General features: G+C 41.3%; 44 protein-coding genes (1 of these 44 running past the window's edge). 11 read left to right on the top strand and 33 right to left on the bottom strand.

The window, feature by feature from the left end:
- The 9 genes from DXB58_RS19945 to DXB58_RS19905 form a co-directional block, all read right to left on the bottom strand.
- Positions 1 to 376 carry the start of a hypothetical protein gene (locus DXB58_RS19945; RefSeq protein WP_122138015.1) on the bottom strand. It extends 497 nt beyond the left edge of the window, so only the first 376 of its 873 coding nucleotides appear in the window; its start codon is at positions 374 to 376; its stop codon lies beyond the left edge, outside the window.
- 183 nt (positions 377 to 559) lie between these two features.
- On the bottom strand, positions 560 to 2,245 hold the full coding sequence (locus DXB58_RS19940; RefSeq protein ID WP_122138014.1) for a hypothetical protein: 1,686 nt from the start codon (positions 2,243 to 2,245) through the stop codon (positions 560 to 562).
- 33 nt (positions 2,246 to 2,278) lie between these two features.
- Complete coding sequence (locus DXB58_RS19935; protein ID WP_122138013.1) at positions 2,279 to 4,147, bottom strand: hypothetical protein; 1,869 nt, start codon at positions 4,145 to 4,147, stop codon at positions 2,279 to 2,281.
- Positions 4,134 to 6,347, bottom strand: a complete 2,214-nt coding sequence (locus tag DXB58_RS19930; RefSeq protein ID WP_233527327.1) for an alpha-N-acetylglucosaminidase — start codon at positions 6,345 to 6,347, stop codon at positions 4,134 to 4,136. Before DXB58_RS19930 ends, DXB58_RS19935 begins: the two co-directional genes overlap by 14 nt.
- A gap of 103 nt (positions 6,348 to 6,450) precedes the next feature.
- Positions 6,451 to 7,911: a DUF3823 domain-containing protein gene (locus DXB58_RS19925; protein WP_122138061.1), complete on the bottom strand. Its 1,461-nt coding sequence runs from the start codon at positions 7,909 to 7,911 to the stop codon at positions 6,451 to 6,453.
- A gap of 20 nt (positions 7,912 to 7,931) precedes the next feature.
- Positions 7,932 to 9,782: a RagB/SusD family nutrient uptake outer membrane protein gene (locus DXB58_RS19920; RefSeq protein WP_122138012.1), complete on the bottom strand. Its 1,851-nt coding sequence runs from the start codon at positions 9,780 to 9,782 to the stop codon at positions 7,932 to 7,934.
- A gap of 6 nt (positions 9,783 to 9,788) precedes the next feature.
- On the bottom strand, positions 9,789 to 13,058 hold the full coding sequence (locus DXB58_RS19915; RefSeq protein ID WP_233527326.1) for a TonB-dependent receptor: 3,270 nt from the start codon (positions 13,056 to 13,058) through the stop codon (positions 9,789 to 9,791).
- Positions 13,059 to 13,346: 288 nt separating this feature from the next.
- On the bottom strand, positions 13,347 to 14,489 hold the full coding sequence (locus tag DXB58_RS19910; protein WP_122138010.1) for a FecR family protein: 1,143 nt from the start codon (positions 14,487 to 14,489) through the stop codon (positions 13,347 to 13,349).
- Positions 14,490 to 14,633: 144 nt separating this feature from the next.
- A complete protein-coding gene (locus DXB58_RS19905; protein WP_122138009.1) occupies positions 14,634 to 15,224 on the bottom strand; it encodes an RNA polymerase sigma factor in 591 nt (196 codons plus the stop codon).
- Between the two features lie 635 nt (positions 15,225 to 15,859).
- On the opposite strand from DXB58_RS19905, the gene mdh reads away from it, so the two are divergent.
- From mdh to DXB58_RS19880, 5 genes are all read left to right on the top strand, one after another.
- On the top strand, positions 15,860 to 16,801 hold the full coding sequence (mdh, locus tag DXB58_RS19900; RefSeq protein ID WP_122138008.1) for a malate dehydrogenase: 942 nt from the start codon (positions 15,860 to 15,862) through the stop codon (positions 16,799 to 16,801).
- A gap of 273 nt (positions 16,802 to 17,074) precedes the next feature.
- Positions 17,075 to 18,538 carry a TolC family protein gene (locus DXB58_RS19895; RefSeq protein ID WP_122138060.1) on the top strand — a complete coding sequence of 488 codons (1,464 nt, stop codon included), beginning with the start codon at positions 17,075 to 17,077 and terminating at the stop codon, positions 18,536 to 18,538.
- Positions 18,539 to 18,617: 79 nt separating this feature from the next.
- Entirely contained in the window at positions 18,618 to 19,610 is a 993-nt protein-coding gene (locus DXB58_RS19890) for an HlyD family secretion protein (protein WP_122138007.1), read from the top strand.
- A 2-nt stretch (positions 19,611 to 19,612) separates the two neighbouring features.
- Positions 19,613 to 20,794 (top strand): ABC transporter permease, encoded by a 1,182-nt coding sequence (locus DXB58_RS19885; protein ID WP_004297230.1) that lies wholly within the window; start codon positions 19,613 to 19,615, stop codon positions 20,792 to 20,794.
- On the top strand, positions 20,795 to 22,054 hold the full coding sequence (locus tag DXB58_RS19880) for an ABC transporter permease (protein WP_004297229.1): 1,260 nt from the start codon (positions 20,795 to 20,797) through the stop codon (positions 22,052 to 22,054).
- 154 nt (positions 22,055 to 22,208) lie between these two features.
- Here DXB58_RS19880 and DXB58_RS19875 read toward each other — a convergent pair whose 3' ends face one another.
- On the bottom strand, positions 22,209 to 22,778 hold the full coding sequence (locus tag DXB58_RS19875; RefSeq protein WP_122138059.1) for a porin family protein: 570 nt from the start codon (positions 22,776 to 22,778) through the stop codon (positions 22,209 to 22,211).
- 398 nt (positions 22,779 to 23,176) lie between these two features.
- Between DXB58_RS19875 and DXB58_RS19870 the strand changes: the two genes are divergently transcribed.
- From DXB58_RS19870 to DXB58_RS19860, 3 genes are all read left to right on the top strand, one after another.
- Complete coding sequence (locus DXB58_RS19870; protein WP_004305524.1) at positions 23,177 to 23,542, top strand: BlaI/MecI/CopY family transcriptional regulator; 366 nt, start codon at positions 23,177 to 23,179, stop codon at positions 23,540 to 23,542.
- Between the two features lie 18 nt (positions 23,543 to 23,560).
- Positions 23,561 to 25,378: a M56 family metallopeptidase gene (locus DXB58_RS19865; RefSeq protein WP_122138006.1), complete on the top strand. Its 1,818-nt coding sequence runs from the start codon at positions 23,561 to 23,563 to the stop codon at positions 25,376 to 25,378.
- Positions 25,379 to 25,567: 189 nt separating this feature from the next.
- Entirely contained in the window at positions 25,568 to 27,481 is a 1,914-nt protein-coding gene (locus tag DXB58_RS19860) for a TlpA disulfide reductase family protein (protein WP_122138005.1), read from the top strand.
- A 209-nt stretch (positions 27,482 to 27,690) separates the two neighbouring features.
- Here DXB58_RS19860 and DXB58_RS19855 read toward each other — a convergent pair whose 3' ends face one another.
- The 8 genes from DXB58_RS19855 to mnmA form a co-directional block, all read right to left on the bottom strand.
- Positions 27,691 to 28,791, bottom strand: coding sequence for an Mrp/NBP35 family ATP-binding protein (locus DXB58_RS19855; RefSeq protein WP_122138004.1), 1,101 nt, complete (start codon positions 28,789 to 28,791; stop codon positions 27,691 to 27,693).
- 90 nt (positions 28,792 to 28,881) lie between these two features.
- On the bottom strand, positions 28,882 to 29,640 hold the full coding sequence (gene trmB / locus DXB58_RS19850; RefSeq protein WP_008650470.1) for a tRNA (guanosine(46)-N7)-methyltransferase TrmB: 759 nt from the start codon (positions 29,638 to 29,640) through the stop codon (positions 28,882 to 28,884).
- A 112-nt stretch (positions 29,641 to 29,752) separates the two neighbouring features.
- Positions 29,753 to 30,376 (bottom strand): DUF975 family protein, encoded by a 624-nt coding sequence (locus tag DXB58_RS19845; RefSeq protein ID WP_122138003.1) that lies wholly within the window; start codon positions 30,374 to 30,376, stop codon positions 29,753 to 29,755.
- A 45-nt stretch (positions 30,377 to 30,421) separates the two neighbouring features.
- A complete protein-coding gene (locus tag DXB58_RS19840) occupies positions 30,422 to 31,453 on the bottom strand; it encodes a branched-chain amino acid aminotransferase (RefSeq protein ID WP_255299315.1) in 1,032 nt (343 codons plus the stop codon).
- A 38-nt stretch (positions 31,454 to 31,491) separates the two neighbouring features.
- Complete coding sequence (gene xseB, locus DXB58_RS19835; RefSeq protein WP_004297216.1) at positions 31,492 to 31,701, bottom strand: exodeoxyribonuclease VII small subunit; 210 nt, start codon at positions 31,699 to 31,701, stop codon at positions 31,492 to 31,494.
- A gap of 60 nt (positions 31,702 to 31,761) precedes the next feature.
- Complete coding sequence (xseA, locus tag DXB58_RS19830; protein ID WP_369907175.1) at positions 31,762 to 33,051, bottom strand: exodeoxyribonuclease VII large subunit; 1,290 nt, start codon at positions 33,049 to 33,051, stop codon at positions 31,762 to 31,764.
- A 12-nt stretch (positions 33,052 to 33,063) separates the two neighbouring features.
- A complete protein-coding gene (locus DXB58_RS19825) occupies positions 33,064 to 34,428 on the bottom strand; it encodes a S8 family serine peptidase (protein WP_122138002.1) in 1,365 nt (454 codons plus the stop codon).
- Positions 34,429 to 34,452: 24 nt separating this feature from the next.
- A complete protein-coding gene (gene mnmA / locus DXB58_RS19820; protein WP_122138001.1) occupies positions 34,453 to 35,538 on the bottom strand; it encodes a tRNA 2-thiouridine(34) synthase MnmA in 1,086 nt (361 codons plus the stop codon).
- 110 nt (positions 35,539 to 35,648) lie between these two features.
- On the opposite strand from mnmA, the gene DXB58_RS19815 reads away from it, so the two are divergent.
- Positions 35,649 to 36,512 carry a hypothetical protein gene (locus tag DXB58_RS19815; RefSeq protein ID WP_122138000.1) on the top strand — a complete coding sequence of 288 codons (864 nt, stop codon included), beginning with the start codon at positions 35,649 to 35,651 and terminating at the stop codon, positions 36,510 to 36,512.
- Here the strand turns inward: DXB58_RS19815 and DXB58_RS19810 are convergent.
- The 4 genes from DXB58_RS19810 to DXB58_RS19795 are packed head-to-tail and all read right to left on the bottom strand — an operon-like array spanning position 36,502 to position 39,314.
- Positions 36,502 to 37,509, bottom strand: a complete 1,008-nt coding sequence (locus tag DXB58_RS19810; RefSeq protein ID WP_122137999.1) for a metallophosphoesterase family protein — start codon at positions 37,507 to 37,509, stop codon at positions 36,502 to 36,504. The genes DXB58_RS19815 and DXB58_RS19810 overlap by 11 nt on opposite strands.
- A 19-nt stretch (positions 37,510 to 37,528) precedes the next feature.
- Positions 37,529 to 38,011, bottom strand: a complete 483-nt coding sequence (ispF, locus tag DXB58_RS19805) for a 2-C-methyl-D-erythritol 2,4-cyclodiphosphate synthase (protein ID WP_004305549.1) — start codon at positions 38,009 to 38,011, stop codon at positions 37,529 to 37,531.
- 38 nt (positions 38,012 to 38,049) lie between these two features.
- A complete protein-coding gene (locus DXB58_RS19800) occupies positions 38,050 to 38,664 on the bottom strand; it encodes a fumarylacetoacetate hydrolase family protein (protein ID WP_004297209.1) in 615 nt (204 codons plus the stop codon).
- On the bottom strand, positions 38,664 to 39,314 hold the full coding sequence (locus tag DXB58_RS19795; RefSeq protein WP_008650453.1) for a redox-sensing transcriptional repressor Rex: 651 nt from the start codon (positions 39,312 to 39,314) through the stop codon (positions 38,664 to 38,666). Before DXB58_RS19795 ends, DXB58_RS19800 begins: the two co-directional genes overlap by 1 nt.
- A gap of 165 nt (positions 39,315 to 39,479) precedes the next feature.
- Here DXB58_RS19795 and DXB58_RS19790 point away from each other — a divergent pair, with 165 nt between their 5' ends.
- Both DXB58_RS19790 and DXB58_RS19785 read left to right on the top strand, forming a co-directional pair.
- Positions 39,480 to 39,830: a translation initiation factor gene (locus tag DXB58_RS19790; RefSeq protein WP_004305562.1), complete on the top strand. Its 351-nt coding sequence runs from the start codon at positions 39,480 to 39,482 to the stop codon at positions 39,828 to 39,830.
- Positions 39,831 to 39,847: 17 nt separating this feature from the next.
- The gene (locus DXB58_RS19785; RefSeq protein ID WP_122137998.1) at positions 39,848 to 40,357 is read left to right on the top strand and encodes a redoxin family protein; all 510 of its coding nucleotides are present in this window, start codon (positions 39,848 to 39,850) and stop codon (positions 40,355 to 40,357) included.
- Between the two features lie 121 nt (positions 40,358 to 40,478).
- Here the strand turns inward: DXB58_RS19785 and tsf are convergent, their stop codons facing one another.
- The 11 genes from tsf to DXB58_RS19730 form a co-directional block, all read right to left on the bottom strand.
- The gene (gene tsf / locus DXB58_RS19780; protein ID WP_004305564.1) at positions 40,479 to 41,471 is read right to left on the bottom strand and encodes a translation elongation factor Ts; all 993 of its coding nucleotides are present in this window, start codon (positions 41,469 to 41,471) and stop codon (positions 40,479 to 40,481) included.
- A gap of 122 nt (positions 41,472 to 41,593) precedes the next feature.
- A complete protein-coding gene (rpsB, locus tag DXB58_RS19775; protein ID WP_004305566.1) occupies positions 41,594 to 42,430 on the bottom strand; it encodes a 30S ribosomal protein S2 in 837 nt (278 codons plus the stop codon).
- A 121-nt stretch (positions 42,431 to 42,551) separates the two neighbouring features.
- Positions 42,552 to 42,938: a 30S ribosomal protein S9 gene (gene rpsI, locus DXB58_RS19770; RefSeq protein ID WP_004297203.1), complete on the bottom strand. Its 387-nt coding sequence runs from the start codon at positions 42,936 to 42,938 to the stop codon at positions 42,552 to 42,554.
- 6 nt (positions 42,939 to 42,944) lie between these two features.
- A complete protein-coding gene (gene rplM / locus DXB58_RS19765; RefSeq protein ID WP_004297202.1) occupies positions 42,945 to 43,406 on the bottom strand; it encodes a 50S ribosomal protein L13 in 462 nt (153 codons plus the stop codon).
- A gap of 202 nt (positions 43,407 to 43,608) precedes the next feature.
- Positions 43,609 to 45,303, bottom strand: a complete 1,695-nt coding sequence (locus DXB58_RS19760) for a RagB/SusD family nutrient uptake outer membrane protein (protein WP_122137997.1) — start codon at positions 45,301 to 45,303, stop codon at positions 43,609 to 43,611.
- Positions 45,304 to 45,324: 21 nt separating this feature from the next.
- A complete protein-coding gene (locus DXB58_RS19755) occupies positions 45,325 to 48,540 on the bottom strand; it encodes a TonB-dependent receptor (RefSeq protein WP_122137996.1) in 3,216 nt (1,071 codons plus the stop codon).
- 40 nt (positions 48,541 to 48,580) lie between these two features.
- Complete coding sequence (locus DXB58_RS19750; RefSeq protein ID WP_122137995.1) at positions 48,581 to 51,127, bottom strand: DUF4962 domain-containing protein; 2,547 nt, start codon at positions 51,125 to 51,127, stop codon at positions 48,581 to 48,583.
- 130 nt (positions 51,128 to 51,257) lie between these two features.
- Entirely contained in the window at positions 51,258 to 52,811 is a 1,554-nt protein-coding gene (locus DXB58_RS19745; RefSeq protein ID WP_122137994.1) for a hypothetical protein, read from the bottom strand.
- A gap of 48 nt (positions 52,812 to 52,859) precedes the next feature.
- A complete protein-coding gene (locus tag DXB58_RS19740) occupies positions 52,860 to 53,870 on the bottom strand; it encodes a DUF6562 domain-containing protein (protein WP_122137993.1) in 1,011 nt (336 codons plus the stop codon).
- Positions 53,871 to 53,905: 35 nt separating this feature from the next.
- Entirely contained in the window at positions 53,906 to 54,643 is a 738-nt protein-coding gene (locus DXB58_RS19735; RefSeq protein ID WP_122137992.1) for a DUF3575 domain-containing protein, read from the bottom strand.
- Positions 54,644 to 54,668: 25 nt separating this feature from the next.
- On the bottom strand, positions 54,669 to 57,272 hold the full coding sequence (locus DXB58_RS19730) for a DUF4962 domain-containing protein (RefSeq protein WP_122137991.1): 2,604 nt from the start codon (positions 57,270 to 57,272) through the stop codon (positions 54,669 to 54,671).
- Positions 57,273 to 57,671 lie beyond the last annotated feature (399 nt).

The raw sequence follows: 57,671 nt of genomic DNA, 5'->3' as shown, positions 1-57,671 counted from the left end.
TCACTCTATTCAATGAGTCGATCTGATTGACATAGCTTACCAATACTTTACGCAAAGTAGCCAATTCTTTCTTTAGACGACGAATCTCTGTAGCATTCGTGCTCTTCACTGTACGAAGTTCTTCCAAGAGACGTTGAGTCTTTAACTGTTCCTGTTCTAGCAATACCCCCAACGAGTCATTAGTAACTTTAAATTTTAGTTCATCATATTCTTGCACAAAACGGGTATATTCGTTTTCCAGATCTTCCTTGTCTAATTGAAATTCCTGCACTAACTCCCGGTTAGCTTGTTTTTCGGTAAACAATAAATAAGTAATACCAATAATAGCTATCACCAAGATAGCCACGGCCGCAATAAGAAGGCTTTTTTTACTCATAGTTTCAGTTGTGAATTGATAACGTGCGCAAAAGTAATCATTTCGCAACAGAAGTCAAGCAGAAAAGCAGAGAGTTTTTTTATAACTCTCTGCTAATCCATATAATTTTAACTAATTAGTTTATCAACCCAGTCAGGTTAAGAGACATAATAAAGTCTATAGGGATTGCCTCCCGCCCTTTTATCAAAGAGACTGAAAGATTAATCCCGGCACATCTTCTACCAATTGCTTGAGATCATCCAAATCCAAGTATAAAGCATTTTTGCACAATTCCTTATATCTCCGAACTCCAATCTGTTCTACTATATTATGTACGACTTCTTCACAAGGGGAATTTATCCCATCGGATAAGTTCCACAATTCTTCCACATTATCTTTGCGCTTAGTAACAAACCGAAATCCCCTTTTCTTCAGTTCCTGCGCCAACTCTTCTTTCCCGACGCGTGCATTCACATGTACGGTTTTATTTTCCAAAAGAACACCTTTCTCATAAGTATCCACCACTTTCTGTAAATCACGTTTTATCCTGTCGATCGTTGATACAGGAGGGACAAACTGCCAAAACAATAATGGAATATACCCTTGAGTCAACTCATACAAAGGTTGTGATATTAAATACTCATTTAAATAAGTCCCCTGTACGGAAACCTTTGTTTGATCCCGATTCTTATACATAAAGTACATACCCATGCTTGCACCGAGATTATACATATCCATCATATCATGGGTAGCGATCAAAGAATAGACTTGTGCCGAAGTATGTTCACGAATACCTTTTGATATATTATCAATTTGTCTGTTAACAACACCGCTCTCCCAATCGGCCAAGTCCTTACCTTTTTCAAGAGATAACATATTATAGTCCACGATATTTCTCGATATTGTATGGATGTCATGCTCTGAACCTGATTGGGTATATAAAACATAAAGAGAACCGTTTGCATACTCCTGACCATCCACTCCTGTTTTACTTATTTTCCGACAATAAGATTCACTTTTCACGTCCTCCCCTATGCCTGCGATAATTACGTTTTCTACTTCATGCTCTATTATAAACTTCCGGTATTCATCAGGCAAAGCCAATAATTTTATCCAGGCAACTCCGACATCATCCATAGAAGCATCATATCCCAATGTAGCATAACAGGGAACTCCAGCTTGCGAAGAATATTCTAATATGGAAGAAACTTCTTTGGTAGAATTGACAGAAACCAAAAAATGCAACGGTAACACAGGGGCCTCCATAGCTGCAGAGAGATAAGGTACCGTCGGTACTCCCGTAGATATTATCACAGTTTTAAGTTTCTTCGACTTACCCAAATGTTCATTATATAAATTCACTGTATGTCGAACGGATTGCTGAAGGAAATCAGGCGTCCCCCATACCGGTTTAGGACCTCCTCCCGGACCTATCAACCAGGTATGGCTCACACCTGCCGTCAGATTAGCTAAAGACTTCTGGACAGCATATTCCGCACTCATCCCACCATCAAGCATAAATACATTCAACCCTTTATATTCCTCTTTAGCGATCTGATAGGTAGTCAACATTCCCGGAGTTACCACCCTAAAATAAGAAGAATATATCAACTGTCCCTCCTCCTTTTGATAAACACCTACGGCTGCAGACGTAAATTCTAAAGGAACTTCCCAAACAAATGGCTCTCCGTTAATCTCCGCAAGAACCGGTTCTCCTTCCTTAGACAAATACTTCAGTATAATCGTTTTATTTTCTGACTTCCCAGCAAAAGAAAATACGACCTTCTCCCCTTGCGAATAAACAAATTTATCCGTTAGCACACGAGCTCCAATCTCTCCTCCTGCCAAAAGTGCAATGAAGAAAGTTACCATTAATTGTTTTATATTCATTTCGTTAATCTAAATCTTAAACTTGATATTATATCAATGTTCTACTAATCTCATATTCCCAACCTGTACACAAATAGTACGAAGTTCCTCCAATGTCAAGTACTCCATCGACTTAACCATATTCCGATACTTCTGAACCCCAATACGTTCAACTATATCATAAGCAAATTCTTCAGCCGAGCCTATTTTATGATTAACGTGTCCCAAATACTCTTCCGTTTCTCCATCATCTTCCGGATTCCATTTATCTACACTCTGTCTAATTCTAATATTTTCCGGAGAAACGCCTCTTGCTATCAACTCATCATAAAATTCATAACGTCTCATATTAGAATTCAGATAGAAATATCCCTCATGCAGATGATCGGCAACATCTGGGAAATATCCGGCAATAGCAGGCTTCAGATAACCATCAATACGTTCCACAGTAGAAGCCGCCGAATTAAATTGCCAGTATAATAAAGGTATATATCCAACAAACGCTTCATATTGAGGGTGATTAGTAAGATACTCATTAAAAATAACTCCATTTACAAAAGGTGCCTGCAACTTGCTCTGGTTCTTTTTTATATATTGGAGTGTTAAGAAAGAAGATATATTGTACAAAGCCATCATATCATCAGTCTCAATTGTATAGGCTTTCACACTTGTCATCGCTTGCGCAGAGCCGGATATATTAGTTATCTGATCATCAACAATGCCACTTTCCCAATCAGAAATATACTGTCCTTCACCCAACTTCAACTGATTATAATCGTACAACCGATGTTTCAACGCGTCAATATCGGCATCCGAACCAAAGTTGGTGTACAATATATATAAAGAACCTGGTGCATATTCATTGGAAATTGTACTCTGCGTCAAGACCCTTCGGGAATAAGATTCACCATGCCCTTCCTGACCTACTCCATAAATATAGACTTCTTCCACTTGATGGTCTTTTATAAATTGCTTATATTCTTCCGGCAAATCCAATAATTTTATCCAAGCCACTCCCACTCCGGGCATAGAACCATCATACCCCAATGTAGCATAAGATGCATATCCATTTTGATTAGAATAATCGAGTATAGCTTGTACTTCAGATGCTGAATTAGCCGATACCAGATAATGAATAGGCAAGTAGGCGGCCCCCATCATTGTCGCAAAGTAAGATACGGATGCAATCCCTGTTCCGATCACCACTCTCTTTATCTTTGTGGCAGCTCCGATCTCCGAATTGTAAAGTTCAACAGTTTTGCGAACGGAACGTTGCAAAAACTCCGGAGTAGGCGCAACCGGATAAGTACCACCCTGCGGAGCCTCCTCCATGGTGGCAGCTATTCCCTGATCGAAAGCAACCATTGTCTTTAGTACACCGAACCCGGCACTCATATCTCCTATCTGACGATACACAGGAAGTCCCTGATAATCTATCTTTTGAATATCGTAAGTCAACAGCGACTGCTCATTAACAGCCCTAAAATATGTTCCGTCAATTGTGGTGGTTATCCCATCTTCAAAATCTAAAAGGAACTTGACAGCACAGAAGGAAGAAGGTTTTAATGCAGCCGGAAGAGTATACAGTGTTCCGGCATCCACAGGAACAGATTGCCCCGATTCTAGTTGAATATGGGAAGCAACGGACTTTTCAGTCAATATACACCCGCCATCATCCAGATTTTGAATTACCACTTTTACTTCACGAATATCCATTGGATAGTTCGTTTCATTTTTCAAAGTAAAAGAGCAATTTACAGGATCTCCAGGCCAATAGGCAACCTTATTTAACTTTACATCAGAGGCTTTGGCCATTGTTGTACGAAACCCGTCATCAACAACTTCCGAATCTTTGCATCCGCTCATGATAGCCAATGCAGAAAGAGTGATGATTATACTTGCAATATAACTAATTATTCTCATTGTGTTTTTCTTTTAAAATTGAATCCTTGTATTTATTCATCAATAAAGTAGCAATCTCAACAGCATTACCAACCGACTCGGAAGGATAACGTTCGTGCGACTTTACCCAGTCGATTTCAAACTGTGTCACTCTTTGATGAAAGGCATCAGCATTAAACGGTTGCTTGTTAGAAACAGAGCGGGCAACTTCATCTATAAACATCTCCCAACGAGGTGCATAATATCCCGAGACCAAACCTCCCCAAGTACGATTTGCGTAATCGTTTAAACTCTGATCCTTATCTCCCCAGGTTGAAACGATATTACGGGCATTCTCTTCGTAATAGTTTTTAGAAGCTTCGTCCGTACCTAATGAGCGAGCGTCTCCAATCCATTTTCCCAATAAAAAAGAAGATTGTGTACTTAGCAAAACATCCACATCATGCAGCAATTGTTTCATTTCAGCTCCTTTTTGCTCCAGCAACGGTAATTGCTTTCGGGAATAAGCTTCCGCAAATTCATCGCGAAGCTTCCTGAAATAATTTCCCAGCACTTGCCTTCCGATATTAACAACATCATACTCATAAGCAGAATTTTGATGTTCGCCGGCTTTTAGCAACATCTCCCATACCTCAAACAACGTTTCATTGGAATACTCTATCGTAGGTGTGGTCGTCCAATTGCCATTTCCTTTTAAACAAGGACGTGCATTTATCAATGTCCCCTGTCCCAAAGCAGCCGGTACAGAATAAACACTGTCATAAAGTAATTTCCATGCCCGACGCATTTGTTGTTTTTTCAGGCCAATCCGTCTGTCTGCCAGTTGGTCTATCCATACAGAGTCCGGAAGATTACAATCCCATGCTTTACTGAAAACATATTCATACATGAAAGGATTTACATCAAACCCCTCCAAAGTAGAACCTAGTCCTGAAAAGTTTTCTCCACCATTGGTATATACATTTTCAATTCGTTTTCCCACTTCTTTTGTGTTTCCAGCAAGCATTGTATTTCCCCCGAAATTTCCTAAATAGCACCATAAATACGGCTGTCCGAAATAGCGGTCTGTTTGTTTCCAAACTTCAGTATTCTCACAATAATAGTCCAGCAACAATAGTTTATCTTGAGGAACTGCTTTCAAGAAAGCTTCTACCCGTTCGTTTGTCCATAAATGTCGGTCAATATAGAATAACCATGTCATTTGTAGCCAAGTAGCATCCGGATCAACATGTGTCATCGATTGATAAATATGCTTTGAACAATTGGCTAAAAACTCCGGCTCCCAACTTGGAGGAGCTACTTCATTAAAAGGGTCTGCCCCATAAATATGATCTGTTCCGAACAACTTAGTTTGCTCTTCCAGAAACTCTTTCTGTATAGTTGCAAACAACGGATCAAGCGGATCCAGGAAATGACTTCTGTATTTATCCTCAAAACCTCCCCAAGAACTCATCCGGCTAATCTTAGCTTCCGGATAGATTCTTTTAAGTTCCGACGGTACATGCCCGGCAAATGCCGGAAGTATGGGACGCATATTAAATTGACGTTCACGGGCAACGATTTGTTTCTGCAATGCCTCTTGTGTATCCAACCATTCCTTAGGCAAAGGTCCCTGCCAATAATCCAGGTTAGACATACGATGCCAAGGCAAATGAGCCGGCCCCGTGAAATAGTTTCGTATCTCCTCATCTGTCAATCCCAATTTTGTCCATACACGATACCAAACGGATTCTTGCCCGGTGATTGCCAAAGGCATATTGACTCCATTTAAAGCCATCCAGTCAATCAACCGTTCCCAGTCTTTCCATGTCCACCATGGCATTGTATAACCGAACGTGCAGTAATTAAGAAAGAAACGGTTCTCACAACGGGCAGTTGAAGTTATTTTTGTTGGCAGCATCGGTAATACTTCCGGCATCTCCACCGTATCATTCACATACCAGGAAACAGAAGTAAGGCAGTAATGATTCAGATAATAGTTCAACCCTACAGCCATAGAATTTGCGTTATTCCCCCGTATTTGTACCGTTCCTCCTTTCGTTTCTATTTCATACCAATCCTTAGCAATCTTCTCTGATTGTTCAAAACTAAATTGGGAAGCATACTCCGGGAATAGACGTTCTACCATCTGTTGCATCGCCTTTTCGTCTTCAGTACTTTCTTTGCAGGAAGAACACAATACGACCAACATCAGTAGAAATAAACATTTAATCTTACGCATACTATTTATATTTTCATTATATATTGCTTTTAAAAAACGAATGTATCCGATGTTGCCCATTAGACACATTCGTTTGTCAAAGGGAGTAGTGTGATTACCTAAATTATTTGGTAATCGTCAGATGTGTAAGCCCAGCATCATCAAAATTCTTTTTAGTAAGTGGCACATCCGGTCCTATAATAACTGTGTTAAGTTTCTTCAGTTTCTTCAAGACTGTCAGATCAACTTTCGGATTAATAGTTTTATCCACCGAGAAGCCTTTCCCCTTTATGATAGAAAGTGTTTCCAGATTAACAAAAGGTAAAATATCAACCAACGTTTGTATTTCTCCCTGAATAGTCAATGATTTAAAGTTTTCTATGTCTTGACAAGTAGGCATGCGGTCAGCAAATCCTATCAACCATGTATCCCACCAATCAAAATATTCAAAGCGTAAATCGGTAGTGGACCAGTCTTCACCGATTGTAGGACCGTATATCAGCGCCCATTCACCGGATAATGATTTTTTAAATTCCGAATCATTATAGAAGGGAACATTTTCCGGACGGGTATTTGAGGCAGGTACATATTTATCCGCCAATGGCTTAGTCTGTACTTCAAGTGTCTGTTCAGGACCGGAAACTCCTTTTGCCAGAAGTTGCACTCTGATTGTGCTCTTTTGATTATGAGGTAAATTGGCAACATACGAATAATCCGTAGGTTTAAATTTATCCATCACCTCTTCACCGTCCCGATCCGTATAAGAAACCTTTATCTCGTCAACAACAGGAGGAAATGCCCACTGCAAAATAGCGGAAGTGGCACTACTTACTCCGACAGCGGCTTCAATCGGTAAGGAAGACAAATCAATATCTGTCGTATTGATCACAGTCTGTTCTGAATAATTCCAATAATCTCCGGCTGATTCCGTACGTCCCAAAGCTCTTAGATAATACGTGCTGTTAGGGTTTAAGAACAAAGTTTCGGTAAATTCCCCCGACAATTCAGTCAAATTCTTCTTTATTCGTTTGTAAGTATGAGATCCACTTTCGCTCTCATTCATAGCCGTACGTTGTCCAGGATACTGTTCTTTACTATATACCAATCCTATTTCCTGATTTTTGGAACGTTCGTCATTGACCTGATAAGTAAATGTGACGTTCGCTGTTATGCCATACAACATTTCCACCTTCTTGATTCTTAATGTTACATTGGGGGTAACGATCAAGTCCATTTTCTTAAAACTACGAATATCACCGTAAATGGTATCTAATTCAAAGAATGGTCCATTCGCCCATACTTTATAGCGTGAAGGATATACTTTTGTATTGCGATATGTTCCTTCAGGAAGTGTGTTATACTCCAAGGGAACCGCTACGTTTCCATACTCCAGATCCAGTAACTTTAATTTAGCTCCATAATATTCGGTAGCAACCTTTTCACCAGTCAGCCTGTCAATAAAAGCACCTTCGTAGCCACCGGTCAAGTCATCCACACGTTCGTCAAGTTCACACCCTGACAGATTCAGCGTTAACACTGCAAAAAGTAACAGTTTGATCTTTATATATACTCTAGTTCTATTCATATTCTTTTGTTTTAGGGTTATCAATTCCAACCGTCATTCTGCACGATGCCCGGGCTTTTGCTTAAAGGAAGCGGACAATAATAGTCTCTTTCCTCAAACCATTTCACTCTCGTAGCCAAATCCGGTGCTTCTACTTTCTCTAATGTATAATAAACGGAGGCAGGAGAAGTTGTTTCATCGATATGAAGAATAGGATAGAGAGCTTTCAACGTTTTATTGTGCATCTTTTCTTCCCCAATACGCCAACGCTTCAAATCCCAATAACGGAATCCTTCATACATCAAGTCTATTCGGCGTTCATGCCGTACAACCTCCAAGTCCATAGTTTTGGCAGGCAATCCTCCATGTATGCTGCGCAATTGGTCAAAAAAGACTTGGGCAAGTGCTAAATAGTCATTTACTCCATAAGTTGAAAGTTCAACAGCGGCTTCAGCCAAATTCAAAATAACCTCGCCATACCGAATAACAACAGCATCCTGATCGTTTTCCTGTATAAGATAATCATCCAACCTCTTCACTCCATACAGTGTTTTTTTCAGAAAAAATCCCCAGTTAGTAGTTCCTGCGGCAGAAAGATTCAAGAAAATGCCATCTGCTCCACTTTTCATGTATTTTTCGTGACCGGGCACCTTCCCCGCTCCCATCCAATCTTCAGATTTTTCATAAGAATATTCTTCAGTAGTTCCATCTGCCCTTTTCACCAGTGTTTTCCGATAAATAGAGAAACGTTCACCCAAGAACTCTCCTCCCGGATAAATAACAGTGGCATCCAAACGTTTATCACGGTTTGCAAAAAAATCTTCGGGATTATTCTTTGAAGCGGCATAGTCCAATGGCTGAATCTTGCCGTCTAATGTTTCAAATTGTTCGACAATGTCTAAAGGAGGAACCATAAAGGCACAGTAACTGGACCGTTTGATACGATAAGATTGATACCAGTAATCCTCATACACAGCTACTCCTGTCTTGGCAACGTTAGCAAAACGGAAAATTATCTCATTATTATTTTCATCTTTTCCATTAAACAAATCGCCAAATTCAGTAGAGAGCGCATACTTACCATCATCAACGATTTCCTTTGCAGCTTTTGCTGCTTCCAACAAATATGTTTTCGCCATTTCTTTACGAATTCCCTGAAAACTATTATTGGAAACTTTTCCATACTTAGCAATAGTCCCCGCATACAGCATAGCCCTTGACTTTAATGCCAAAGCTGTATACCGATTGGCACGATCACGATCTTCTGATGCAATGCGCTGCACTTTCGGAAGTAATACAAGAGCCGAGTCCAAATTATCTTTTATATAATCCCAGGATTTTTCTTCTGTTGAACGATTGTTGATAGAACTTACATCATCCAACGGACTTGAATACAAAGGCACACCACCATATCGTTTCACCATCTCAAAATACAGATAAGCACGAATAAAATAGGCCTCACCAACGGTACTCAACACCCCTTCATTATCCGAATTCTTATAAGTGGCGATAAACTTATTCACAATATTGATTGTTTTATAATTCCATACCGCCTCAAATATTTCACCTTTGCTTTGAGAAAAGACTCCTCCAAAAACAGTCCCCGGAGTATTATTTCTCATAACCCCATTCTCGTACGTAATATTGCTCGCTCCATCATCGGTAAAAGCATCCAGATGATGTTGCCTGTACGACATTGCTCCGTCACCGATACAATGGATTGATTTACGCAATTCTGCATAATTGGATAAGAACTGTGCTTCTGCCAGTTCGGGATATTTAGCAATGTCCTCTTCACTAAGAATCGTTTTCGAATCGACAGTAAGCCAATCGCTACATCCGCAGCACAAGCTCAATGCCAATATCATATATATGATAGATTTTACTTTCATGACCTGTTAGAATTTAAGATTTATACCTACATTAAATGACATGATTTGCGGATAGCTGGCAAACGAATACTGACTTTCAAGTTGCTCCGGATCAAAGAATTTCTGTGAGGAGAAAGTCAGGCAGTTATAAAGATTTGCATAAATCCTCAACTGTTTGATATTAGCCTTCTGCGTAATTCGTTGTGGCAAAGTATATCCCAATTCCACATTTTTCAGACGAATGTAACTTCCATTCCACATCCAAAAGTTAGAACTTAAACGATTGATCGTTACTGATGTAAAATCTCGAACTGCTGGAAAATATCCGGGTATCCATTCTGAATTGGGATCAGTATAATCGGCACGATGCCAACGATCACCGAAATATTCCCAAGTATTCAGGTTGGTAGCTCCTTCCTGGAAAGCATCCATATCGAAAGCACCGATCTGGAAGTCCGACAATGCCCCTCCCTGCCAGAACATAGAGAGATCAACTCCCTTCCAGGAAAGTCCCAGATTAATACCATATACCAACTCCGGATAGGCATTTCTTCCGATAGGACGTTGGTCATAGTCGTCAATATAGCCATCGCCATTCCAGTCTTCATACTTTAAGTCACCCGGCAATATGGCACTGTTATTATTCGAATTATTATGCATGGGTGCATTGGCTATTTCTCCATACGACTGATAACGTCCAATGCAGTTATATCCCCAACGTATGTTGTTCCAATGTCCTTCAGTGTTCCACTTCCATTCGTCATAACCGCTTGTAAATCTTCCGTGCTCAATATTCCCTTTCCGGGTTCTGGACCACGACATATTTCCTCCGACAAAATAGTTGACTTCTCCTATTTTGTGCTGATGATTTAATGAAAACTCAAAACCACGGGTATTGTCATGGTCTAAGTTATACCAAGTGGCTAATGCTCCGGCATTATCATTGGCCTTTTGTGCCGGAAGTCCCTTACGCTGACGATAGAATACATCTGCCGATCCGCTAAGTAAGCCATTCCACAACTTAAAATCAACACCCGCATTTATCATTGACGAGGTAGCCCATGTAAAATCCGGATTAGGATTCAAGGTGGGATTTAATCCATAAATGGTGCGGTCGCCAAAATTCATCGGAGTACCCGGATATTGGTATCCGCTTTGAAAATAGTATTGCTCATTATTAGCATAATATTGACTGGCAGCCGACAAGTCACCCAATTCTCCCCAAGAGGCACGAATTTTAAACTCATTCAATACTTTTTTCAAAGGATTCATAAACTCTTCGTTCGTCAACATCCATCCAATAGAGGCAGAGGGGAAGAAACCCCACTTATCAGCAAAATACTGGGCACCATCATATCGGAAGTTGAAATCAACAAAATACTTGGAACGATAATCGTAAGAGAAACGACCGATGAAAGAAGCTGTTCTGTATTTACGGAAAACTTCACTATTTGTCACTTGCTTATTAGCAATTCCACCCGCCATCATATCCAACACAGTAGAAGGAAATTCTCCACGAGACGTAACAGTAGCACGGTTTTCCGCATCCGAAAACTCAAAAACCAGCCCACTATTTATATTATGATTTCCAAATGAACGGATATAATTGATGAACCCTTGTCCGGTTATATTATAGGAGAAGCCATCTTCCAAACTCAAACTTGCTTTATTGGCATTAGAGGCAGAAGCACTCTCGTAATATTCCTGCGCATCTTCCCGATAACCCATATAAACGATATTCATATTCCAGTTCTTATTCCACGAATCAGATTGCGTATATCCCATCGTAGCCTTCAAAGAGAGTCCTTCAACAAAAGGAACCTTATACTCCAAAGAAAAATCCACATTCAGATTCTTGGCTATTTTCTTGGAATATCCGGATGCCTCTTTATCCGCCAAGGCCATCGGATTCACCGTGCCTTCCCCACCAAATGCATAATAATCGTCATGTCCCGGCCACTTTACCGGAATATTCGGAGCCATATCTTTCATTTTGCGGGCTATCTCATACGAAGCGGACCTCGGATAATTCAGACTGTTAATGACAGCTCCCACGCCGACAGATAACTTCAAGTTTTTCAGTATATCCGCATCCAGATTACTACGGAAATTGAAACGATTCTTATCAGTAGAATTTGTTGACCAAATACCTCCCTGATATAAATAGCCAGCTGAAATAAAATAACTGACTTTATCTGTGCCTCCCGAAATATTGATATTGGACTGGGTGATGGGAGCATTCTTTATCATTTCCTCATACCAATTTGTGTTATAAGCATAGTCACGTGTAGCCATATCAGCGGGAGTAATCACCGCGTTCTTATCATTAATCAATTTCATGTTAGCATAATATTCACCGACTAATGTCTGCCACAACGGGGTTGATGCGGGCTGTGGATAGTTATGCGGCATTTGCAATCCGAAGCGCGTATTGATATCCAATGTCGTCGGTTTGTTTTTTCCTCCTCTCTTGGTCGTAACAAGAATAACCCCATTTGCTCCCTGCATCCCATAAACAGCGGCAGCCGATGCATCTTTCAATACAGAAACGGACTCTATTTCGGAAGGATCAATATCACTATAATTTCTTCCCGGAATACCATCCACTACCACCAAAGCAGAACCGAAACCGCGAATTTTCAAATCGGCACCATCTGAACCCGGTTCGGCACTGGTCTGACGGGAAAAGACTCCGGATACACGTCCTGTCAACGCATTCTCCAGATTGGGGACTGTAGACTTAACCAGTTCCTGATTATTTATAGTCGAAACGGAACTGATTAATTTCTCACGTGTACGGGTCGTATATCCTACCACAACCACTTCATCAATTGTTTTTGTATCTTCAACCAACACCACTTCTGACAGCTTATTCATTTCTTTCGCCGAATAAGTTATAGGAGCAAAACCTATATAGGAGAAAATAATCTGCGAATCATTCGAAGGTACATGAATAGAATAAGCTCCATTAAGATCACTGACAGTTCCGAGATTAGTACCTTGCACTACAATACTAACTCCGGGCAACGGTTCACGAGACTGATCGAACACCACTCCTTTTACAATGGAACTTTGACCTTCTTTTTTAGTTTGCTCCTGCAATACCTTCTTCTTAATGGTTATCTGTTTTTTATTAATACTATAGGTAAGCTCCATGTTAGCAAAAACTTTATCCAGAATTTGCTCTACTGTCATGTTTTTGAAACGGGCAGCAACCTTCACATCTTTATCAATCAGCACGTCATAGTAGAAAAAGACATAATCACTTTTTTCTTCTATTTTCTTAAAAAGTTCCATTAGTCCCAACTCTTTATAGTCCAAAGTAATTGTTTTCTTCTGGGCATACAGTTCAGTAGGAAAAGCGGATAGCAGAAATACACCCAATGCTAGAAAAAAGCATATAAAGGGCCTTCTCACACTTAGGCAAGTGTGATTCTTTTTTTGATGTTTTTCATTCATCTGGTTAAAAATTTAAATTATACTTCAATATTTTAAGGCTATTCTATTACGAATAAAACTGGTCGGTATCCTTTCTCTCTTAAAAGGATAAATTAATAGTATGGTTTTTCACATATTAATCATAGGCTACTTTTTCTTTATTGTTACTTTATAAATATTATTTTCTTTACTTATTACCACAGGAGCCGTTTCTGTGATAGTATTCAATAGTTGTTCGATCGTATCATCCAAGTTCAATTTTCCGCTACAAGTGATTTGTTGTTGTTTATCATAATCAATTCTTACATTATAGTATCTGGACAGCTGTTTGAGTATTCCACTAAGTTCTGTGTTTTTAAACGATAATCGTCCCTCTTTCCACGACACATAATCTTCCACATTCACTTTGTCTACAATATATTTATCAGTTGATTGCCTGAACCGGTCATTGGGCAAAATACACACAGCTTCTCCATTAGACGCTGCCACCTCCACTTTACCTGTAACCAGCACAATACTTTTCTCTGCGTCATCCCGATAAGCCGAAACATTGAAAGACGTTCCCAACACTTTTATTCCCATATCCGATGTTTTAATAATAAAAGGTTTCTCCGGATTAGGAGTCACATCAATATATATTTCTCCATCTACATATATTTCACGTTTCTTATCTTCAAAATATGTTGGATACAAAAGCACTGTTCCTGCATTCGCCCATATTTTCGTACCATCGCAAAGAGTGATACGGGCACGTTTGCCATACGAAACAACTAATTTATTAAGCTCCCCTTCAGTAACATCTGTCGCCATTTGGTCATAGTTCAAATCCGGGTTACTTTCAAAAGTTTTTTTCAACTGATCGTTTACAAAAAGCTGTGTTTTGCCACTCATTAACACAGAGTCGTTCACTTGCAATAAAGTTAGATAATCAATTGCCGGAGCAGTCTTCCAAATAACCTCTACCGAAACAAACAGAATAAGAATAGCTGCCGCAACTGAAGCGCTCCACCATCTCATCTTATACAATCTATGTTTTCGTTGAGACATTTTCCGATTCTGAATGGCTTGCTCCAGTTTCAAACAAGCATTATCCACTTCTTTCTGGGGTAAAACCGTTTTTTCCCACTTCAACGTCGCCAGTCTCTCCATCGCTTCTTTTAAATACGGCTCACGATCGGGACACTCGGCTATGATTTTTCGATAATAATCTCCTTCCCCGGAATAAAACCAGAAAAGAAATAAATCATCGTTCAAAAAATCAGCTGTAGTATATGATGAATATTCTTTCATTATTTATTTCAATTAAAGACCTGTTTATTATATATACGAGATTCGTATGTTTTTCATCTCCTTTTTTCCTCAAAAAAAATAAATAAAAAAGCAGGGAGTTACAAGTTTACGTTCCCTGCTTCTATGTACAATATTCATTTTCAATTATTTAAAAGTAGAAACGCCATGCAGATATAAGATAAGAAAAAACAGAAAATAATCTTTTGAATCCAGTTTTCTTAGTTTCTCCATCGCTTTAAAGACTTGTCCACGCACTGTTTGAATTTTCATATCCAGCATTACCGCAATCTCTTCATAAGGCATTTCCTCTATAAAATGTAGATAGACTATTTCCCGCTGATGATCTGTCAGCAAATCAAGAATTCTATTCACCCTTTTTTTCAGTAATAAGTCTTCTTCATCAGAAATAAAGCTTTCTTCAACTGATACGGATAATTTAAAGCTCCTTTCCTCTTCTTCTATAGAAGATGTATCTTTCTTTGTACGCTCCCAATCAATCAGCTGATTCCTAACCGAACGCAACAAATAAAATTTTATTTTCTTCTCATCAATACACAAGCGCTCATTGAAATACAATTTTAGATATATTTCTTGAATTGCATCTTTCACATCTTCGGTATTGAACCCCAAGCTCACTCCATAAGCATACAAATCTTGATAGTAGAATTTGTAAAGTGCAATAAATTGCATATCCCCTTCCTGAACAGATTGATGATTTGATTCCCAGAACTTCATTTTGATATTTTCGATATTTTCAGCAGTTCATTAAACTTTCAATTAACAGATTGGCACAAAGATAATAAGCTTTCGGACTTTATTCATTCATTATTAAAAAAACTTGCCAGGTTCCCTGTCACTTTAACTAGCATCTTATTTTTCCATACAAAAATAAACCAGGCATACGGCTGGAAAGTATTGCCAAAAATACTCCATCAAGATACTATCTTTATTTCTTTCTCTGCCTAATATTATTAATCTCATTGCTTATTATTACTTCGTTACACTATAGTTACTCTTGCGTTACACTATAGTTATCCGCAAGGGAGACTATAGTTATCCTTGCGGAACACTATAGTGGAACGAAGTAATAGTAACTAACGAAGTAACTCTGAATAGGCAAGCAATTATAAAAAAATAGCAGAATGAATCATTTGCCATAATAGTACATTCTTACGCAGCTACATTCTGTATATAACCGTGCAAAAAACAGCTTCTTCCACCCAAACTTTTTATCATACCTATTATATTATTGGGAACTTAGACCTTTAACTAAAATTATTACGGAAAAATTTCTTTAATTAGGATTATCGTTGTAATTTTGTCGCGCTAAAAGATAAAACAAATTATCAACTTTTTAAATATATAGTATTATGTCAAAAGTAACCGTAGTAGGCGCAGGTAACGTAGGTGCTACATGTGCAAATGTACTTGCTTTTAATGAAGTAGCAGACGAAGTAGTAATGCTGGACGTTAAAGAAGGCGTTTCAGAAGGTAAAGCAATGGATATGATGCAGACAGCTCAATTGTTGGGTTTCGACACTACATTGATAGGCTGCACTAACGACTATGCTCAGACTGCTAACTCTGACGTTGTTGTGATTACTTCAGGTATTCCTCGTAAACCGGGTATGACTCGTGAAGAACTGATCGGCGTGAACGCTGGTATCGTTAAATCGGTAGCAGAAAACCTGTTGAAATATTCTCCTAACGCCATCATCGTTGTTATTTCTAACCCGATGGATACAATGACTTATTTGGCATTGAAAGCTCTGGGCTTGCCGAAAAACCGTGTTATCGGTATGGGTGGTGCTCTGGATAGCTCTCGTTTCAAATATTTCTTGTCTCAAGCTATCGGTTGCAACGCTAACGAAGTAGAAGGTATGGTTATCGGTGGTCACGGTGATACTACTATGATTCCTTTGACTCGCTTCGCTACTTATAAAGGTATGCCTGTAACTAACTTCATCTCTGCAGAGAAATTGGAAGAAGTTGCTGCTGCTACTATGGTAGGTGGTGCTACACTGACTAAATTGCTGGGTACTTCTGCATGGTATGCACCGGGTGCAGCAGGAGCATTCGTAGTTGAATCTATCCTTCACGACCAAAAGAAGATGGTTCCTTGTTCAGTATTCCTGGAAGGCGAATACGGCGAATCAGATCTTTGCATCGGTGTTCCTGTAATCCTTGGCAAGAACGGTATCGAAAAGATCGTTGAACTGAACCTGAACGAAGACGAAAAAGCTAAGTTCGCAGCTAGCGCAAAAGCTGTTCATGGAACTAACGCTGCTTTGAAAGAAGTAGGTGCTCTGTAATTAAAATCCCCTTACTTTATATATCAAGAAAGGCTGTTCCTCGCCATGAGGAATAGCCTTCTTTCTTTTCAACAGAATCCATCCCTCACTATATTTCTAAAAAAAGCTAATTCGTTTTGAGTTCTCACAGAAAGCACATACATTTGCATCGTTGTTTATGCAATTATTGTTTAAGTAAACAAGTACAAAAAAACAGACTACTTTAATAAACAAATTGCATAAGAACAGGGTTATTTAAAATAGAAGTATCACCTTATTAATATGCAAGATGCGATGAAAAAAGTTTTTCTTCTGACATTTCTGTTAAGTTTCACTTTTACAGTAAAAGCGCAGAGCTTTCTAAGTCTGGATAGTTGCCGCGCATTAGCTCTTGCCAACAACAAAGATTTGTTGATAAGCAATGAAAAAATAAATGCGGCTCATTATCAACGGAAAGCTGCATTTACAAATTATTTGCCTAATTTCTCGGCAACGGGAGCTTACATGAGGAACCAGAAAGAGTTTTCATTATTAAATAATGACCAGAAAGTTGCGCTTTCAGGATTAGGAACGAATCTGGCTGGCCCCATCCAACAAGCTGCAACCGAGATTGCAACAGCACATCCTGACTTGGCACCACTTATTTCTTCTTTAAGTGGAAAATTAGGAGCGGTGCTACCCGCCCTCGATCAAGCGGGAAACTCTTTAGTGGATGCACTCCGCACAGATACCCGAAATGTCTATGCAGGTGCCATTACATTGACACAGCCCTTATATATGGGTGGGAAGATCCGTGCATACAACAAAATTACAAAGTATGCCGAAGAGTTGGCGCAAGAACAACATCACGGCGGTATGCAGGAAGTGATTATGAGTACGGACCAAGCCTATTGGCAAGTCATTTCGCTGGTTAACAAAAAGAAGCTGGCGGAAGGTTATCTAAAGCTTCTGCAACAGCTGGACAGCGATGTAGAGAAAATGATTAATGAAGGAGTAGCCACCAAAGCAGATGGTTTGTCTGTACGCGTCAAGGTAAATGAAGCGGAAATGACACTGACTAAAGTGGAAGACGGATTGAGTCTTGCGCGAATGTTGTTGTGTCAACTATGTGGCATTGATCTTAGTTCTCCCATCACACTGGCAGACGAAAATATGGAAGACATTCCATTACTGACAACGGACCCTCATTTCGATCTATCCACCGCTTATGAGAATCGTCCGGAAATACGTAGCCTCGAATTGGCAACGCAGATTTATAAACAGAAAGTAAATGTAACCCGTGCGGAGCATCTTCCATCCATCGCATTGATGGGGAATTATATGGTAACCAATCCCTCTGTTTTCAATAGCTTTGAAAACAAGTTCAAAGGTATGTGGAATGTGGGAGTTATGGTACAGATACCTATATGGCACTGGGGAGAAGGTATTTATAAAACCAGAGCAGCAAAAGCTGAAGCTCGTATCGCACAGTACCAACTTCAGGATGCTCGTGAAAAAATAGAGTTGCAGGTCAATCAGGCTGCATTCAAAGTAAAAGAAGCTGGTAAGAAACTGGTAATGTCCTCTAAAAACATGGAAAAAGCGGAAGAAAACCTACGCTATGCAACACTTGGTTTTAAAGAAGGAGTGATTGCCACCAGCAATGTTCTTGAAGCACAAACAGCATGGTTGTCTGCTCATTCAGAAAAGATTGACGCGCAAATAGATGTGAAGCTAACGGAAATCTATCTGAAGAAGTCTTTGGGAACGCTGAAATAGTTGATAGGTGATAACTATGATTTATCACCTATCAAATCCCAACTATCATTTATCAACTATCATTTAAATTCATATTAATATGGCACCTATAAAATCACAAAACAGCAATATGCTTCTTGCATTCCTTACTCTGTTGGGAGTTATTGCAATCGTTGCAGTCGTTGGTTTCTTCATGCTCCGCAAAGGTCCTGAAATTATACAGGGACAGGCTGAAGTTACCGAATATCGCGTTTCAAGTAAAGTTCCGGGACGTATACTGGAATTTCGCGTGAAAGAAGGTCAAAGTGTCAATGCCGGGGATACGCTGGCCATTTTGGAAGCTCCTGACGTGGTAGCAAAAATGGAACAGGCACGTGCTGCTGAAGCAGCTGCACAGGCACAAAATGAAAAAGCAATCAAAGGCGCACGGGAAGAACAAATCCAGGCGGCTTATGAAATGTGGCAAAAAGCCCAAGCAGGTGTTACCATTGCCGAGAAATCATACCAACGCATCAAGAATCTCTACGAACAGGGAGTGATGCCTGCACAGAAGCTGGATGAAGTGACTGCGCAACGGGATGCAAGTATTGCAACAGAGAAAGCTGCCAAAGCACAATATACCATGGCGAAGAATGGAGCGGAACGTGAAGATAAGATGGCTGCGGAAGCTTTGGTAAACCGGGCGAAAGGAGCTGTTGCCGAAGTTGAATCGTATATTAAGGAGACTTATCTCATTGCTCCGGCTGCCGGGGAAGTTTCTGAAATATTCCCGAAGGTAGGCGAATTGGTTGGTACCGGCGCTCCTATCATGAATATCGCTGAACTCAACGATATGTGGGTAACATTCAATGTACGCGAAGATTTGCTCAAGAACCTGACGATGGGTTCGGAGTTCGAAGCAGTCATTCCTGCTCTGGATAATAAAAATATCCAGCTCAAAGTATATTATCTGAAAGACTTAGGCACTTATGCTGCCTGGAAAGCAACTAAAACCACCGGACAGTTCGATCTGAAAACATTCGAGGTGAAAGCTTCTCCGGTAGAGAAGGTGGAAAATCTCCGTCCGGGTATGTCTGTTATCATTGACAAGTAACCATGAAAGAGAGAGAAAAGAAATATATAGCTTTGTGGCAGGTCATGCAAAGAGAGTGCCGGCGATTGGTATCACGCCCGCTCTATCTCTTCTGTATGGTCATTGCCCCGCTGTTTTGCTATATATTCTTCACCACTTTAATGGATTCGGGGCTTCCCAAGGATCTTCCTGCGGGAGTGGTGGACATGGATGATTCGTCTACTTCCCGTAATATCGTCCGCAATCTGGATGCTTTTTCGCAGACAGGGGTTGTAGCTCATTACAGCAATGTAACAGATGCACGTATTGCCATGCAGGAGGGAAAAATCTACGGGTTCTTCTATCTCCCCAAAGGTTTATCGGCAGAGGCACAAAGCCAACGGCAGCCAACGATCTCTTTCTATACCAATTACTCATACCTGATTGCAGGCTCTCTATTGTTCAGGGATATGAAAATGATGGGAGAACTCACCTCCGGAGCTGCGGCCCGGACGATGCTGTATGCCAAAGGTGCGACAGAGGATCAGGCTATGGCTTATCTGCAACCGATTGTAATTGATACACACCCACTAAATAATCCGTGGCTGAACTATTCGGTATACTTATGCAATACACTGATACCGGGGGTACTCATGCTATTAATATTTATGGTTACCGTTTATTCAATCGGTGTGGAAATCAAGGATCGTACTGCTCGCGAATGGCTACGAATGAGTAACAACTCCATTTACATTGCATTGGCTGGAAAACTGCTTCCCCACACAATAGTCTTTTTCATTATGGGTATATTTTATAATGTATACCTGTATGGATTCCTGCATTTTCCTTGCAACAGTGGCATATTCCCGATGATATTCGCCACACTGTGTCTCGTACTGGCATCTCAATGTTGTGGTATTGTTATGATAGGAACTCTGCCGACTCTACGACTCGGATTAAGTTTCGCCTCCCTGTGGGGAGTTATATCGTTCTCCATTTCCGGATTTTCATTCCCGGTCATGGCTATGCACCCTGTTCTACAGGCTTTGAGTAATCTATTCCCGTTGCGGCATTATTTCCTGATTTACGTCGATCAAGCACTCAACGGATATAGTATGGCTTACTCATGGACCAACTATATGGCACTATTAATATTTATGATGCTCCCCTTCTTTGTGGTTCATCGCCTGAAGGAAGCATTGGTTTACTATAAATATATACCCTAAATGAAAGATATAAAATTAAAAGACAAGATAGCCCAAGGCATCAATGACCTGTTTTATATCTGGAAGCGGGAGTTTCAGACAACTTTCCGCGACCAGGGGGTGCTGATATTTTTCATACTCGTCCCATTAGGTTATCCGTTGTTGTATAGTTTCATTTATGACAACGAAGTAGTGCGTGAAGTTCCTGCAGTTGTTGTAGACGATTCACATTCATCTCTTAGTCGTGAATATCTACGCAAGGTAGATGCCACACCCGATATTCAAATCGTCTCTTACTGTGCTGATATGGAAGAGGCCAAACAAATGCTGAAGAATCGGCGTGCGTATGGCATCATTTATATCCCTTCGGATTTCAGCGACAATATCGCCAAAGGAAAGCAGACACAGGTCAGCATCTATTGCGATATGAGCGGATTGTTATACTATAAATCAATGCTTCTTGCCAACACTGCCGTTTCTCTGGATATGAACAGGGATATCAAAATTGCACGTAGCGGAAACACGACCGACCGTCAGGATGAAATCACCGCCTATCCGATAGAATATGAAGAAATCTCCATCTTCAACCCCACTGCCGGGTTCGCCGCTTTCCTGATTCCTGCTGTATTGGTATTGATTATCCAACAGACATTATTGCTCGGCATCGGTCTCGCTGCAGGAACTGCTCGTGAGAACAACAGGTTTAAGGATCTTGTACCTATTAACCGTCACTACAACGGAACATTACGAATTGTATTAGGAAAAGGATTGAGTTATTTCCTGGTTTATATATTGGTAGCTTTCTACGTACTTTATGTAGTTCCAAGATTGTTTAGCCTCAACCAAATTGGGCAACCCAGTTCATTAATATTATTCGTTGTCCCCTATCTTGCGGCTTGTATTTTCTTTGCGATGACAGCTTCTATTGCCATTCGTAACCGGGAAACGTGTATGCTGATTTTTGTATTCACATCAGTCCCCCTGTTATTTATTTCAGGAATTTCCTGGCCGGGAGCAGCTATTCCTCCGTTTTGGAAGTATGTATCCTACATCTTCCCCTCAACGTTTGGAATTAATGGCTTTGTAAAAATCAACAATATGGGAGCCACTCTTAGTGAAGTAGCTTTTGAATATAAAGCTTTATGGCTACAAGCTGGTATTTATTTCCTGACCACTTGTTGGGTATACCGCTGGCAAATACTGATGAGTCGCAAACATGCAATAGAGAGATACAAAGAATTAAAAGAGAAAGCAAACTTATCCAAGCAGATAAGTGATTAATGAGTAAGAATTACAAGAGAGAGAATGAACGGTATATCCTTTCAATGGGATATGCCGTTTTTCTTTTTATTAATAAGGATATAAAAAAATCCCCCGTTCCAAGAGAGTATAGAACGAGGGATTTTAGAGATATTATAAAGAGAGTATAATAAGTTTAGAACTTGTAACCTACACCAATAGAGAAGTTCATGTTCTTAGGAGCACCGTCACCATCGGCCAATTTAGCCAAACCAAATTCTCCTGTTAAGTCAATAAAGAATTTATTAATTTCATAAGCAACGCCTACACCAATACCTGCATCAAATCTTTTTGCTCCAAATTGATCTTCACCGTCACCAAAGAAATCAATTTTTTCATCACCAACTTTACACTTACCAGCAATACCATACGCAAAATAAGGACCTGCTTTCACTACAATATTCTGGTTATCAGCAATTGCAAATCTTGCAGCAGCCAATACCGGAATCTCCAAATACATTGGATTCATTTTCACGTCATCCTTTTTAGCACCCTTTTGAGTAAACATTAAAGAAGGTTGGATAGACCACATATCAGAAAACTGATATTCCATACCAACACCTACATTAAAGCCAATTCTCATGTCAGTATCCATATCCCCCGTAAAGTTACTCATGTTCATACCAACTTTGGCATTCCAAGACATTTGAGAATAAGAAACGATAGAAACAAGTGCAAATAGCACAAAAATCAAACCTTTTTTCATATCATTCATTTTTTAGTTTGCCTTCCTCTTCCCTTTGGTTGGCATTGTTAGTTAATAGTTCTGTTTGAAGTGTGGGGAATTATTCGCAACCGATTAAAGTATTGAAACACACCCTTCCGTATTTAACGTATGTTTTGTAGCCGCAAATATATTTCATTTATTTTATATAAAAAAATCCTTGAGAGTCTATTTTTTGCATAAAGGTTATTAAAGAGTGACTATATAGAAAAAAATAATGTTCATCCGGTCTTTTTTTATGCTTAAATAATTTCCAGATAACAATGCAATTAAAATATTCTTGCAAAATTTATACATTTACAATTATTAACCGACTAGCTATTGCTTGTTTACGAAATATTCGTAGATTTGCGAAGTATTCGTAATTAAACAACATCTCCATGGAAAAGTTAACTATACAAGAAGAAGAAGTAATGATCTACATTTGGGAGTTACAATGCTGTTTCGTAAAAGACATTGTCGCAAAGTATACGCAACCGGCACCTCCTTATACTACAGTAGCATCTATCGTAAAGAACCTCGAGCGAAAAGGATATGTCACACCGAAACGTGTGGGTAATACCTACCAATATACTCCTGCCATTCGCGAAAATGAATATAAACGCCATTTTATGAGTGGCGTAGTTCGTAACTACTTTGAGAACTCTTACAAAGAAATGGTTTCTTTCTTTGCCAAAGACCAGAAAATTTCGACCGATGATCTCAAAGATATTATCGAACTCATTGAAAAAGGAAAAGAAAATTAATAGAAAACATTCATCACCATGACTCCGGAACTAGCTTATTTTCTAAAGATAAATGTAGCGATAGCTCTGTTCTATGCATTCTATCGGTTGTTTTTTCATAAAGACACCTTCTTTCATTGGCGTAGGATGGCTTTGCTATGTTTCTTTGCCATCTCCATGCTTTATCCTTTACTGAATATTCAGGGATGGATAAAAGCTCACGAACCAATGGTGGCAATGGCAGATCTTTATGCAACCATCATTCTTCCGGAGCAAGTAGTTACTCCTTTACAAGAGCCTGCAATGAACTGGCAAGAGGTTATCATACTGTTCGCGAAAGTTATCTATTGGAGCGGAATGTTATTACTAGCCACACGTTTCTTTGTACAACTGGGTAGCATCATCCGGTTACACTTCCAATGCTCAAAAAACAAGATACAAGGAGTACGCGTACATCTATTAAAGAAAGAAACCGGCCCTTTTTCTTTCTTCCACTGGATATTCATACACCCACAATCACATACGGAATCTGAAATCAGTGAAATCATTACTCATGAAGAGACGCACGCCCGTCAATACCATTCGGTAGACGTGCTTATCAGCGAGATAATGTGTATCTTTTGCTGGTTCAATCCATTTATCTGGCTGATGAAACGGGAAGTCAGAGGAAACCTCGAATACATGGCAGATCACCGTGTATTGGAGACGGGGCATGATAGTAAATCATACCAGTACCATTTGTTGGGACTGGCACATCACAAGGCTGCAGCAAATTTATCAAATAGTTTCAATGTTTTACCACTCAAAAATCGTATTAAAATGATGAATAAACGAAGAACGAAAGAAATAGGAAGGACAAAATATCTGATGTTTCTTCCCTTGGCTGCTATCTTAATGATTGTCAGTAACATCGAAATGGTAGCACGTACCACTGAAAAATTTGCCAAAGAAATGATGGGACAAGCAACAGAAGAAGTTGCCATGCAAGCTGAAATCACGGATATTCCGGAACTTCCAACAGAAGAAATTCAAGGAACTACACTTCCACGAGATAAGCAAGGAAAGGAAATGACGGAAACTCAAATCAAAAGTGTACCGGACTCCGTTGTCTTTCAGGTTGTAGAAGAAATGCCCGATTTTCCTGGAGGAGTACAGGCACTGATGGATTACTTGTCGAAGAACGTCAGATATCCGGCTGAAGCACATGCTATCGGTGCACAAGGACGTGTGATTGTAAGTTTTACTGTTAAAAAGGACGGAAGTATAGCCGATACGAAAGTGGAGCGAAGTGTCAATCCGTATCTCGACAAGGAAGCCATGCGTGTAATTGCCGCCATGCCCAAATGGAAACCCGGTAAACAAAGAGGGGAAGCAGTGAACGTGAAATTTACAGTTCCTGTTGCTTTCCGACTATCCGGTCCTGAACTTCCCAAAGCAGAAGAAGTAAAGCAGTCCGATATGGATGAAGTAGTGGTGGTGGGCTATGCTGCAAAAGATGATCCAACTCCAGAGGGGGGCAGTGTAAAAGGAGAAAATGAAGACGAAGTATTCACCATGGTAGAAGCAATGCCTAAATTTCCGGGAGGACAAGCCGGTCTGTTCCAATATCTGGCTAGAAGCATCAAATATCCCGTCATCGCTCAAAAAAGTAAGGAGCAAGGCAGAGTCATCATACAGATGGTTATTAGTAAAGACGGAAGTTTGTCGAATATCAAAGTCTTACGCAGTGTATCTCCGTCACTGGATGCAGAGGCCGTACGCGTAGTGGGTAATATGCCTAAATGGGAACCAGGAATGCAAAAGGGACAACCTGTCTCTGTCAAGTATACCATTCCTATCGTATTCAGATTACAGTAATTTCTCTCCCCGGTGCCGCTCCCTTCCTCATCAGTGAGGACCGGGGCGTTCATCGGTGGGAAACACCCTTCTCCCCCGGTACCGGACGTATCTTTCTCCAGTACCAAAAAATCATTTCTTTTTTAGTTTTTTACAAGGATAGTTATAAAAAGATCCTTATATTTGTTCGTGTAATAAAACATTATTCACATGAAAAGATTCGTATGGATTATCGGTTTGATATTCTGCATAACCTGCACCATACAAGCCAAAGACAGAGTGATTGAGCGTCCTCCTTTTCTAGCATGGAGCTCCAACAGTATCGAGGTCGATAAAATTGTCATGAGTGATACAGTGACAACAGTGTATATAAAGGCTTTTTATCATCCTAAATATTGGATAAAAATAGCTACGGGCAGTTTCCTGAAAGACAACAATGGAATGCTTTATCCCATTCGAAGAGGAGTTGGAATCACATTAGATAAAGAGTTCTGGATGCCGGAATCAGGAGAAGCGGAATTCCAATTACAATTTCCTCCCATACCCGAAAATGTAACCACTCTAGATTTCTCGGAAGGGGATTTTGACGGAGCATATAAGATATGGGGCATACAACTGGATAAGGACGCATTCTATAAACAGAAACTTCCCAAAGAAGCAGTCGTGCACAAAATAAATAAAAAAGCGATATTGCCGACTCCTAAGTTAGTCTATGGTACTGCTACCCTTAAAGGAAAAATACTGGACTATCAAAAAGAGATGATAAAGCAAGTGAAGATGCACATAGAAAGTCCTGCATTGAATATCCACAACGAACAGAATATCATAAAAATCAAGGAGGACGGCACTTTCCTGGCGGAAGTAAAGGTTGCATCTGTTACAAGCGTAGCATTGGAATTTCCTTTTGGTTGGATTGAATGTCTGATAGCTCCCAATGAAGAGACATCACTCATTATAAATACAAGAGAACTCTGCCGCAAACAAGCACATCTGCAAAGAAAAGATAAAACGTATGGAGAACCTGTATACTTCAACGGTTATCTGGCTAGCCTACAACAAGAATTAGCTTCGGTAGATATAGACATTGTATTAAAAAGCGTTTATTACATGGATATGTACAACGACATTGTCGGGAAAAGTGCAGATGAATATAAAGCTTATGTGCTTGAGCGCCTTCCATCTATTCGAAAAGAAATCGCGCAATCTCAATACAGCAATGCATGTAAAGAGCTATTAAATATCCAGGTAGATCTGGCAGCGACTGGCAAAATCGCTATGACGGAGAGAGAACTAAAATCAGCACATATTGCTGTTAATAAGTTGGATAGAGAGCAGAGAGACGATTATTTTTATAATACTCGCATCGATACTCCTAAAGGATACTATGACATATTAAAGGAATTCAGTTCTATCAATACTCTTAAAGCTCTATACGGCAAATATTATGCATCGACGATTTATTTGATAAGCTTCCTACCAGATTCTCAAAAAGTACTGGAAGAGACACTAGGAACAGGACAGGGCCCCTTATTTGATAATATTAAATTTAATAAGCTGTATCAATCTATCAAAGATTTCACCCCGTTAACAGCAGAACAGCATGCCGAATTAAAAACTTTTTCTTCTCCGGTTTATGCTGAGATGCTTACCCAAACGAACAAAGAAATCATAAAGAAAATTGAATTGAACAAAAGAAAGACAGGATTCACAGTGAACGAAGCCGGACAAGTCTCCAATGAGGATTTATTTCCCTCCATTATCTCTAAATTCCGGGGACATACATTGTTAGTTGATTTCTGGGCAACATGGTGCGGTCCTTGCCGCACGGCTAATAAAGCTATTCTTCCCATGAAAGAGGAATTAAAAGACATGGATATTATCTACCTTTACATCACAGGCGAGACTTCTCCCAAAGGTACTTGGGAAAATATGATTACCGATATTCATGGTGAGCATTTCCGTGTGACAAATGAGCAATGGAGTTTTCTGATGTCCAATTTTAACATACAGGGAGTTCCTACTTACTTTGTTGTTGATCCGGAAGGTAATATCACCTTTAAGCAAACAGGTTTTCCGGGAATAGACACGATGAAAGAACAGTTAATGAAGGCTATGAATAAGTAATTCAAACCTAATAAATCAATAAAGAAAAGGAAGGTGTGTCATAATGAATAATAAAACGCAAATTATCGCAAAAACAATTTTATAAGTCGTTGATTAATATATCAATATAATTGAAATAATCTGCGATAATTTGCGTTAATCTGCGTTTGACACACTCTCCTTTTTATAACGAGTGAGAAGCCAAAAGTCCTCCAAACGACCCGTTATCTTTATTTATGCATTTCTACAATTTGAGTTGGAGCCATCTCTACATTCCGACGATCTACCTGACGAACAACACTAGCAGCCAGGGATAAGAAAGCGCGTCCGGTCACGGAGTCTTCATCCAACGCAACGGGAGTACCATTATCTCCTCCTTCACAGATGCTTTGCACGATAGGAATCTGTCCCAACAAAGGAACATTCATCTCTTCAGCTAGTTTCTTGGCACCTTCTTTACCAAAGATATAGTATTTATTTTCGGGAAGTTCGGCGGGAGTAAACCAAGCCATATTCTCAACCAAACCGAGAATAGGTACATTCACCTTATCGTTGGTGAACATATTGATTCCCTTACGGGCATCTGCCAAAGCAACTGCTTGCGGAGTGCTGACAACAATCGCTCCCGTCATGGCCAATGTTTGAACAACCGTCAAATGAATGTCACTGGTTCCGGGAGGAAGATCTATCAGGAAATAGTCCAAATCTCCCCAAGCTGCATCAGCGATTAACTGTTTCAATGCATTACTTGCCATTCCGCCACGCCACAAAGTTGCCTGATCCGGATCGACAAAGAAACCGATAGACAATAATTTCACTCCATACTTCTCCACCGGAATAATCATGTCACGACCATCTATACGTTCAGCATAGGGACGCGCATCCTCCACCTGAAACATCTTAGGCATGGAAGGACCGAAAATATCAGCATCGAGCAAACCAACCTTATAGCCTAATTTAGCCAAAGCAACTGCCAGGTTCGCAGACACCGTAGACTTACCAACTCCACCTTTACCGGAAGATATACCCACTATATTCTTCACTTGTGGAAGGAGCTTGCCAACTTCCGGACGAGCGGCTTGCTTACTCTCTGCTGTGATTGTTACCTGCACATCAGGAGAAACATACGTATGAATAGCTGTTTCCGCAGCTTTCAACATTGATTTCATAAACGGATCAGTCGGTTTCTCAAAGATCAATGAAAAGCTGACAGTCATACCATCAATACGGAGATTATCGGCAATCATCTCCGCTTCCACCAAATTCTTTCCCGTACCGGGATAACGCACCGTTGCCAATGCATCCAATATCAATTTAGGATAGAGAGTCATTTTATTTACTATTTGACGATTTACAATTTACAATTTAAAGTCACTGTTCAGGTGGCTGCCGGTTCACTTTAGGATGATTGTCCCGGCAAGCTATTTGCTTGTGCTTAGACCGCTACGCTTGCTGCGATTGTAGCTACGATAGGGATCAAGCTCTATTTCTACATCCGGCTCTTGCAGTTTACCTTCCTGCGGAAGCCGGAATTTGATATACTTAATATCTAAACCACGATCCAGCCATTGTTGTTCATAATAGGTTTTAATACCGAGAATATTATCTACCAGATCAGAATGATATAGATCTTCAGTCATAAACTCAACCGGAAGTTTGTTTGCCTCAATCATGTATTTTGTATAAGTAAACATGAAGTTGCTGTCCGTTTTCAGGTGGATAATACCATTCGGCTGCAAGAATTTGCGATACCTTTCCATAAAATAGGTCGAAGTCAGTCGCTTGGTCGCTTTCTTCATTTGCGGGTCAGAGAAGGTAAGCCATATTTCACTCACTTCGCCTTCGGCAAAAAAACGCTCGATGATTTCAATATTGGTACGCAGGAAAGCGACATTCTTCATTCCGGCCTGTAATGACTCCGTTGCTCCTGTCCACATACGGGCACCTTTTATATCCACTGCTATAAAGTTCTTTTCGGGGAACATCTTACCCAAGCCGACGGTATACTCACCACGTCCGCAACCCAGTTCGAGCACAATCGGATGATCGTTTTTAAAAAACTCCTTGTGCCATTTCCCCTTCATGTCAAAAGGCACGTTATCTACCGCCGAATAAGGATATTCGAACACGTGTGGATAACTCGCCATATCGGCAAACTTTTCTAATTTATTCTTTCCCATATCAATCCTGATTAGGTCGCAAAGGTACTGATTTTGATGCAACCGACAAAAAGAAATGGAGCACAGATTTCTCCATGCTCCATTCTTCTATAGTACTGAATGATTCGTCTTATCAAATCTCAACATTCACTTCAACGTTTACCTCTACATTTCCACCTTGTTGTGCTTTCAAATCTTCATAGAAAGCAGCACGGGAAATAGCAATATACGGTTGCAGGAAAAGAAGTCCGATACCCAAAGTGAAAATACAAAGGATAGCCCAGCCAATGAAGCTTAGATCAAGCATGAACAATTTCATCTTGTTTCCTTCCATCATAGCCATACTTTTCTCAATAGCCGCATTGTTTTTCATTTCCGGTTCATCTTTCAAGATAAAGGATGTCATTGCATAAGAATAAGACTTAATGATACCCGGTATAACCAGCAACAGTGACCACAAAACTGTATAAACAGCCTGAAGCAACATAGTTACAAAAATACGTCCATAATCCTGAAAACCTTCGAACAAAACACCAAAGTCAATGTCTTTGCCTCTACATACGCCAAGCATTACAATAGTAAAACCGTATCCAACCGGTAGTCCGATAAACAAGGAACCTAAACTTCCAATCATAGGGATAGCAGATAATCCACCGACAATTGCTGAATAAATAAGTGCAGCAACAGCTGCCATAGGCCACTTGCCTCGAAGTGCCTCACGCGCCTGGGCACGTAGTTCTGAATTTTGTTTTAACATAGTGAATAATATTAATTGATAAATGTGTTATTTCATAATATACAGTTATTCCACAATTGTCACCCAGCCATGCGTATCCGGTTCGTCGCCATACTGAATTCCACGGAGCTTATTATACAATTTCGTACAGATTGGTCCCGGCTTACCGTCTTTAGAGATCACATAAGATTTTCCGTTTTCCAAATCATCAATACGTTGAATCGGGCTGATTACTGCAGCAGTACCACAAGCACCTGCTTCCTCAAATGTTTCCAGTTCTTCTTCCGGTATCGGACGGCGTTCTACCTTGATACCCATATCCTCTGCCAACTGCATCAAGCTCTTATTGGTAATAGAAGGCAAAATAGAAGATGATTTCGGAGTAATATATGTATTATCCTTAATACCGAAGAAGTTGGCAGCACCACATTCATCAATATATTTCTTTTCTTTCGCATCGAGATAAAACTCACAGGAATAGCCCAGATCGTGTGCTTTCTTGTTAGCACGAAGACTGGCTGCATAGTTACCACCTACTTTATAAATACCTGTTCCATGAGGAGCGGCACGGTCAAACTCACGAATGATAACGTACGGATTGGTAGAGAAACCACCTTTGAAGTACGGTCCTACCGGAGTTACGAATACCACAAACATATACTCTTCTGCAGGATGTACACCTACCTGGGCACTTGTTCCGATCAACAACGGACGAATGTAAAGAGAAGCACCGGTTTCATAAGGAGGAATAAAACGTTCATTCAGCTTCACCACTTTCAGGATTGCTTCTTTGAACCGTTCTGTCGGAAGTTCTGCCATCAGAATTCCCTGGCAAGTAGATTGCAAACGGGCAGCATTTTCTTCCAAACGGAAAATACGAACTTTTCCATCTTTTCCACGGAATGCTTTCAGCCCTTCAAAGGCTTCCTGACCATAATGTAAACAGGTTGCCGCCATGTGCAAATTAAGGTGTTCTTCACTGCTTACCTCCAGTTCTCCCCATGCACCATTACGGAAATTGATTCTCACATTGTAATCTGTCTTCATATATCCGAACGACAGATTCGCCCAGTCTATTTCTTTCATATTGTTATGTATTAGTTTATTTTCTATGCATTGAAACGCAAAAATAACTTTTATTCTTCAGATTGCCTCTTTTCTTGCAATAATTTTTCGACTTCCCGGTCGGCTTTTGTCAGTTTATCCTTGCAAAAGGCAATAATTTCATTCGCTTCTTTTATTTTCTCACTCAAAATGTCGATATCCAGTTCGTTATTATCTATCTGGCGAACGATCTTTTCAAGACGTTCCATCGCTTGGGAATATGTTTCTTTTTTTGCTGCCACGATGATTGATATTTAATGGTTAATGATGAATGTTTTTACAAATACACGTTTGGCGGATAGTTACTTTTCTACCACCGATCGAACTTCTCCTTTCGATAGCCGGGTTATCAAATGTTCTCCCGGCTTCAGTGAAGAAGCATCCGTCACCGCTTTCCCATCCTTTATTGTAATACTATATCCCCGACTCAAAAGTTTATCCGGAGAAGCGTCCGCTATCCGTTGTTGCAAAAGTTCCAGCCGGTGAGATTGACGGGCCACTAATGCTTTCGTCACCTGTAACAAATCTTTCTTTGCTGCCAGCAAAGAAAAACGGGCGTCCGCAAGTTTGCGATGAACAAGATTGGGAATACGGGTTTGGAGGGTTTCCAACCTCCGTCGTTCCAGATCAAGAAGCATATAAGCTCCCTGTTGAATCCGCATAGATAATTCTTCCAGATGCTCCGCGACTTCCGCTACCCGGTGAATCAGGAGTTCGGCAGCAGCCGTAGGAGTTTTTACCCGGGTATGAGCCACGGAATCAAGTACTGTATCATCGCGTTCATGCCCAATACCGGTAATAATAGGTAATGGAAATTGCGCACATGCAGCTGCCAATAGATAAGTATCAAAGCCGGACAAATCGGAAGTAGCTCCACCACCACGAATGATGACTACTACGTCAAATTCATTGATGCGGGCATTAATACGATCCAAAGCTGCCAACACAGATTCCTCCACCTGATTTCCCTGCATTAAAGCCGGAAAAAGCTCCGTATAAAAAAAGAACCCGCCCGAATTGTGCTGCAACTGATGACAGAAATCCCCATATCCGGCCGCAGTAGCCGAAGATACGACAGCAATACGCTGGGGAAGAACCGGTATTTCAAGCTCTTTATTCAGCGTCAACACTCCCTCCTCTTCCAACTGCAATAATATTTCCCGACGGCGACGAGCCATATCTCCCAACGTATAAACAGGATCAATATCAAGTACCGTCAGACTATAACCGTATAGCTCATGAAACTGAACTGTTACTTTCACCAACACCTTAATGCCGGAAGTAAATAGTTGCCCTGTGGTTTCCTCAAAATAAGGTTTCAACAAGCGGTAGATATTATTCCAAATCATACCGCGTGCCTTGGCTACGAGATTATTGCTGCGAGGATCTTTCTGCACGAATTCCAGATAACAATGCCCTGTCGTATTGGAACGGACATCGCTCAACTCTGCCTGTATCCAATATTCATCGGGCAGGCATTGCTCCAGACTACGGCGGACGAGTGCATTCAGCTCTAAAAGAGAAAGCCTCTCCCCACCCTCTCCCAAAGAGAGGGAGCCAGATTGCTTCGACTTATTCATAGCGTTTATCATACAACAGTTACCTTATTTCTTTTCCTTGGAAGAGGACTGATAAGCCTTCCACAAATCGGGAATACCATATCCATATATGTTATCCGGGAAATCGGCTCTATCACCCGATTGACGTACCAAATCTATAATCTGCTTCGCTGTCAGCTTCGGACAAGCCTGCCACAGACAAGCTACCATACCGCACATAATCGGAGAAGAAAAAGAGGTTCCGTTGGCACGGCGAAGATTACCATCTGTACCCATCACATCCGAATTCAGACCGACAGCCACTACATCCGGTTTCACACGTCCGTCAGCCGTATTTCCAACAGAAGAAAATGGTGCCAGTTCTCCCCTTTTATTTATAGCTCCTACCGTTATTATATTCTCTGCGTCTCCCGGAGGAGTAATCTTCTTCCACGAACCTGCACCCGAATTTCCAGCGCTGCAAACAACGACCATTCCTTTATCGGCTGCCTTCGCTGCTTCACGAGACATCAACGCATAATGACCGTTCAAGTCACGATATCTATAATTCTTCGAAGGATCATCAAAAGAGTAATATCCAAGCGATGTATTCACCAAATCCACTCCTACACTATCGGCAAACTCAATAGCTGCCGCCCAGTAATCCTGTTCTACCAGATTCTCCGAATATTCGTCCTCACTACGCAGCAACCAATAAGAAGCTTCAGGAGCTGTGCCAATCATCACATTCGGCTGATTCATGGCCATACAGGATAATACAGACATTCCATGACTACTTTCAGCATAAATATCCGCTTCCGGATTCACAAAGTCACGCACCCCGAGAATACGGATATTTTTCATTGCATCAATCTTATCTACATTATGGAATCCGGCATCAATCACAGCAATAGTCATTCCCTGTCCCTTAAAGCCCGCATCATGCAGAAGATCAACACGGCTCATTGCCACCTGTGTGATTGCAGGACCGTAAAGGCTATCGGTACGCACCGGTTTATTTATTAACGAATCTCTTTGAAGGGCTCTTTGTGTGATACCTTTCCACACTCTTTCCGTGGAACGTACAAAAGGCAATTTTGCTATTTCGTCAACCAGAGTACTATCATTGCAAGAAACAGTGACAAAATTATCCCATTTCCCGGTCACGAGTACATGGACACCCGTCTTCCGTATGGCATCTACATATTTCTTACAAACCGGTAAATCGGTGGAATCAACGGGTAATCCTTGTTTTTTTCGGCGCTCTATAGATTTTATAGACAAATACTTTTCCGGTTTCTGTAAGGAATACTCTGTAGCTGCCTTGTCTTTCAGGCTAATTCGATATTTTAAGGTATCTTCCGGAGTAAACTTAGCAAACACACCCAGATACATATTTAAAGCGAGAATCAATACTATAAACTTCTTCATAAGTTATCTTTCTTTTTTAATCAATCATAATCCTTCATTTTCTATAATCACCAGTCCAATCCCTCTTTGAGAAGCAATGAAAGCTCCTCCCAGCACTCTTCTTCCGTCATAAAACACAGCAGACTGTCCCGGAGCAATGGCCGAAGCCGTTTCGAGAAAACGTACTAACAGACGCCCGTCTTCCAATCTTTTCACCCGGCAGGGGATTGGACGACTGCGATAACGAATCCGTACTGTCAGATTCTCACATCCAAACAGTTCCTGTTCATCCACCATCTTATCCTGCTCCGCCAGCATGTACTCTGTGTTTAATTGGTCGGCATCTCCAAGCATCACCGTATTTTTCTGCGGGTTGATTTTCAATACATAGGCCGGCTTTCCTAAAGCAATCTCCAATCCTTTACGCTGACCGATTGTATAATAAGGCGCCCCTTTATGTTGCCCCAACTTCACCCCTTCAGAATTGACAAACCATCCCGGCCCGATTTCACTATCCATTTCAGGACACTGCTCACGAAGAAAATCACGGTAATCTCCTTTAATAAAGCAGACTTCCATACTTTCCCCTTCTTTCGACTTTGCTTCATATCCTTTCTCCGCAAGGTACTCGCGAACCTTCACTTTCGTATAATCTCCCAATGGAAAGATACAACGCTTCAGCACCTCCTGTCCCAATCTCCAAAGGAAATATGACTGGTCTTTCTTATCATCGTCACCAGCTACTATATACGTGTATCCGTTTTTCTCTTCCAACCGTGAATAATGTCCGGTAGCAATCCATGCACAATTCAGTTTATCCGCCCACTCCGTCAAAACACGGAACTTAAACAACGGATTGCACATCACACACGGATTCGGCGTACGCCCCTGCTTATATTCGTCTATGAAGTTTTTTACAATGGTCTCTTTAAAAGGAATACGTTCATCTGCCACATAATGTTCAATCCCCATCCGTACAGCCAACTCTCTGGCATCCTGAGGTTCATCTCCCCACACACGCATAGTAACTCCTACAATCTCGTATCCTTGTTCTTGCAGCATCAAGCAAGTAGCGGTGCTGTCTATGCCACCACTCATACCTACCAATACTCTCTTATTTCGTTCTTCCATTCGAATTTTGAAAATTTACATGGATACAAATGTACGAGATTTCAAAGAGAAAAGTTGCTTTTCTGAAAGAAAATCCTTATATTTGAAATATACCAAAAGCGAGAACAATTATGGCTAACCCTAGATTACCGGGCATTTCCGAAAATGAGCAAGCCTTATTGTATGCCAAATTGAATGAATACAACCGGGGCAGAGCCTCTTTTAAAGAAGTAGGGGTCTACCTGGTGGTGTTGCCCCGACCGGGGAAACCAAACTATTCCCTTTGGCTGTACTCTCCCCTGCCCGAAAAACAATCCATTCTTTATATACATGACCTGTCACCGGACATCAACGAATCCCTGCGGATGGCCAGCACGATGTTTTATTATTCGAAGCGTTGCATCATCCTGGTAGATTACAATGAGAAAAGAATGCAGAGTAATGGTGACGATCTTATCTTCTTCGGAAAATACCGGGGACATTTTCTCCATGAAATCCTCAAGATAGATCCCGCCTACCTAAGTTGGGTAGCATACAAATTCATTCCCAAAATACCGAAACAGGAACGTTTCGTCAAAATAGCACAAGCTTATCATTCCATACACCTGGATATAATGATAAGAAAATCGAGGGAGAAGCGTTCATCCAGCCGTTATCTGGGAGAATTAGGAGAAAAGCTGACAGACTTAAAATTAAAAGTCACCCGGATAAGATTGGAAGATGATCCATACAAAACAAGAGTGAACGGCACTACCCCACAGTTTTTTGTCAAGCAGGTACTGACTTTGACCGATGCCAGTGGAAACTTAGTCACCATGAGTATTCCATCAAAAAATCCCAGTGCGGTTTCATGCACTCTATCCGGGATAGAACATGAATACCGACTGGGAGATATTATCTACGTTGCATTGGCGAAAGTATCGCGCCGATACGAAAGCTATGGTTCAAAATACACGCGCCTTAGCCACGTGAAGTTCGCAAGTCTCAACGTTTAGTCCAATCGTCCTTGACAAAACTTGCGGGATAAGAGATTTTATCCACCACACCGTCTTTTTGACGAATCCAGGATGTGAATGTACGGGTACCCTCATCCAATACGATGATACGCGCACCATTCGGCAAATGGTTATATTCCGTATTTCCACCGGTAAAGCGTCCATAAGCCAGAAGGATATCTTTCCACATCACCGCATAATCATTATCATGGTCGTGTCCTACAAACATACCCATCACATCACCAGCTTCTTTCATCGCTGCAAACATTCCTGTATTCAATTTAGGCGCACAGGCTTCCTCCATACGAGTTCCACGAAGAATTGCATTTTCGCTACGGGCAGCTTCATTGTATTCAGGAAGAGGAATATGGAAAAAAGCAAGAGCAGGCAAAGGCTGTCCGCCGTTTTGCACTTTATAAGCCGCACTCTGTTGACGATACCAATTTATCTGGTCGAATGTAAACCATGCATACCCCTTCACATCTTTCAAAGGAGAATAAGAATGAGAATCCATGCAATAAAGCAAAGCAGCATCCTTCTTTAGATTGGAAGACGATTTCACTGTCAACACATAATCCGGCGACAAAACCGTTCCGCGATCAGGCAATAAATTGCCGGGAACTTGACGGATGATATCATATAACTGTTCCCGTGTCATTCCCTGTTCATTGTCATGATTACCAAAAGTGACCACAAAAGGTAGTTTACGTTTAACTACCGGTTCCAGTACCTGCAACATTCCGGAATCCGCCGGAGCAGAATAAACAACATCACCGGTAAATATCACCAAATCCGGACGTTCATCATCAAGCACCTGATTAATACGTTCCAGAGCTATATCTGAAGCCCGATTTCCATATTTAAAATGCACATCGGTAAATTGCACAATCTTGAATTTACCATCTTTGCTAAATTTCAGTTCACTCTTCTGAGCCATACAAAAAGTCGTTACCAATAAAAAGGCAAGTGTTAAGTAAATTTTTAAAAGACGAATCATAATTATTTGTTTTAGGGGGTTAAGCAATCTTCTCTATCAGCACAGTAGCATAAGCCGATATACCTTCTTCACGACCTGTAAAACCGAGTTTCTCGGTAGTAGTCGCCTTAATGGAAATATCATCCATATCAATCCCCATAACAGTTGCCATCGTCTCCTGCATCAAAGGAATGTGCGCTTTTAACTTCGGGCGTTCGGCACAAATAGTTGCATCGATATTGCCCACTTTATATCCTTTGGTAGCAATCAACTCCACTGTTTTTTTCAGCAGTATCTTGCTATCTATATTTTTAAATTCTCCTGCCGTATCGGGGAAATGATAGCCAATATCACGCATATTCGCCGCCCCCAACAGAGCATCGCAAACAGCATGCAATAATACATCAGCATCCGAATGCCCCAGCAATCCTTTTGTGTGTTCCAAAAGAATGCCACCCAGCCATAACTCACGTCCTTCGACCAACTGATGCACGTCGAAACCAAAGCCTACTCTTATCTTCATATTTTATATAACAAATGAGTACTAATGAATAAAAAAGATCAACGAATATAGAAATCCAGCAGTTTTTCTCCCTCCAGATAACCTTGCAAACGCTGTCCGATACTAACAGGACCTACACCTACAGGAGTCCCAGTAAAGAGCAAGTCACCAATTTTCAAAGTTACAAACTGGCTTACATAAGCGATTATATCATCTATCTTGAAAAGCATATCTGCCGTACAGCCACGCTGCACTTCCTTACCGTCGATCAACAAATGAAAGTCAAGATTCTGAATATCCTTATAGTGCTCCACCGGAACAAAAGTTCCAATAGCAGCCGACGAATCAAAACCTTTGCAAAGCTCCCAGGGATTACCCTGTTCACGGAACTTTCGCTGAAGGTCACGAGCCGTAAAGTCGATACCCACAGTCACCGCATCATAATAACGGTTAGCAAAGCGGGGAGCTATATTTTTCCCCAATCGGTTGATACGGACCACCAGTTCCGTTTCATAATGTATCTCTTTAGAAAAGTCGGGAATGAAAAACGGTTTGCCATCCTTCAGAATAGCAGAATCAGGCTTCATAAAAATCACCGGCTCCGTATTTACTTGTGTATGTCCCAGTTCTTTGTTATGCTGGGCGTAGTTCATTCCTACTGCAATAATCTTCATTATTTCTCGTTAAAATTCAATCGGTTAAACATAACAGCCAAATGAGCATATAGAGACGTATTCTGCACCACTATATTCTCGGGTACACGGATTCGGAAAGGAGTAAAGTTCCATACGGCTTTTATACCTCCGTCTACCATCTTATCTGTAATTTCCTGAGCAATATTAATAGGTACGGTCAATACACCGATATTTACATCGTATTCTTTCATCTTTGCTTCAAAGTCATCGGAATGAAAAATAGGAATGCCATTCAGGTCTTTTCCCACCAGTTCCGGATTCACATCAAAAGCAGCCACAATCTCCAGTCCGAAATGATGCAAACCAGAATCCCGAAGCAAAGCAGCCCCCAGGCTACCTACACCAAACAAGAAGGCTTTGTGCATATTGGTAAATCCAAGAAAGCTCTCTAACACCTCAATCAGCGCATCAATATTGTATCCCACCCTCGTACGCCCCGAGATATTGACGTATGACAAATCCTTGGCGATTTGAGAAGCGTCAATATTTATTTCCTTAGAGATTTGTGTAGAAGAGACATACTGCTCCCCTTTTTCTTTCATTAGTTTTATATTGGACAGATACCAGGGAAGTCTGCGCAAGGTAGGCTCCGGCACTTTATCCGCCTCTTTTCGTATATAAGTGCTCATACTTCTTACAAAATTTGGTATTTTGCAAAAGTACATTATTTTTTGAGACTGACAACCCTATAACAGAAAACCTTAATAGAGATTAAACAAAACGATGAAAAGAGACTCAAATTTTGCTCTTTTCGATAAGTTTAATACTTTTGAAAAGGATTAAAAATGACAAGTATGAAAAATAATGATTGGAAAGATAGATTGAACGTTGTGTACTCCACGAATCCAGACTTCGGCTATGAAATGGATAACGATGAAGAACAGGTTACCCTCGACAAAGACAAGCAAAACCTGCGGGTTTCCATTGACAAAAAGAACCGGGGTGGTAAAGTGGTAACATTAATTACCGGATTTGTGGGTACGGATAATGATTTGAAAGAGCTGGGCAAGTTACTGAAAAGCAAATGTGGAGTAGGCGGTTCAGCTAAAGACGGAGAGATAATGGTACAAGGAGATTTCAAGACCAAGATCATAGATCTACTCATCAAAGAAGGATATACTAAAACCAAAGGCATAGGAGGTTAAATTAAATAATACAAGAAATGAGAAAAGTAATATTATTCTGTGCGGCAACACTATTCTCACTGTTGTCATTCGCACAAGAAAGTGACGCGGATATTGTAAAGGTAGGTGACAATATGCCTGCTTTCACCCTTCATTCAACAGCAAACGGCACCGTAAACTCTGCAGATCTAAAAGGGAAAGTTGTATTAATCAATATTTTCGCTACCTGGTGCGGCCCTTGCCAAAGCGAACTGGCTGAAGTTCAGAAAACACTCTGGCCTAAATATAAAAACAACAAGGATTTCTGTATGCTAGTAATCGGTCGCGAGCATACAGACGACCAATTAGCGGAATATAATAAAAGAAAAGGGTTTACATTTCCCCTCTACCCGGATCCCAAACGGGAAGTTACAGGTAAATTCGCCACCAAAATGATTCCCAGAAGTTATTTAATAGACAAAGAAGGAAAAGTAATATCAGCTACTACCGGCTATGAAGATGGAGCCATAGATACGCTTATGAAGCAAATAGATAAAGCACTGAAATAGTCCCTATCCCTAAGATATGCCTTAAAGAAAAAGAGTCCGGTGCAACACCGAACTCTTTTCCCAAATTTTACATATAATAAATCTGACTTTGTAAGTAGTACTTAACAAGATTTGAATCAGATTATTCAGCTTTCAAAGTGAAACGCTTGAAGTCAACAATCTTCAGTTCAGGATCAGCAGCAGCCAACACTTCTCTTACAGTCTTCTTAGCGTCCATAATATCTTCTTGGTTCAGCAGGCAAACTTCTTTCAAGAACTTAGCCAGACGACCTTTAGCGATGTTTTGAATCATTTGTTCAGGCAGATGTGCAGCCTTTTCAGCAGAAACAGTAGCAATGATTTCTTTTGCTTTCGCTACATCTTCAGCTGTAATCCAACCTTTAGCCATATTGCTTTCCATGTGATCTTCGCTGTCTACATGAGCCGGGTTGATGTTAGCTTTCTTCAGAGCAGCTTCTACAGCCTTCTGTACCTGTTCAGCCTTTGTCTTTTCGATAGCTACTTCGATTTCTTTTTGCTTCACTTCTTCAGAAACACCATCCTCATCAATAGCGATCGGATTCATGGCAGCAATCTGCATAGCTACTTGCTTAGCCAACTGCTCGTCAACGTTCTTGTTAAAAGCAACAATCGTACAAAGACCATTTCTGTTCATGTGGTTGTAAACAGCAGTGCTTGCGCCTTCTACAGTCATGTAACCATCAAGTTCCATTTTCTCACCTGTGATACCGCTACGGTCAGTCACTGCATCCTGTACAGTACCGTTACCCATCGGCAATGCTTTTACTTCATCCAATGTCTTGCATTTGTTAGCCACAGCAAGATCAAGAATATCCTGAGTCAGTTTCACAAAGTCAGCATTCTGAGCTACGAAGTCAGTTTCGCACTTCAAAGCAATGACAACGGCATAGTCACCGGTAGTCTTAGCCAGAACGCAACCTTCAGAAGCCTCACGTTCAGAACGCTTAGCAGCAACAGCTTGTCCTTTCTTACGGATAATCTCCATTGCCTTGTCGTAATCGCCATCAGCCTCTGTTAATGCATTCTTGCAATCCATCATACCAGCTCCGGTCATTTTGCGCAGCTTGGTAATATCAGCCATAGTTACAGCCATAATAATTTCCTTTATTTAAATGAATAATAATTTTCGAAACAAAAAAATGTGCCAATCTGCCAATCAAGATGCAAGTGTATAACAACACCCTTGCACATTAGCAAATTGGCACATTTTATATATTAAGCCTCTTCGTCTTCCTTGATGAAAGCAGCAGCTTTAGCTGCGTTGATAGCTTCTTCGTCAGACTTGTCGAGTCTAGCTTTTACTGATTTCTTCTTGCCTTTGTTAGCAGGAGCTTCACCAGCTGCTTCCATGTCGATCTTTTCAGCTTTTCTTTCTTCCAAACCTTCGATCATTGCAGCGCAACAAGCATCCAGGATAACTTCTATTGATTTAGTAGCGTCATCATTAGCAGGAATTACGAAATCCACGTTTGAAGGATCAGAGTTAGTATCAACGATACCAAATACAGGGATACCCAAACGGTTAGCTTCGCGAACTGCGATATTTTCTTTCATTACGTCGATTACGAACAATGCAGACGGCAGACGAGTCAGGTCAGCGATAGATCCCAAAGTCTTGTCTAATTTTGCACGTTGACGAGAAATCTGAAGAACTTCTCTCTTAGAGAGGTTAGAATATGTACCATCGTTAGTCAATTTATCGATAGTAGCCATTTTCTTCACAGCCTTACGGATAGTCGGGAAGTTAGTCAACATACCACCCGGCCAACGCTCGATTACATAAGGCATATTAACAGATTGAGCTTTCTCAGCTACAACTTGTTTAGCTTGTTTTTTAGTAGCAACAAAAAGAACTTTCTTGCCAGATTTGGCAATCTGTTTCAAAGCTTCAGCAGCTTCGTCTACTTTTGCAACTGTTTTGTGGAGGTCAATGATATGAATACCATTGCGTTCCATGAAAATATAAGGAGCCATTGCAGGGTTCCACTTTCTCTTAAGGTGTCCGAAGTGGCAACCAGCCTCCAATAATGTATCAAAATTTGTTCTTGACATCTTGTTTTTTCTTTAAATCGTTTACTTTCTTTTTTGTTTTTTCTAAACCAACCGCTGGGTAGTCTATGAACAGAGTCCCAGTAGTTTAGATACTAAACATATTCCTCTATCAGGCAGCACATTAACGCTTGCTGAACTGGAATCTTCTACGAGCTTTCGGCTGTCCCGGTTTCTTACGTTCAACAGAACGAGGGTCACGAGTCATGAAGCCTTCTGCACGAAGAGCTGCTTTATCTTCAGCGTTCATCTTAACCAGTGCACGAGCGATTGCCAAACGCAATGCCTGAGACTGACCTGTGAAACCACCACCACACAAGTTAACCTTGATGTCATACTTCTCAGCAGCACCCAGCTTGTTCAATGGTTGTTTTACAACATACTGAAGAATAGTTGATGGAAAGTACTCTGCAAGGTCTCTCTTGTTAATAGTAATCTTTCCTGTACCTTCGCTTACGAATATGCGTGCAATAGCACGTTTACGTCTGCCTAATGCATTTACTACTTCCATTATATCTTATTTATATGAATTAATATCAATCATTTTCGGGTTCTGTGCAGCCTGTTTGTGTTCGCTACCAGCGTAAACATACAAGTTGTTCAGCAATTTAGCTCCCAGAATGTTCTTAGGAAGCATACCCTTCACTACTTTTTTCAGTAATCTCTCTTCACCGTTCGGTTTTGTAATCAAACGGGCAGGAGTCATTTCTCTCTGACCACCAGGATAACCAGTATATGACAAATATACTCTGTCATTCCATTTGTTACCAGTCAGTTTTACTTTGTCTGCATTGATGATGATAACGTTATCACCGCAGTCTACGTGAGGAGTAAAGTTTGGTTTGTACTTTCCTCTCAGCAATTTTGCAACTTTTGCTCCCAGACGACCTAAAGTCTGGTCTGTAGCGTCAACGATAACCCATTCTTTGGTTACAGTCGCTTTGTTTGCAGAAATGGTCTTGTAACTTAAAGTATCCACTCTAATTTTGTTTTTTAAATGTTACTACTAAAAATTTTCTTCACCACATATTAGTCTCCCCGGACAAAGGATAACTAACTTGCTATGAATTAATCTCTTATCATTTTGTGATAATAATCGGCTTGCAAAAGTACGGCTTTTCTTTGAATTGGCAAACAATTTCTGTATATTTTTCCAGTCGTCTATTCTATTGAGGGTCTTACTAATACCCGTTATTATTCATTCCATTGAGTTTCGGGTTACTTTGTATCTCTTTCAGAGGAATAGGAAAAAGCTCATGTTTGCCCTCCGTAAAATTACGGTAGGCTGGATATGGTTTGTTCTCTTTTTGATTTACGGAACTGATCTCTCCAAATAGTTTCAGAGCCTTGCCCAGCACTCCCCAACGTATCAGATCATATTTGCGTTGTCCTTCAAAAGCCAGTTCAAAGCCACGTTCCCAGTAAAGAACTGTGCGAAACTTTCCTTCTGGTGTAGAATCGTCAATGAAAGTCAAGTTGTGTGTCTTTTTGCGTGCACTCATCATTTCAACATAATTTGTTTCTGTTATAGAAGTTGCTTCAGCACGTGTACGTACGCTATTTAGCAAACTCCATGCTTTTTGCCTGTCTGCTCCTGTTTCATTATACGCCTCTGCTGCCATCAATACCACGTCAGCATAACGCAAAGGGCAGTAGTTCACATCAGCATAATTGATATTCTTGTTCCATGATTCTTTCGGCATCCATTCCCTGCGCCATTTTCCCACATACCAACTTCCTGCACTTCTTTCCTCTTTTACATGCTCTTTCTTAGTACCATTCCAAGTATAACGATAGGTACAAATTGCAACATCACGACGCTTATCATTCTCTTCAAAAAAGCTACGCCATTCGGGAACTACTATAAAAAATCCGTTGGCACGTCCCATATATTGATTTGCTTCAGATACAGACACACCGGTTGGCTCCGCCACCTGCGGACCATTATAAATGCCCCACGCTCCACCGTTACGACGTCCTTGTGAATGATAGAAAGCAATTTCCCAAAGGCTCTCCTTGCTATTCAGTACTCCTTGCGAGAAGCTTTTGAAGAGCTCTTCATAGCTACCGTCATAAAAATCATGATATCCTTTCTTTTCAAAAGCCTCCCACTCTTCTATCACTGCATCGAAATACTCCATCCGCTTACTATCGTCCGGACGTTTCAGTTGTCCATTCGATTGGAGACTATATCCGGCACGCTGCAAATATACACGCATCAGCAATGCACGAGCAGCCCCTTGTGTCACCCTCTCGGGACTGTAAGAAACCGTTGCCCATTCCAGATTATTCTTAGCAAAAATAAGGTCAGATATAATTTCGTCATAAATCACTTCCCGGTCCACACGTTCACCAAAAGCAGATTCATAGGAAGAAGAATAAGATGTTTTAAAAGGTACATCTCCCCAGTACCTCACTAAATCAAATGCGAGGAAAGCACGTAGAAAGCGCGCTTCTGCTTCCAATGCTTTCAGCCGGGTGTTTTCTTCGTATCCTGTCATTCCCTGAATTCCGTCAATAGTCAGATTAGCCCGGTCAATTCCTTCATATTTCAGTTTCCATATACTTTCAATCCATGTATTTGTGGAATTCAGCCGATAATGAGCAATATCGTGAATTTGATTATCAGACTGCGTACGAGCCGTATAATAGGTATCATCCGATGCAGGAGAAGCCATTTCGTACCAGCCATAATGATTGAAGTCTGACAGTGAACTATATATTCCCATCACTGCCATTTCCGCTTTATCTTCCGAATCGAAATAGCGATCCCGATCATATTTTGAGTTAGGTTCTTCCGTCAGCAAATCCTCACAAGAGGAAAATCCTGTTGCCAATAGGACGAATACGGCATATAATAGATGTATCTTTTTCATGATTACTATGTATTTAAAGAATTAAAAAGCTACGTTGAGACCAAAAATAAAAGAACGGCTAAGCGGATACGCTCCAAAGTCAACACCCGGTGTCAAACCGCTTTTCATTGTAGAGACTTCCGGGTCGAAACCTGAATACTTGGTCCAGGTCAACAGATTATTACCAGTGGCATATAAACGCAGGTTCTTCAGTCCTACCCTTGCAATCAGATTTTTAGGGAATGTATATCCCAAAGTCACATTACTTAGTTTTAAATAGGAAGCATCCTCCACTGCCCATGAATGAATATAATTATCTCCCTGTTGAGCATCATGATAAACAGCTACGGTTTTACCGGCATTCAAAACTGCCAGTTCTCCGGGATCAGTCACTTTCTCTCCTTCAGTATTGATTGTCATCCAACGATTAGAACTATTCATCACATCCAATGCATTGTAGTTCAAGCTCCCCACCTTACTGGTAACCAGTTTGGTCGCATTCAGCACTTCATTGCCATAGCTGAAAGTCAGGAATATACTTAAATCAAATCCTTTGTAAGTAAAAGAGTTGTTCAATCCTCCATAGAATTTCGGTTGAGCGTTACCAATGACAGTTTTATCATTTTCATCAATCACATTATCATCTCCGGTCAAGTTCTTGAACTTCCACATACCCGGACGAATCTGACCTTTATCACCATGATAAGGTACACCATCTTTCAGGGTATAGGTCTGCGTAGAAGCATCATAATTAAAATCATCTACCTGATACAGCCCCTCGGTGATGTAACCATAGAACTGCCCTAATGGTTCTCCGACAGCAATACGATGAGTGTTTTGGTTAAAGCCAAACTTGGCTTCATAGAGTTGCACCGCCTCACCGGTCAATGCTTTCACGGAATTTTTATTGTGCGACAGCGTCAGCGTAGTATTCCAACTAAACTTCCTTGTTGAAAAATTCACTGTATTCACAGTAAACTCCACACCTACATTCTTCGTTTCTCCAGCATTAATCAACATGGTCTGATAACCGGAAGAATAAGGCAGTTGGGCGTTAAGCAATAAATTGCTACTCCTATTAATATAGAATTCGGGCGAAATAGTGATGCGTTGATTTAGAAATCCTAAATCGATCCCCATATTAAAAGTCTTGTTCGCTTCCCACTTCAGATCGGGATTCGGTATCTGCTTGGAAGCATAACCGGGAGTAAGCTGATCTCCCATAGCTGTGACGATAGAAGACATCAAAGCAAGGCTGTTATAGCTACCAATTCTATTATTACCCGCCAAACCGTATCCGATACGGAATTTCAAGTCGGAGAAAACATTCAGTTTCTTTATAAAATTCTCTTCACTCACACGCCATGCCGCAGATACAGCAGGAAAATACCCCCATTTATTATTCTTTCCGAATTTAGAAGAACCATCCGCACGGAAAGTCGCGGAAAACAAATACTTATCGGTAAAGTCATAGTTGAGACGAGCAAAGAAAGAGAGCAGATTATCATCATAGTTTTCATCAGACGAAGCAACAGATGGAGTACCCAGACTCATATCTCCCAAAATGAACTCATCGGTAGGCAACCCACTGACGCCTGACTCAAGCACACGAGTCCAGCGTTTTACAAATTCCTGTCCCAATTGTACCACTACTTTATGCTTCTTCTGAAAACGTTTGTCATAAGTCAGGACGTTAGAAGTCTGAAAACTTCCGGTTTCCGTATTTCTGATAGAACCATAAATGCCGCTGCGCCTTCCCATTATAGATTGATCTCCATAGAAAAGTTCCCGACGATAAAGTTGATAACGCATACCCGTATTGTTACGAAAGGTCAGCCCTTTCATTATTTTGAAAGTCAGTCCGCCATTGGCTTGTAATGTACGTGTTTCTTTATTATCTTTTTCTTCAGCAGCAGCAATCAACGGATTCTGCATCACGTTTCCATCCGCATCACTTAATACAGGGTCTTCTCCTGCCAACAAATCCGAATCACTACCACGTATACCAATGGTAGGACGATATTGCAAGATCTGAACCATTTTATTAAACTTTGCATCTACATTACTTCCGCCTTCATTCGTACCATTTCCGGCAACACCTGCTCCATACACTTTCAGATAATCGAAGTTGATACGTCCTGTAACGGAGAGCCGCTTATTCACTTCGCTTTTCACACTAAGCGCAATATTATGTTTGTCGCTGCCGCTATATACCATAGCACCTTCATCCTTGAAGTAACCATAAGACATATTGTAGTTCAACTTATCATTACCACCGTTGATGCCTACCCGGTAATTTTGTGTAACGGTAGTGCGTCCCATCGTACAATCCAGCCAATCGATACCTTTACGATTGCCATAGTTCTCATGAAGATCGACAAAACCGCCGTAACGATTTTGCCATGACCGCATGCTTTCCTCGGGATCAGTAGCATCTCCCAATGTTCTTTCATAATCCGCCAACACAAATTCCTCCACACTTAATACATCCAACCGCTTGGCAAGCGTACGCACACCGACATAAGAATCGAAAGTAAGAGTCGCTTTTCCTTCACTCTTCGCACCGCTTTTGGTGGTGATTACCACTACACCATTCGCTCCCCGGGCACCATAGATTGCTGTTGCCGAAGCGTCTTTCAACACATCGATACTTTCAATATCGGCTGGATCAAGGCTAGACATGCCATCTTCCGTCGGAAATCCGTCGATAATATAAAGCGGCTCGTTGCTCTGCGTAATTGATATACCACCACGAACACGCACTGACATCGTAGCACCAGGCTGACCGTCTGTCTGTATAATCTGCACACCTGCCATACGTCCCGCTAAAGCTTGGGTTACATCAGACGAAGGAACTTTGAGCAAATCATCGCTTCTCACAGAGGCTACCGAACCAGTCAGGTCTTTACGCTTTACTGTTGCATAACCAATAGCTACCACCTCATCTAGCAATACCGACGCAGCCTTCATAGTCACATCAATCTGTTTCCTTCCTTTCACAACTACTTCCATATTTTCCAATCCGATAAAAGAGAAAACCAAAACATCTTTCTGCGGATCACTAACGGTAATGGTGTATCTACCATTGATATCGGTAATGGTACCCGTGTTTTGTTTTCCTTTCACGGTCACATTTCCTCCAATCACTTCCAAGCCTTCGTTGTCCACTACCTTACCGGTAACGGTCAAACTCTGGGCATAAATGCCAGATACACCGACAAGAAGCAACAAAATGCAAATAATTCTACTTTTCATCATATTCTGTTTGTTATTTATATTCACTCTATTTCATTATTTATCATTGATTTACTACCCGGGTAGATATGGGACTCCGGTCGGTCATTTCTACCACTTGATAAGCTCCGTTTATCTCATCGTAAAGCAACGAGGAACCCTCATACTGTCGAGAGTAAAAATTGCCATTCAACACAGAATTGTTTGTCCCATAACTAAATACTGCTTGTTCAGTGCGATGATTCACTGTCAGTTCCGGTACCTTAGAAGCATCCAAAACTGCTTTGATCGTCCAATCACCTACGTTAAAGGTTTCACCGTCACGGTAGATAGCAGGGACAGCCTCATCCCCTACCTGAATAATAGCCAGGAAACGGGTAGCAGAACAACCGTCAACCCGTGCAGTCAAGTGCCACTGGTTGGGATATTCCGTTCCAGTTATGGCGGGTGGAACTATAAAACGATCTGTTTGGGACAGCGTAAAAACATGTCCTCCAAAAAGTTGTGTCACAGCCACCAGTCCTTTGGTTTTATTATTTGTAGACAACGTTTTCTTTGTCGCATCAATCTTAAATTCCGTAGGACTATGCAACAGCCACTCCCAACGGACAACCTCAGATGCTTCCAGTTCATCATACACAATCACCGTATGAGGATGAAGCATCAATACATGTCGGCGGTATTTAGTCAATGGAGTAGCACCGAATCCATTTTCAGGTACCTGTTCAATCCCTGCCTGCTTGAAGTAGCCAACCCACATCGGGTCATTGCTGATGCCTCTATAAGCATATGAAGCGTCCCCCAAACAGTAACTGATATGCTGTCCACCCATGGCACGCATCACACTGCCATAACCTTCGGTAGAATAAGGTTGTCCGATACCGTTTACCAACAGTGAATTATGTGCCCGCGTATGGCGATAGGACATCAGATTATGAGCATCGCTGAAATTCTGATAATAGCCCGTACTGCGATACACATCGACACCTTTATACAACAGGTTAAAAGCATTCTGACTGGCAGTAGTGTGACTGCCGGACCCAAATGTACTGGAACGAAACGAGAGTGCAAGATCCCTTTCCGTTTCTTCCGGGGCACTGTGCATGGCAACTTCACCAGCATCTTTATACCATACCATTTTATCAGCCCCGGCAGGAAAAGCAGTATTATAATCCTGATCGGTGCACATCCGGTAAAGACGCAATTCATAATCCCGGCGCAACAAGTCCCGACATTCTCCGGCATACCATCCGGCATAGGAATCACCCGTTTCACACGCCAGATAGTCTGCAAAAGCGGCAATCAATCGGTTGGGTTCACTACCCTTTTCACTATTGTCACCAAAGCCGTTACTTTTCGACCCCGGCGGGCAAGTATAAACCAACGAGCGTCCGGCATTCTGATACCACGGATGTGACAGGAAATCCCGCTGACTGATAAATGAAAGAAGAGACGGCATATACGCCAGAGTCAAGATATTAGCACTGAAATAACCAGTACCATTGTGCCATATACCATCACGATTGAAGCCGGAGGCAGGAGCTCGGGCTGTCCACAATTCATAATAATATTCCATCATGGGCAGCACTTCGGAAGAATAGGCCGGCTTGTCGTAAAGCGACAAAGCCACTTGAAAAAGGACACGCATATTCTGCTGCCAGAAATGATTATCAAAGAGATGGTTTTCCTGAAAACCGCAATTTACCTTATAATAGTAACGTGCCACACGCATCATCAGTTCTTCGGCAGAAGTACGAACGGAAACAGACAAATCTTCATAAAGCAGATCGTAGGCTGCTACAAGACACCATGCGATGTTGCTGGCAGTAAAGTTGGATGCAAAAAGTTGTCCATCAGTAGGGGGAGCAACAATCAACGCTTCGAGAAGCTGACGCAACTTTTCGGCATAAATTTCTTTTTGGGTTAGATGATAGGCCTGATAAAGATAAGTGGCATGTTGCCGGAGCTCTTCTGCACGACTATACAAATCAGTCATTCCGGTGTATTCGGCTTTCAATGCCAGAGAAGCACGACTTTGTAGTTCTTTATATTCAGGGTGTGAAGTGACATGGTTACGAGCCTCCCCGATACGTTCATCTAAAAAACAGTAAATACGAGGATGCAGACGGGGAGCATTCGCTAAGAATGTCTGAAAAGGAGGTGTTACAAATTCCGGTGTATCATTCTTTACTTCAAAACGATAGATAGCACTCCATTCACCGGGCACCGTCCCATTAAGGTTGGTGGAACGAAAGCGCCAATACCATGTGCCAACCTCCAAGCGGCGATGAAGATTATACATACACCACTCCTGCGGTTCGGAAAGTAGCGTTTCGGAACTGCTGAAATCTTCAGTACGCGAAAGGGAAAATTGCAATCTTTCGCCCGTCTTCATGGCTTGAGGAACAATAAGAGGAGCAGGATTCAGATACAATTCATTATCTGCTTTGGGATAAGGTTGCGTCCGTATCTTATCCTGATAGGCATCGGGAATTCCGGCAGGCGTCCCTGGCTGTGTACTGTCCGGTTCGGGCAGCGAGTCAGATGTACAGCTACAGAACAACTGTACAATGAACAAAAGAAAAACCGATAGGCGAAATGTGGTGTGCATATTATCTTCTTTTCTAGGTATAAGATTAGAGGGCTATTTTCAAAAGTTTCAATGTAAGAAGAAGGTAAAGCGGGATGGGGGAATCCCACTTTCCTTGAACTTCTATTGAATAAGGTCGAATATTTAATGACTATTTAAAGATTGTAATCATCGGGCGGCAAAGAGCTTGTTGATTAGTAGCTGTCTTAACACTGATACCCGCCTCTTGTGCATTAGTTACAGCACCACTAGCCGTATTAATACGTACACCAGAGACATTGCCTTGGTTATTGATGGTACTGGAAGCATAGTTTACCGTAGCAATCGGTTCTCTATCAAACATTTTACCATTGACAAACTCAAACTCAGGCATGTTTCTGAAGTCCTCACTACCAGTAGCGGGTACCTCTTTCATAGTAAACAATGTACTCATAAACGCACTCAATTGCGACAATGTAGGAATATACCATGCACTCAAATTCTCACTATCAGGAGCATGCTCTCCCACCCATTTCTCATAAGTTGTTTTAAATGCAACATCTCCAAGACCTGTTAATAAAACGTCCGTAGTCTGTGTTCCATTTGTCATACCTGCAGCTGTTTCAGCCAAAGTAGTCAATAATTCCGTATTAAGAGTCTGACGAGCAGTCGCTACATTTTCAATTGCTACTGCATATCCGGCAATTGTTTTTCCCTGAAGAGCCACATGATAATTAGCCGGCACATCATCACCAATAGCCTCCATCTTGAAAACGATACCAACAGCATCCGCTGCATCACGTACCACTTTACCTTCAGCATTGATATAACTACCAACCTTCATTTCCAATGCTTCATAATCCGGATCCACTCCTACTTCAATGTCAAAGTTTCCATCTCCGATTTCAAATTTAGCCATAATCTGCATATTAGCATCCAAAGGTAATGTGTTTGCCGGTATTTTAATCTCTTTACTATATCCGCCACTCAATGTCATGGTTATTTCTTCTGTAAATTTACCTACATTCGAAGGAGCAAAAAAGAAATTAGCGAACCAATTACCATTCGCAGAAGCAAAACTTGCATTTGTATAAGTCACAGGAGCCGTAGCAGTACATTTACCCTCTAAAATATCATATCCACTCAAAGCGTTGTATGTTATTTCCAGCTTATCAGCTTGCGCAGCTACTTCCGGGTTCTTCGGTTTTACGCTCACATTAGCGAACGGGCGCTTCAATGTTACACTGGCATTACCAATCATTTCCAATTTTCCGCAGAAAGCGTCGCTGGCTGCCATCAACGCATCATTTGTCAAATCGAATGATGCAGTATTATATCCTACAGCTCTCAAATCAGCAGTGTTATATACCTTATTAGCAGCACCACTTTCTGGTACGTATTCAGCCCAAAACAATGCTTTTGACACTTCTTTTTGTTCATCTACAGAAATGGTGAAAGACACTTTGCCATCTGTAACCGGTTTAGTTACCTGATCGCCTATCTTATCGCCATTAGCATTCAGTAATTGCATGATACATTGCATCATATAACCATTAGGAATGGCAACACCCGCACGGCTAAAGACGTTATTTACAGGAGCCTGTACAGAGATAGTAACAGGAGCATTAATTTCTGTTCCGTTATCCGAAACAATTTCTTCTTGTCCACAAGATGCGAAAAGCACTACGAACAAAGCCATTAGCGAATAAAATAAGTTCTTTTTCATGATCTTAATTGTTTTATGGTTAAGCTATTTTTAATTGATTTGTCTATTTTACAATTCTCCAAGGTCTACCTCCAGATCACCGTCATAATCGGGGTCGATCCCTATTCCGCCATTGATATCGGAAGTCAGGAAGTTACCGCGCACCGTTGTGTTTTTGCCTCGTTCACAAGGAATACGGAAAGCTGTACGTGCCAGCACTTCATTCTTCTCATTCAAGATTTCCAGTTCTACAGGGATGGGAACGGTTTCTCCGGCATCGGTCAACACATAGTCGAATCCCAGTTGCAATTCTTTCGTACCATCAGCAGGGCGTTCAAAAGCCACTTTATATTCCATGTACATGAGCGAGTTCTTGGGTACATCGTCCCACAAATTGTAACCGGTAGGCAAATAATCACTGTACTTCACACGAGCGGTAAAACTTTCACCTTTCAGTCCGCCTGTGGACAGTTTATTGAGAAACGTTGCCACATCTTTAGCCACCAATTCATAGCGAGCTACAGGGCGATACAGTTCAACGTCAAGACTTGTTTCAGCTCCCCAATGATTGCGGAAAGAGGTCAGGTCTGCCGTAGTAGAAGCAGCGAAAACATCTTTATAGCGGCTATTCCCTATATATTTTCCGGTAGGAAGGATAAAAGCCAGATTCCCGGCATCGTAGACAAGTCCCTGTTCCGGTGTCTCTGCATTCACATAATCAGCCCACACCAGGATGCGGTAATTACGGGCGTGCAGCTTCATGCTAACAGACAGACTGGCACGATTAAAATCCTCTTCATATACCGTTTGTCGTGCCGCTACCTGTCTATCCAGATAGGCTTCTACAATGAAACGACGCAGATATTTGGTTTCCGATGCACGGGTGATGGTTATCGGTGCATTTTCTGCCAAACTTAAATTCATTGCTAGATTAAGGTTCAGTGTTACAGCTGTCGGATCCACTCCCAATTCTCCTTCGGGAGTCATTTCCGGTTCTTCGTGCAGGCTGCATCCATTCACCAACAAGATGATGAATAACAGGAAAGTGCACTGTGGCAGTATATATAAATTTCTTCTCATATTATTATCGTATTATATGTATGTTCCTATCAAGGTTAGAAGCGGTAGACCAACGATGCTCCCACACGGGTTATCCCCCAGTAATGACGGACACGCGTATCCAGTTGTGCACCGTTGTTTACATTATAATAGGTGTCATACTTCATGTTGGCATATCCCACTCCCAGATTAAATTCCGCTCCCCAGTGTTTGGAAAGAGGGAGTTTGTAACCGTAGCTTATCCCGGCTCCCAACAGCGGACGATCCGTATCTTGATAACGGTCATCGTTCCACTTCACGTTAAACCATGCCACATGGGCGTGCAGTCCGACAAAGTGTCCCCGCCCTGTCTCATTTCCTATCCACCAGCGAGCTTCAGGTTGCAATGCTACCGTACGCACCCCATGCTTATCTCCCAAGTCCCACAAACTGCAAGTCAACGGTAACTCTACCGTAATCTTTTTATGCACCTGCATTTCCACAGCAAGGTTCAGCAAAGCACAAGCATCATATGCTACATTAGTTTTCAGTGCCAGATAGCGTTGACCATCAAAGGCAGCCGCTTTCTTTCCTGCATTATCTTTGCCGGATTGCCGCTTATTCTCCTCCTTTTTTGAAGAAGTTACAACTGCCGTTTCTTGCTTTTTCCCGTCGGGCTTATAGACCGTAGTTTCCTCCGGAGCTGCAGAAGTCTGTACACGGGGTTTACCTGGAGTCTGTGCTGACAAGACAGTTATGCCCAATAATACAGCCAACAAGCATATAGTTCTCATATTAAAAGTCGAGTGTCTCATATATCCATATCTTTCATGTTCATTATCAGATTTCCAGTTCGGGCACTGTATCCCTCATTACCGTTTCATACCCATCCTCATTGATGACAGTAGCTTCACCTTTATAAGTAATATTCACCTTCTCTTGGGTGCTGCGGATAAAGAAGGAAGGAGCACCGTCGGATTTCAGGTTTACACTGATCAACCATCCGCCCACTTTGATACGTCCGTCGGACAGGATTTCGGGGTCTTTGGCAGGATATTTCAGTGCATGTGTGTTGATGATAGTGGCAAAACGATATACTTGTGCTTTTTCCGATGTAGCGGTGAAATGCCAGTGATTAGGATACTTCTTGAACACCCCTTTGTCATCAGCACGTAGCCAGTTGACTGCCGGATAGAAAAAACGGCTCGTCGTATCAGTCTGTAATGTTCCGGTAGAGAAAAGATAAGCGTCCGATGCTCCTCCCCGATTCGTGGCTTGAATATGTACAAAGCGATTATTCGATTTATTCACTGTCATAGGATTTGCTGTTGTATGTAACAGGTAATTCCAGTTCACCGGTTCGTCTGCCACCAGTTCGTCATAAATAAAAATCAGACCGGTTTTGCCTAAATTAACTATATGCCGACGGAAAGTCTTCACATGATTTTCATCCCAACCATTTTCGGGTGTATAATGCACTTCGGACTGCTCGCCACGTGTCAGCCAAAGCGGTGAAATTACTTTTCCATAAGCATTGGAAGCATCGCCCAACACATAGCCTATTTTCTCACTAGCGTAATAACGGGGAATCCACCCGTATCCTTCCGTCCCGATACGCTGTCCCATACCATTCACCAGAATCGTATTGTGAGCCCGTGTGGCACGGTGGCACAGCATACTATGTACATCAGTAAATTCAATATGATGACCACTACTATAAAACAATGGCTGCCCACCGTAGAAAGTATTGAATGCATTTTGATTAGCAAGTGCATGAGAGGTAGAACCATAAGGACTAGAACGGAAACTCCACATGGCATTTCCACCCACTCTATCCCAATTAGTCTGGAAAGAGGCAAGTCCTGTTGCGGGGAACACATATCCTGCGGGGAGTGCTGTCAACCCTTCGCCCTCCGGCAGAGGTTTATCACATTGCAGACGGAACCAAGCAAGATCACCGGGCTTACTCAATAAGGCTTTCTTCATATATTCCGGTTCCACTTTCAATGTACGGCGTACAAAGTCAGCGGCATAAGTATTTCCGGTAAGACGTGCCAGTGCATCTAAATATCCTATACGAATACTATTAGGCCGTGCTACATTCTGATGTGAACTTCCGTTTCCTCCGGATTTGGAAAAAGGAGGTTGCTGGAAGATGGTATACATGATATTTCCCTGATACCAAGGATCGGAAAAGAAGTCATAGCCAGTCAGTTTGCTATAATAGTAAGGCACTTCGACTAATGTACGGGTGTTGACCGTAAAGTAAGAATCGCCATTATGCCAGCCACCGTCTTTGTTCAATCCGGGAAAACGTGCCAACCAGACGTTATAACAATAGTCTACCCATGTATTGGCTTCCGGCAAATCGCCATACACACTGAATGCTGCCATTGTAAGAATACGAAGTGTCATCTGCCACACATGATTGTCGGCAATATGGTTCTCCATCCGATTATTAAAGTTCTCATACATTTCACCACCTTTATTTTTGATGGCTTCCAGTAATGCTTTCTTTTGTGATGTACTTAACCGGTCGTAAAAAGAATCATAAGCCATAGAGCAGAGAGACAATAAGCTGGAAGCATTAAAATCACCTTTCACATTCTTATCTTTATCCCAGTCGGCCATGATAAATACCCGTTTGATAGCTTCGTCAGCATATTTAGTATCCTGCGTCAGCAACCAGGCCCGTATCAGTGCTTCAGTATTGCCCTCTTCCGCATCGATGATGCGACGGCTCTCACGAGTGAGGTATGAATTTATCTGCATCTCGTTCTTCAGATTCTTCACCTGCGAGACATTAATATCTTTCACTGATTTCATTGGAGTCTGAAGTACTTGATCTGCACGTTCAAGATACCATTGTCTTTCTGCCTTTTGTTTGCTGTGATTTATAAAGTCCTTCCATTCGTTCTTCATGACCCACACACGCGGATGGTCAGCAGGTAGTTTTGCCAACACAGTTTTCAATGAAGGCGGACAGAATTTGCCCGGACGATCTTCTACGGTGACTTGCTGTGTGCTTCCCCAAGTCACTTGTCCGTCTTCTACATAACCGAACTGCCAGTACCATACACCCGACGCAAGCGGTTGTTCCGGATTATAGAACGGCCAGCGAGTTTCCACCTGAACAACTCCCGACTTCAATCCGGCATCCTGTGAATAACGTAACCGATAGGTAATCTTTGTTTTATCTATCTTCTTTACTTTATGCTCGAATCCATCCAGCGGACTATCTTGGGAATTCATATCCGAACGAAGCGGCCACTGAAAAGAAACCGCGCGATCATTTACCACCGCTTTATCAAGGGGATAAGGAGTGGCACGCATTTCGTGCATCAATGTCGTCTCCGTCAGTTTGATGACTGCTTGCTTTTGCGCATGTGTCATTTGTACAGCCGCAGATAAGATTACAAATGAAATCAATACTATTTTTCTCATGATATCAAATAATTGGTTTTTCTGTAGGCAAATGTAGGTAAACCGTCCGAAACAGGACTTTCAATTCATTTCTTCCTTCTCTGATACTGTCTAACGGGACTTTGTTTTCGTTCATTTCAACTTAAAATTCGTCCAAAACAAGCGTTACAGGAGGCTACAAAGAGGGTAAAAGGGTAAAATAGCCCCCAAACAGAATGACTGAAACCGATAGAAAGATGAAGATTATTAGTTTTTGTTTAGTTCCTTTTCGAACGGTTACGAGCTAAACAGCATGCACTCAAATAATTTGCAGACTACATGAATAGGTTGTATGACACCCGGGTCTCAATGGCACTGACACCCGGGTGTTGATATACGTGCCTGTTGCACAACTTTATTTTTTAGTTATACTCTAATGGG

The sequence above is a fragment of the Bacteroides sp. OM05-10AA genome, assembly GCF_003439055.1.
GTDB classification, from domain to species: Bacteria; Bacteroidota; Bacteroidia; order Bacteroidales; family Bacteroidaceae; genus Bacteroides; species Bacteroides intestinigallinarum.
This window is presented reverse-complemented; position numbering and strand designations above follow the sequence as displayed.

Coding starts and splice junctions, on each gene's coding strand:
- DXB58_RS19910 (WP_122138010.1), bottom strand. CDS start 14,489: ATGAAAGAATATTCATCATATACTACAGCTGATTTTTTGAACGATGAT.
- DXB58_RS19925 (WP_122138061.1), bottom strand. CDS start 7,911: ATGAATAGAACTAGAGTATATATAAAGATCAAACTGTTACTTTTTGCA.
- DXB58_RS19940 (WP_122138014.1), bottom strand. CDS start 2,245: ATGAATATAAAACAATTAATGGTAACTTTCTTCATTGCACTTTTGGCA.
- DXB58_RS19890 (WP_122138007.1), top strand. CDS start 18,618: ATGGCACCTATAAAATCACAAAACAGCAATATGCTTCTTGCATTCCTT.
- DXB58_RS19785 (WP_122137998.1), top strand. CDS start 39,848: ATGAGAAAAGTAATATTATTCTGTGCGGCAACACTATTCTCACTGTTG.
- rpsI (WP_004297203.1), bottom strand. CDS start 42,938: ATGGAAGTAGTAAATGCATTAGGCAGACGTAAACGTGCTATTGCACGC.
- DXB58_RS19825 (WP_122138002.1), bottom strand. CDS start 34,428: ATGAAGAAGTTTATAGTATTGATTCTCGCTTTAAATATGTATCTGGGT.
- DXB58_RS19855 (WP_122138004.1), bottom strand. CDS start 28,791: ATGACTCTCTATCCTAAATTGATATTGGATGCATTGGCAACGGTGCGT.
- DXB58_RS19745 (WP_122137994.1), bottom strand. CDS start 52,811: ATGAAAAAGAACTTATTTTATTCGCTAATGGCTTTGTTCGTAGTGCTT.
- DXB58_RS19885 (WP_004297230.1), top strand. CDS start 19,613: ATGAAAGAGAGAGAAAAGAAATATATAGCTTTGTGGCAGGTCATGCAA.
- DXB58_RS19750 (WP_122137995.1), bottom strand. CDS start 51,127: ATGCACACCACATTTCGCCTATCGGTTTTTCTTTTGTTCATTGTACAG.
- DXB58_RS19795 (WP_008650453.1), bottom strand. CDS start 39,314: ATGAGCACTTATATACGAAAAGAGGCGGATAAAGTGCCGGAGCCTACC.
- DXB58_RS19930 (WP_233527327.1), bottom strand. CDS start 6,347: ATGCGTAAGATTAAATGTTTATTTCTACTGATGTTGGTCGTATTGTGT.
- DXB58_RS19880 (WP_004297229.1), top strand. CDS start 20,795: ATGAAAGATATAAAATTAAAAGACAAGATAGCCCAAGGCATCAATGAC.
- DXB58_RS19915 (WP_233527326.1), bottom strand. CDS start 13,058: ATGGAACTTTTTAAGAAAATAGAAGAAAAAAGTGATTATGTCTTTTTC.
- DXB58_RS19735 (WP_122137992.1), bottom strand. CDS start 54,643: ATGAGACACTCGACTTTTAATATGAGAACTATATGCTTGTTGGCTGTA.
- tsf (WP_004305564.1), bottom strand. CDS start 41,471: ATGGCTGTAACTATGGCTGATATTACCAAGCTGCGCAAAATGACCGGA.
- DXB58_RS19810 (WP_122137999.1), bottom strand. CDS start 37,509: ATGATTCGTCTTTTAAAAATTTACTTAACACTTGCCTTTTTATTGGTA.
- DXB58_RS19730 (WP_122137991.1), bottom strand. CDS start 57,272: ATGAGAAAAATAGTATTGATTTCATTTGTAATCTTATCTGCGGCTGTA.
- DXB58_RS19740 (WP_122137993.1), bottom strand. CDS start 53,870: ATGAGAAGAAATTTATATATACTGCCACAGTGCACTTTCCTGTTATTC.
- DXB58_RS19760 (WP_122137997.1), bottom strand. CDS start 45,303: ATGAAAAAGATACATCTATTATATGCCGTATTCGTCCTATTGGCAACA.
- DXB58_RS19800 (WP_004297209.1), bottom strand. CDS start 38,664: ATGAAGATTATTGCAGTAGGAATGAACTACGCCCAGCATAACAAAGAA.
- DXB58_RS19870 (WP_004305524.1), top strand. CDS start 23,177: ATGGAAAAGTTAACTATACAAGAAGAAGAAGTAATGATCTACATTTGG.
- DXB58_RS19935 (WP_122138013.1), bottom strand. CDS start 4,147: ATGAGAATAATTAGTTATATTGCAAGTATAATCATCACTCTTTCTGCA.
- rpsB (WP_004305566.1), bottom strand. CDS start 42,430: ATGTCAAGAACAAATTTTGATACATTATTGGAGGCTGGTTGCCACTTC.
- mdh (WP_122138008.1), top strand. CDS start 15,860: ATGTCAAAAGTAACCGTAGTAGGCGCAGGTAACGTAGGTGCTACATGT.
- DXB58_RS19875 (WP_122138059.1), bottom strand. CDS start 22,778: ATGAAAAAAGGTTTGATTTTTGTGCTATTTGCACTTGTTTCTATCGTT.
- DXB58_RS19790 (WP_004305562.1), top strand. CDS start 39,480: ATGAAAAATAATGATTGGAAAGATAGATTGAACGTTGTGTACTCCACG.
- DXB58_RS19865 (WP_122138006.1), top strand. CDS start 23,561: ATGACTCCGGAACTAGCTTATTTTCTAAAGATAAATGTAGCGATAGCT.
- xseA (WP_369907175.1), bottom strand. CDS start 33,051: ATGATAAACGCTATGAATAAGTCGAAGCAATCTGGCTCCCTCTCTTTG.
- ispF (WP_004305549.1), bottom strand. CDS start 38,011: ATGAAGATAAGAGTAGGCTTTGGTTTCGACGTGCATCAGTTGGTCGAA.
- DXB58_RS19895 (WP_122138060.1), top strand. CDS start 17,075: ATGAAAAAAGTTTTTCTTCTGACATTTCTGTTAAGTTTCACTTTTACA.
- DXB58_RS19920 (WP_122138012.1), bottom strand. CDS start 9,782: ATGAAAGTAAAATCTATCATATATATGATATTGGCATTGAGCTTGTGC.
- trmB (WP_008650470.1), bottom strand. CDS start 29,640: ATGGGAAAGAATAAATTAGAAAAGTTTGCCGATATGGCGAGTTATCCA.
- mnmA (WP_122138001.1), bottom strand. CDS start 35,538: ATGGAAGAACGAAATAAGAGAGTATTGGTAGGTATGAGTGGTGGCATA.
- DXB58_RS19755 (WP_122137996.1), bottom strand. CDS start 48,540: ATGATGAAAAGTAGAATTATTTGCATTTTGTTGCTTCTTGTCGGTGTA.
- DXB58_RS19860 (WP_122138005.1), top strand. CDS start 25,568: ATGAAAAGATTCGTATGGATTATCGGTTTGATATTCTGCATAACCTGC.
- DXB58_RS19815 (WP_122138000.1), top strand. CDS start 35,649: ATGGCTAACCCTAGATTACCGGGCATTTCCGAAAATGAGCAAGCCTTA.
- DXB58_RS19845 (WP_122138003.1), bottom strand. CDS start 30,376: ATGTTAAAACAAAATTCAGAACTACGTGCCCAGGCGCGTGAGGCACTT.
- DXB58_RS19905 (WP_122138009.1), bottom strand. CDS start 15,224: ATGAAGTTCTGGGAATCAAATCATCAATCTGTTCAGGAAGGGGATATG.